Origin of the sequence: Heyndrickxia acidiproducens DSM 23148, assembly GCF_000374345.1 — a bacterium.
In the GTDB taxonomy this organism is placed as follows: domain Bacteria; phylum Bacillota; class Bacilli; order Bacillales; family Bacillaceae_C; genus Weizmannia; species Weizmannia acidiproducens.
In genome coordinates, this window is the sequence record NZ_KB893979.1 from 1 (window position 1) to 57,671 (window position 57,671).

The window sequence follows — 57,671 nt, forward strand, 5'->3', positions numbered from 1 at the left end:
GCACAAGATTTTATTGGCTCAAGAAATTAGGGATCAATAAAAGTAAAGCTTGGGAATGGGCAAACACAAGAAAAGGCTACTGGAGAATTGCCGGCAGCCATATCTTAACCAGAACCTTAACAAACGAACTCTTCCGAAGAGCAAGGTATATAAGTTTTCTGGATTATTATCTGTCTGTAAGGTCGTAAACTTTAGAACCGCCGTGTACGGAACCGTACGCACGGTGGTGTGAGAGGTCGGCTAATCAAATAATGATTAGCCTCCTACTCGATTAACATTTGCAACTTTTCAGGGACAGCCATGCAGTGCAGGTGGCATGGGCGGGAATCATCCCGGTTAAAGCCGGTACATATTGTAACATTTGCAACTTTTCAGGGACAGCCATGCAGTGCAGGTGGCATGGGCGGGAATCATCCCGGTTAAAGCCGGTACATATTGAAAGCGATTGTTTCATTCACGCGGAAGGATCTGTCCTGATTTTATGCCGGCAATACGCAGGTGATTTGCGCGGCAAGCAGTAGCAAACATACATAAAATAAATTATGAAAAATAGGGGGAACGAATGGTGCCGGTTGTTATCATTGCAACGAAAAATAAAGGGAAAGCGAAGGAATTTGAAGCGCTGTTTTCCCGGTACGGGTTAGAAGTAAAAACGCTGCTGGACTTTAAAGATGCGATGGATGTGGAGGAAACGGGGCGCACATTTGAAGAAAATGCCATTTTAAAAGCGGAGGCTGTTTCCAAAGCGTTCGGTATTACGGCGATCGCGGATGATTCAGGGCTGGTGATTGACGCGCTCGATGGCAGGCCAGGTGTATTTTCGGCCCGTTATGCCGGGGAAGATAAAAATGACGAAGCCAATATTGACAAGGTGCTTGCTGAAATGGAGAAAGTGCCGGATGATAAGCGTACAGCAGCATTTTACTGTACGCTGGCGGTGGCGCAGCCGGGCAAACAAACGTTTACCGTTTCAGGAAGTTTAAAGGGAATCATTACACGTGAACGGAGAGGCGGTAACGGCTTCGGCTACGATCCCATTTTCATGCTGCCGTCCGGAAAAACATTGGCCGAGCTCCCTCCGCACGAAAAAAACAAAATCAGCCACCGGGCGAACGCATTGACGAAATTAGCGGATTCCTTGCATCTTATTTTCGGGGAGGGAAAAAAATGAAATTGCTGATTGTTAGTGACAGCCATGGTTTGACAGATGAACTGTTTGAACTTGAAAACCGTTACCGCGATCAAGTGGATGCCATGATCCACTGCGGGGATTCTGAACTCAGGGCGGGGCAGAAAGAAATCAAGGATTTTCTCACGGTCCGCGGCAACTGTGATTACGAAAGAAAATTTCCGCTTGATATTACGGAAGAAATCGGCGGCAATACGATTTTTGTGACGCATGGCCATCATTATAATGTGAAAATGACCTTAATGAATTTGTCCTATAAAGCGAAAGAAGTCGGTGCTCATTTTGTATTTTTCGGTCATTCCCATATGCTCGGTGCTGAAATCATTGACAACCGCCTGTTTCTCAATCCGGGGAGCCTCTTGATGCCAAGGGGGAGGGTTGAAAAAACCTATGCGATCGTTGAGAAAGAAGGCAATGCCATCCGCGTCTCTTTTTACACGGACAAGCACCGCGAATTGCAGGACTTGCGCCAGGTCTTTACGATCTAATCTTATGTTTATTTCAGTCAAACATTCCGATTGCTGCTTATTTTTTAGGAGCGCAATCGGAGATATAGGGAAGGCAAAAAATTTTTATTGACAATACATTGTTTGCTCAGTATAATAATAGATGTTCCTGAGAAAAAATTTGAAAAATGTCCCAGTAGCTCAGCTGGATAGAGCAACGGCCTTCTAAGCCGTCGGTCGGGGGTTCGAATCCCTCCTGGGACGTATCCACGTCCAGTTAGGACAAATTGAGCATTTTTTATTTTTCTGGGAAGAGATTGAAAACATCACATACTGGCCAAATATAATGGTCGCTGCAAAAAAGAGAAAGAAATATTCTTACATCAGAAACAATCTTATTCACATGGAGCATGTTTATGACCTTGTTAGCACTAAAAAACTTTTTACAAAACCATTGGCAGCATGATTAAACACTGCAGGTATTCTAAATCAAACGACCATAAAGCAAACAGGGCTTTAATTAAAGCCCTGTTTGCTTAAGTATTGAATTTAGGTTATTGTCCTCATTCTTCACTTGCCACAAGATAAATTTTATTTTCATTCTTCTTTTTCCAGCTCTTTCATCTTTTGATGGGTTTGCGGAAAGCCGTTTGCGACCCATTCGGAGCGGTGGGTGGAATCAAGTTGTGTCAGCCCTTTTTCATCCGGATCTTTTCCGGCATCGACGCTTTCCATCCGGTCGATTTTTTGCTGTTTCTCATATCTGTATCCTCAAGTGTTTCGTATTGATCTTTCCGCAGTTTGCTGCAAGCGGCCATTGCCAGTACAGCCCCGCCTGCTGAAAGTAAAGCACCCGAAATGAGATTCGCCGTTGATTTTTTCATTGTATCCCTCCATTAAAAAAATATCTGCCGGTACTGCTTTACCCTTTTTTACAGCCGTTAAAAAGATAATCAGATGAAATTTCGTGTTTAATCACCGCCAAATTGGACAAACTAAAAGTAAAACTGTCCAGCAAAAACGAAAAAATTCCTGTTTTGGCTGTAAGTTTAAAAAGGGAGGACTTTATTTTGCGATATGCTACAGCGCTTATAATGAAATTAGTTGTTGCAATCATTGCCTTTGCGATTGCACTTGATTTATTTTTTGACGCAAACATTACGGATATTCTGTCATTCAGTCTGCTTGTTACCGTTGTTTCATTTATTATTGGTGATTTGCTGCTTTTGCCGCGGATTGGGAACTGGAAAGCAACAGTAGTGGATTTTCTGCTGGTCTATGCGGCCGTATGGATTTTCGGAAGCGTGGTACTGAATCATTATCTGCAGATTGCCTGGGGCAGCATCATTGCCGCCATCATCATTTCTGCTTCGGAAGTGTTTGTGCACCGGTATTTGCTGAAATCAGACACGGAAAAATCCGGACGCCCGGCACAATCGAAACGGCAGCAACTTGCTTACAGTACAGAATTTGCCAAAGATGAAGATGCGACCAACATAAAACCGAAAAAAGATGAAGAATAAGCCGGATCGTACAGGCCGAACACTTAAGGGAATGGTTACGGTGTTTGGCCTTTTTGTTTTGCCGGAAAGCCCGTTTTTTGTCAAATAGAGGCCGTCATGCTACACTAGTGACGGATGATGAAGAAGGCGGTCGAAAGATGAAAAATGAAGAAAAAGAACCGAAAAAAAGCAATGTAGTGCTGTTTCCGCAGTTGAAAGAACGATTGCTGAAGCGGGGGCTGGACTGCATTGAAGAAAAAGCGTATAAAGAAGCTGCCGATTTGCTGCGCCAGGCCCGCAGCCTGGACGCGGACGATGCGGAAGTCGGGAAGGCCTTGATGATTACACTATACCAAATCGGTGATTATCAAGAGGCGAAAGAACAAGGAAGGGACTTGCTGCACCGGGGCATTGGCGATTACTTCGAGATCATGGACTTATTTCTGATGATTCTTGTACAATTGGGTGAGCATGAAGAAATCGTAAGCATGATCAATGTGCTGCTGGAAGAAAAAGAATTGCCGCCTGAAAAAAAGGGGCATTATGAAAAGCTGCTGGTTTTCAGCGAAAAACGCCTCCCAGGCAAGGATGCGATGCCGGAATCCGGTTCACATGCAAAACTTTTTGATTCGGACGATTTGCAGGAACAGATATTCAGAATTTCAAAACTGGTTCATGAAAATATTCAGCCCTATCTGGATGAAATCAAGGCGTATATTCAGGACCCTAACCAGCATCCGTTTATTCAAACCCTGTTGATCAATGTATTAAAAGAACAGCAAAATACAGATGTATTTGAAATTCAGAAATTCGGCAGACGGGATACCATCAGCCCGGCTGAACTCATGCCGATTTTTGAAACGCCTTTGTACAATCTCCTGCTCCATCAACTGTCAAAAGACGTTGAACAAAAGAATCCCACGCTTTTCACCCACATTAAAACGATGATGGACCGGCATTTTTTCCTGTTGTACCCGTTTGAACCGGATCCTTTTGATGTCGAGCTTTGGGCGGCGGCTTACTACAGCCTGGGGCTCCGTTTATACGGCCAGGATGAGTATATGGAAAAAATTGCGATGTACTATTCCGTTAATTGGGAGGCACTCCAGGACGCGATTGCGTATCTTGATGAATTAGAACAAATTTCTTTGCCGAATCTGTAGCGGATTCTTGAAAGACAAAAAACCTATGTTATAATTAAATGGTTGCATACTGTCTTTTTTCAATTAAAATCATTTGGAAAAAGCCGATAGATAAGGAATATCGACAAAGAGCCTATCTATTTATTTTTGTGATTCCATTACTATTTATAGATTGTTGGAGGGAAATGTATGTCTGCAAAATGGGAAAAAACAGAAGGCAACCAAGGCGTTCTGACAGTTGAAGTAGATGCTGCAGCTGTTGATGAAAGCTTGGATAAGGCCTTTAAAAAAGTAGTTAAACAAATCAATGTGCCGGGTTTCCGAAAAGGAAAAATGCCGCGTGCACTTTTTGAAAAACGTTTCGGCGTAGAATCTCTGTACCAGGATGCACTTGATATGCTGGTTCCAAAAGAATATGCAAAAGCAATTGACGAAACCGGCATCGAACCAGTCGATACGCCAAATATTGATGTGGAACAAATCGAAAAAGGAAAAACTTTAATCTTCAAAGCGACTGTGACAGTTAAACCTGAAGTTAAATTAGGCGAATACAAAGGCTTGGAAGTTGAAGAGCCGGATACAGAAGTAACCGATGAAGATGTTGAAAAAGAATTAAAGAATATGCAGGAACGCCTTGCTGAGCTCGTTGTTAAAGAAGACGGGAAAGCTGAAATGGGTGACACGGTTGTGATCGATTTCGAAGGCTTTGTCGATGGCGAAGCATTCGATGGCGGCGCAGCTGAAAACTATTCCCTTGAATTGGGTTCAAACAGCTTCATCCCCGGCTTTGAAGAACAATTAGTGGGCGTTGCAACCGGCGATGAAAAAGAGGTTGAAGTGACATTTCCTGAAGAATACCATGCTGCCGATCTTGCCGGCAAACCTGCTGTATTCAAGGTGAAAGTCCATGAAATCAAGTCAAAACATCTGCCTGAACTTGATGATGAATTCGCACAGGATGCGGATGATGAAGTCGAAACTTTGGATGCCCTGAAAGAAAAAATCAAGCAAAACCTGAAACATTCCAAAGAACATGCCGCTAAACATGCCATTGAAGATGCAGTGGTCATGAAGGCAGCTGAAAATGCAGAAATTGATATTCCTGAAGCAATGGTAAACACAGAAGTAAACCGGATGATGCAGGAATTTGAACAAAACTTGTCTCAACAGGGTCTGAACCTGGATCTGTATTATCAATTCTCCGGCCAAAAAGAATCCGAACTCCGCGATCAAATGAAAGAAGATGCGGAAAAACGTGTCCGCTATAGTTTAACGCTTGAAGCGATTGCCGATGCGGAAAATCTGGAAGTATCGGACGAAGAAGTCGAAGCAGAACTCGCCAACATGTCTGAAATGTACAAGATGTCTGTAGAAGACATCAAACGTGCGCTGGGTTCTTTAGAAGGCATTCAATCCGATTTAAAAACGCGCAAGGCAATCGAATTCCTTGTGCAAAACAGCAAAACTATTGCATAATATAGATAGAGAAATCAAGGCACGGCAAAAGTTCGTGTCTTGTTTTCTAAAATGGTACAAACTGCCCGTTTAAAAGTATACATAGAGAAGAATATAAAGCCTGTTTTAGGGAAAATCTTGATTAAGTAGGATTTTTACATAAGCGTGTAGAATAGTATAGACAGCATTATATTACCTGTTCGTTGTTATTTTGTGTTACAATCCAAATACATATTGATGAATCCATGGCAAATCAGTTGTATGGTGAGTGGGGGGTATAAGAAATGGTGCCCGGATATTTGGCACACAGTGGCTGTCAATCCATTTTGAAGAAGTTAAAATTAAGGGGTGAATGGAATGTTTAAATTCAGCGATGAAAAACAACAGTTAAAATGTTCTTTCTGTGGTAAATCACAGGACCAAGTGCGTAAATTAGTCGCTGGTCCTGGCGTCTATATATGTGATGAGTGCATTGAACTTTGCACGGAAATTGTAGAAGAAGAATTTGGCACCGAAGAAGAAGTGGAATTCAAAGATATTCCGAAACCGCAGGAAATCCGCGAAATTCTGGCTGAATATGTAATCGGCCAGGAAGAGGCGAAAAAATCGCTTGCGGTAGCCGTGTATAACCACTATAAACGGATCAACTCCAACAGCAAAGTCGATGAAGTCGAACTTACAAAGAGCAACATCTGTCTAATCGGGCCGACCGGGAGCGGGAAAACCCTGCTTGCGCAAACACTGGCGCGTATTCTCAATGTGCCGTTTGCGATTGCCGATGCGACCTCGTTAACTGAAGCAGGTTATGTCGGGGAAGATGTGGAAAATATTTTGCTGAAGCTGATCCAGGCAGCGGATTACGATGTGGAAAGAGCCGAAAAAGGCATCATCTACATTGATGAAATCGATAAAATTGCCCGCAAATCGGAAAATCCGTCCATTACGCGTGATGTGTCCGGCGAAGGTGTACAACAGGCGCTGCTGAAGATCCTTGAAGGAACAGTTGCCAGCGTGCCGCCTCAAGGCGGACGCAAACACCCGCATCAGGAATTTATCCAAATTGATACCACGAATATTCTATTTATATGCGGCGGCGCATTTGACGGCATTGACCAAATTATCAAACGCCGCCTTGGCAAGAAAGTCATTGGTTTCGGCAGTGATTCGAAGCATGATGATCTGGACGAAAAAACGCTGCTGAAACATGTGCTGCCGGAAGACTTGCTCCAATTCGGGCTGATTCCGGAATTTATCGGCCGCCTGCCGGTCATTGCGACTTTGGAACAATTGGATGAACAGGCGCTGATTCAAATTTTGACGAAACCAAAAAATGCGCTCGTCAAGCAGTACAAAAAAATGCTTGAGCTGGATCATGTTGAACTGGAATTCGACGATGAAGCTTTAAAAGAAATCGCGAAAAAAGCAATTGAAAGAAAAACCGGCGCCCGCGGTTTACGGTCGATTATTGAAGGCATTATGCTGGATGTCATGTTTGATCTGCCATCCCGTGAAGACATTGAAAAATGTATCGTTACAAAAGAATCCGTGCTTACAAAAGAGTTTCCAAAACTCATTCTCAAAGACGGCACGATCATTGAAGGCAGCGACCAAACCAAAACAGCGTAACCCGAAAATGCTGCATCAGCCCCGGCAAGTGCATGTTCCCTGCCTCTATGTAAGCCGTTTTATGACGGGATGGGGATGATGGAATTCAGGGGTTTGGCACTGCAGCCGGGCGCTGTCTTATTAGAAAACAAGTATGATTTCAAGAAAAGGGGCAGCAATCTCGCTTGCCTCTTTTTTCTTCCCGCCAATCCGGCAGATCCTTAAAAACTGCGTTTATTCCTTTTTCCCTGCGGAGATACTACATGTATAAAAATAACGGCAGTACTTCAGCCAAAACCAAAACATGTCAGTATGAAAAAACGCTTGGAGGGAACTGGATGAGCTGGACTGGGATTGCTTTATTCATTCAATTATTTTTTGGTGTGATTATCGGGCTTTATTTTTGGAATCTGCTCAAAAACCAAAAAACGCAAAAAGTTACCATAGACCGTGAATCAAAGAAAGAAATGGAACAGCTTCGCAAAATGAGGGATATCTCATTATCGGCGCCTCTGGCTGAACGGGTGCGGCCTTCCTCATTCAATGATATCGTCGGGCAGGAAGACGGCATTAAAGCCCTGCAGGCAGCTTTATGCGGCCCCAATCCGCAGCATGTGATTATCTACGGACCTCCAGGGGTGGGGAAAACCGCTGCAGCCAGGCTGGTGTTGGAAGAGGCTAAAAAAAATCCAAAATCCCCGTTCAACAGCCAGTCCGTGTTTATTGAACTGGATGCAACCACGGCCCGCTTTGATGAAAGGGGCATTGCCGACCCGTTAATCGGTTCGGTCCACGATCCGATTTACCAGGGGGCGGGCGCCATGGGGCAGGCCGGCATTCCACAGCCGAAACAGGGAGCGGTAACCCATGCACATGGCGGCGTCTTATTTATCGATGAAATCGGGGAATTGCATCCGGTCCAAATGAATAAATTATTGAAAGTACTGGAAGACAGAAAAGTCTTTTTGGAAAGCGCCTATTACAGCCCCGAAAACCGGGATATCCCGAATCATATTCACGATATTTTCCAAAACGGGCTGCCGGCTGATTTCAGGCTGATCGGGGCAACAACACGGACACCCAATGAGATTCCGCCTGCCATCCGTTCCCGCTGTATGGAAGTCTTCTTCCGCGAATTGGACCGCCGCGAAATTGCTCAAGTTGCAAAAAAAGCAGCCGATAAAATACAGGTTGCGATCAATGAGCATGGGTTAAATATTTTAGCACAGTATACGAGAAACGGCAGGGAAGCTGTTAATATGGTGCAGATCGCAGCCGGGCTTGCTATCCAGGCGGAACGGGATCATATCCTCAATGAAGACCTTGAATGGGTTGTCCAATCCAGCCAGCTGTCCCCGCGCTACGATAAAAAGATTGCGGATCAGCCGAAAGTCGGGCTTGTCAATGGGTTGGCCGTAAGCGGACCAAACATGGGGATGCTTTTGGAAATCGAAGTTGCGGCGATCCCGGCAAAAGAAAAAGGCACGATTAATATTACCGGCATCGTCGAAGAAGAAAGCATCGGCGGGCAGGGCAAATCCGTCCGCAGAAAAAGCATGGCAAGAGGGTCCATTGAGAATGTCATCACAGTGCTGAGAACAATGGGGGTCCCTGCCGACCAATACGATATCCATGTTAATTTCCCGGGCGGCATTCCGATTGACGGTCCGTCAGCGGGGATTGCGATGGCAACAGGTATTTATTCGGCCATTTATAAAATTCCGGTTGACCATACGGTGGCCATGACAGGAGAAATCAGTATTCACGGAAATGTCAAACCGATCGGCGGCGTTTATGCGAAAGTTAAAGCAGCGGCACAGTCCGGGGCAAAAACGGTCATCATACCTGCCGAAAACATGCAGACGTCCTTAAAAGAAATAAAAGGAATTTCAATCCTGCCTGTATTCAAACTGGAAGAAGTGCTGGACATCGCTTTAAATAAACATTTTAATGACAATGCGTTATTAGGGGGTTAATCAGGCAGCCCCCTTTTAAACAGTGAAGAGATAGGGGTGCTTTTTATGAAAGTTCAAACCGGATATCATGTGCCTTTGCTTCCTTTAAGAGGAGTACTCGTGTTTCCCTCCATGGTTCTGCATCTGGATGTGGGAAGGGATTATTCTGTCCAGGCCCTTGAAAAAGCGATGATTAATGGCAATGAAATCTTTTTAACGGCACAGAAAGATGTGTCCATTGATGAACCGCAGCAGGAAGATCTGTATCAAATCGGCACGCTCACAAAAGTAAATCAAATGATGAAACTTCAAAACGGGACAATCCGTGTTCTGGTTGAAGGCGTGCAGCGTGCGAAAATTACCCGTTTCAAGGATTTAGGTACTTATTACTCCGTTCATGTCCAAACATTTGATGACCATTTCGTTTCGGAGCCGGAATCAGAAGCACTCATGCGGACGATGCTGGATTTTTTCAGCCAATATATCAGCCAGTCTAAAAAAATAACAAGTGAAACATTTGCATCCGTGTCAGATATGGAAGACGGCGGCAGGGCTGCGGATGTCATCGCCTCCCACCTGCCGCTCAAGCTGTCGCAAAAGCAGGAAATTCTTGAAACGATTGATGTCAAAGAACGCATGCAAAAATTGATCGATTTGATCAAAAATGAGCAGGAAATTTTAAATCTGGAAAAATCAATCAGCCAGCGCGTAAAAAAATCGATGGAGCGGACGCAAAAAGAATATTATTTGCGCGAGCAGATGAAAGCGATCCAGAAAGAGCTGGGGGATAAAGAAGGTAAAACGGCGGAAGTAAATGAATTGAAAGAAAAAATCCTGCAAGCGGGTATGCCCGAGCAGGTTGCCAATACCGCTTTCAAAGAATTAGACCGCTATGAAAAAATCCCGGCCACTTCCTCTGAAAGCTCGGTGATCCGCAATTATTTGGAATGGCTGATTTCATTGCCATGGTCACAGGCAACGACAGACGATTTAAATATTGCCAAAGCCGAAAGAATCCTTAATGAAGACCATTATGGTTTGGAAAAAGTAAAGGAGCGCGTGCTCGAATATTTGGCCGTCCAGCAGCTGACCCAATCGATCAAGGGGCCAATCCTCTGTCTGGTCGGACCGCCGGGAGTCGGGAAAACAAGCCTTGCCCGCTCAATTTCCAAATCACTCGGCCGGAAATTTGTCCGTGTATCGCTTGGCGGCGTCCGCGATGAATCGGAAATCCGCGGCCACCGGCGGACCTATGTCGGCGCGATGCCGGGCAGGATCATCCAGGGTATGAAAAAAGCCGGTACAATCAATCCGGTATTTTTGCTGGACGAAATCGATAAGATGTCCAATGTTTTTCGCGGCGACCCGTCCGCTGCTATGCTGGAAGTACTGGATCCGGAACAAAACCATACGTTCAGTGACCACTATATTGAAGAACCGTACAATTTATCAAAAGTGATGTTCATTGCAACCGCCAATGATTTAACCACCATTCCCGGCCCGTTGCGCGACCGTATGGAAATCATTTCAATTGCCGGCTATACAGAGCTGGAAAAAATTGAAATTGCGAAAACCCATCTGCTTGCGAAACAAATCAAAGAAAACGGTTTGAACCGCAACCAGCTGCGCGTGAATGTAGATGCGCTGCAATTGATTGTGCGCCGCTATACACGTGAGGCGGGTGTCCGCAGCCTTGAAAGGAAACTGGCAGAGATTTGCAGGAAAACGGCAAAAATTATCGTTTCCGGCAAAAGAAAACGTGTCACGGTGAATGCGAAAAATCTTGAAGAATTTCTTGGCAAGCCGGTCTTCCACTATGGCCAGGCCGAGATGGAAGACCAGGTCGGTGTCGCAACCGGCTTGGCCTATACGACAGTTGGCGGTGATACGCTGCAGATTGAAGTATCCCTGTCGCCAGGAAAAGGGAAGCTCGTTTTGACCGGGAAACTAGGGGATGTCATGAAAGAATCCGCGCAAACTGCTTTCAGCTTTGTCCGCTCAAAAGCGCAGGAGCTTGGCTTGCCGGAAGATTTCCATGAAACATACGATATTCACATCCATGTTCCGGAGGGCGCCGTGCCGAAAGACGGGCCGTCCGCGGGAATTACGATCGCAACTGCCCTGATTTCGGCACTGACAAAGCACGCCGTCCATAAAGAAGTCGGCATGACCGGTGAAATAACGTTGCGCGGCCGGGTACTGCCAATCGGCGGACTGAAAGAAAAATCGCTGGGCGCGCACCGGGCCGGTCTGAAAAAAATCGTGATCCCAAAAGAAAATGAAAAAGATTTAGATGACATTCCAGAAAGCGTGCGCGAGGATTTAACGTTTTATCCCGTTTCGCATATGGACGAAGTGATCGAAATCGCGATTGCAGGTGAAGAGAGATGAAAGTAAACGAGGCAGAACTGGTGATAAGTGCGGTGAAGAAAGAACAGTATCCGAATGACCGCCTGCCGGAATTCGCGCTTGCGGGCCGGTCAAATGTGGGGAAGTCTTCTTTTATCAATAAAATGATTAACCGGAAAGCGCTGGCCCGGACCTCATCAAAGCCTGGAAAAACGCAAACCTTGAATTTTTATAAAATCGAAAACAGCATGTATTTTGTCGATGTTCCAGGCTATGGTTTTGCGAAAGTATCAAAACTGGAGCGGGAAAAATGGGGAAAAATGATTGAAACCTATATCACCATAAGAGAACAGCTAAAAGCCGTTCTGTTAATTGTTGACCTCAGGCATCCGCCGACAAATGACGATTGCCTGATGTATGATTTTTTAAAACACCATCAGATCCCTTGCATCGTGGTGGCAACAAAAGCCGATAAAATCCCAAAAGGAAAGTGGGCAAGCCATCTGAAAACGGCAAGGGACACGCTGAAATTAAGAAGCGGAGACGAAATCATCCTGTTTTCATCCGAAACAGGGGAAGGCAAAGATAAAATCTGGGCCACCCTCAAAAAAAGACAAGCATAAAAAACCCGGGTTCCGGCATCTTGCCGCGGCCCGGGCTTTTTTGGATTTTAAAAATAGAAAAACATCCAAATGCATAAGCTTGTATTATACAGCAATGATCAGCTTTTTAGCGCCGCCCTTTCCGCTTAAAAAGCAGCAGATAAAGGCCGATCACAACAAGCACTGCCGGCCAGAAATTTACGAGGGATGTGACATGATTTTCAAACAGGCCGAACCAGGCTATCGCTTTATCTGAGAATAACAGTAAGACAGAAAGGGCCAAAAATAAAATCCCATAAAAAATGCCGTCACCGGTTTTTTGGTAGCGCAGCAAAAAGCCGAGGGCAATGATCAAAATGAAAATCCCGATATTGTCGGGCCAAATGGCAACTTTACCGGCAACGTGGAAATGGAGCCCGAACCCAACGAGAATCACGCCAGGCAAAATCGATTCGGATTCGCGCCCCCAGTAACCCTGCCCGAGAAAAGCCAGCCCGACAATGATAAGGAGTGTCGGCCAGGTAAAATATTCTTGAAAACCGCTTTGTTCATAGCGCTGCAGATAAAAATACAAGCCAAATCCAATTAAGATAATAGCGGGAAAAATCTTCCGGCTTTTCATCGAATCACTGCTTTCAACAATACGAGATACTTGAACATACCGCATATTTTTGTTATTTTACAGTAAGGGAAACATTTTTCCTGTACAAAAAGGGAAAATGATTGAAAGGGTTCTATATGTATGATGATAACATAAGTGATGATGAAATTTCATTGCAAATCATCTATTTTTTGGAGAATGATGTTTGGGGGTGCCTCTATAGATTATGAGGACAATGGTAGTCGGCTTAAATTATAAAACGGCTCCGGTTGAAATTCGCGAAAGGCTGTCTTTTGATGAGGCGGAACTTAAAGACGCCATGACGGCGCTGAAGCATAAAAAAAGCATTTTGGAAAATGTGATTGTCTCAACCTGCAACCGTACGGAAATTTATGCCGTTGTTGATCAGGCTCACACCGGACGCTATTATATTAAAGATTTTCTTTCTGAATGGTTCCATATTGATAAAGAAGAATTTACCCCGTACTTGTTTATTTATGAAGAGAATGAAGCGATTGAGCATTTATGCAGCGTTATTTGCGGGCTTGATTCGATGGTGCTCGGGGAAACACAGATACTCGGCCAGGTAAAGGACAGCTTTTTGGCGGCACAGCAATTGAAAACAACGGGAACAATCTTTAATCGTTTATTTAAAGATGCGGTGACTGTCGCGAAAAAAGCGCATACAGAAACAGAAATTGCTTCGAACGCGGTTTCTGTCAGCTATGCGGCAGTTGAGCTTGCCAAAAAAATCTTCGGTTCGCTGGAAAACAGGCAGGTGCTGATTGTTGGTGCCGGAAAGATGGGCGAGCTGGCGATTGAAAATATCTATGGCAGCGGCGCCCAACATATCAAGGTGATCAATCGCACCTATGAAAAAGCACAGAAACTTGCTGCCCGTTTTAATGGAAAGGCGGATACGGTCCAGCAGCTCAATCAGGCGCTTGCGGAAGCAGATATTGTGATTTCTTCCACATCGTCAAAAGATTATGTACTGACCAATGATCTGCTGGAGAAAGCGGTAAAGCAAAGGAGCAGCCGCCCGCTTCTTCTGGTGGATATCGCTGTACCGCGCGATATTGATCCATCAGCAGGCAAACTGGATTCGGTTTTCCTCTATGATATCGATGATTTGGAAGATGTCGTTGCATCCAATTTGCGGGAACGGGAAAAAGCCGCGCAAAAAATCAGGAGCATGATCCGGGAAACCGTTGAAAGCTTTAACGAATGGGTGAATATGCTTGGCGTTGTCCCGATCATAACTGCTTTGCGCGAACAGGCGCTATCGATCCAGGCGGAAACGATGAAAAGCATCGAACGCAAACTGCCCGATTTATCCGAACGTGAACGCAAAGTGATCAGCAAGCATACGAAAAGCATTATCAATCAGATGCTGAAAAGCCCGATCACGCAGGCGAAGGAGCTGGCAGGGGGGCCAAATGCGGCGCAAAACCTTGAACTGTTCCAACAAATTTTTAATCTGCAGGAAACAAAGGCGGAACGGTCCCCTGAAACCGCGGCGGAAAGCAGGCCAAATGATTTCAGGGCCCAACCTTCTTATTCTAATTAAACGGAGCCGGGCGCGATGTATTTACTTGAGTTGACAAGATTGCATGAGGTGATGATTGTCCTCTATGCAGCCAGTATCCTGCTGTACTTTCTGGACTTTCTGTACCAGAACCGGAAGGCAAATCAGATTGCCTTCCGCTGCCTTTTTATTGTGTGGGCGCTGCAAACCGTGTTTTTATGTTTATACATGTACAGCACCGGCCGCTTTCCGGTTTTGACCTTGTCGGAGGGGCTTTATTTTTATGCCTGGGTGCTTGTTTCTTTGTCACTTGTCATCAATCGCCTGCTGCGCAACGACTTTACCGTATTCTTTACGAATGTGATCGGGTTTTTCGTGATGACCATTCATACTTTTGCTCCCGAACGGATGGCTGAAAGTGCGATTGGCAATCAGATGGTTTCGGAACTTTTGCTGCTCCATATTACGATGGCTTTGCTGTCCTATGTTTTATTTTCTATATCCTTTGTTTTTTCACTGCTTTATTTATTACAATATAAGTGGCTAAAAGAAAAAAAGTGGAGCCACCGGTTATGGCGCCTCCAGGATCTTTCAAAGCTGGAAAAACTGGCAAAATCCCTGATCGCTATCGCGGTTCCGATACTGCTCCTTGGTTTAATCCTCGGGCTGCGGTGGGCATATTTAAAACTGCCGGGAATTCACTGGTTTGATCCGAAAATTATCGGCTCATTCATCGTGCTGTTTGTGTATGGCATGCTTTTATATGCTGCAGAGCGGCGCCTGGTTTATGGAAAAGGGCTGGCCTATTGGAATACGGCCGCTTTTTTGATTGTGTTTGTCAATTTCTTTTTCATCACGGGATTATCCGGTTTTCATTTGTATTTTTAAAAAGGGGGCTTCTAAAGTGAGAACAATTACTGTCGGCACGAGACGGAGCAAGCTCGCCATAACGCAGACAAAATGGGTCGTGGCGCAGCTTGAACAACTCGGGCTGCCGTTCCGCTTTGAAATCAAAGAAATCGTGACTAAAGGCGATAAAGTGCTGAATGTGACATTATCCAAAGTCGGCGGGAAAGGCTTGTTTGTCAAAGAAATTGAAGAAGCCATGCTGAACCATGAGATTGACATGGCTGTACATAGTATGAAAGATATGCCTGCAGTGCTGCCTGAAGGACTCGTTATCGGCTGCGTGCCTGAGCGGGAAGACTGCAGGGACGCGCTGATCTCAAAGAACCATGTCAAATTTGCTGACCTTCCAAAAGGGGCAAAAGTCGGGACAAGCAGTTTGCGGCGCGGTGCCCAGCTGCTTGCGGCGCGCGGGGATTTAGAGATGAAATGGATCCGCGGCAATATTGATACAAGGCTTGAAAAATTAAGAAACGGGGACTATGATGCGATTATCCTCGCAGCTGCAGGCTTGAAACGGATGGGGTGGAGCGCAGAAACAGTGACGGAATTCCTTGATCCTGCTGTGTGCCTGCCAGCCGTCGGGCAAGGCGCGCTCGCAGTCGAATGCCGGGCAGATGACGCAATACTTCTGGAAGGACTTGCAAAATTAAACCATGAAGAAACAGCTGTAACCGTCCGCGCCGAGCGGGTGTTCCTTGATAAAATGGAGGGCGGCTGCCAGGTTCCGATCGCGGGGCTTGCGAAGCTGACTGATGAAGGCGCCGTTTCGCTGGCCGCGCTTGTCGCCTCGCCGGATGGAAAAACCGTGTTGAAAGAAACCGTATCAGGCAGCGACCCGCAGGCTGCAGGTGAGCAAGCTGCCGGCATTCTGGGCAGGCGGGGTGCTAAAACATTAATTGAGCGCGTGAAAGCGGAGCTTGATCAATCATGACAGCTCCCGGCCCGTTAAGCGGAAAAAATATTCTTGTCACACGGGGCGGCAAAGGCGGGGAAGAACTGGCGGAACAAATCCGTGCACGCGGCGGCAAAGCTTTTCTCGTGCCGATGATTGAATTCAGGGCATATGAGGATCCGCACGCTGCCGAATATATACAAACGCTGCCGCAATATGACTGGATCATTTTTACGAGTAAAAACGGCGTCAAATTTTTTCTGCAGCAATGCCGGCAAAACGGAGTGGTATGTGAGAATTTGAACATAAACTGGGCGGCTGTCGGGAAAAAGACAGCTGTTTATATGGAAAATAACGGATTAAAAGTGGCATTTACACCAAGACATTTTACCGCAAAAGATTTTGCCGCCGAATTTTTAGCCGAAGTGCGGGGCGCCGGAGAGGTTTTGCTCCCAAAAGGAAATTTGGCGGGCACAATGATTGCAGATTCTTTGCGGAATAGCGGTATAATGGTAAAGGAATGGACTGTGTATGAAACGTATTTGCCCAAGGAAAATAAAGAAAAACTTGCGGAAGTTTTAAAAACGGTGAAGCTCGACTATGCGATGTTTGCAAGTCCATCGTCCTTTCGCCATTTTAAAGAAACAGCCGATGACAGCGGGATCGATCTGCACCGGTTAACAACCGGGATTGTCTGCATTGGCCCTGTGACAAGCCGGACCGTTGAAGCATATGGCTGCAAAGTTTCTGTGGCCCCGAAGGAATACACGATCCAGGCAATGCTTGAAGCATTATGCCAGTATATAAAGAGAAACTGAGTTTGGAGGAAACGAAAATGAAAGAATTGCAGTTTACACGCCACCGCAGGCTCCGCCAAAGTGCGAATATGCGGGCATTGGTACGCGAAACAAATGTTACGGTCAATGATTTGATTTACCCGCTCTTTGCCGTGGAAGGCGAAAATATCAAAACTGAAATTTCATCGATGCCAGGGGTATATCATTATTCGGTTGACCGCCTGCATGAAATCATGGATGAAGTGGCATCATCAGGCATAAAATCCGTGCTGCTGTTCGGTGTTCCGGCCCATAAAGATGCAACCGGCACAGAAGCCTACCATGACCATGGCATTGTCCAGGAAGCAACCCGCTTTATTAAGAAGAATTACCCGGAAATTCTTGTAATTGCCGATACCTGCCTGTGTGAATACACAGACCACGGCCATTGCGGCGTTGTAAAAGACGGAAAAATTTTAAATGATCCGAGCCTCGACCTGCTTGTAAAAACAGCCGTCAGCCAGGCGGAGGCCGGAGCCGACATTATTGCGCCTTCCAACATGATGGACGGCTTTGTCGCTGCCATTCGCCAGGGGCTTGATGAAGCAGGGTTTGAAGACGTGCCGGTCATGAGTTACGCAGTCAAATATGCATCTGCTTTTTACGGGCCGTTTCGTGAAGCTGCCGACAGTGCGCCGGCATTTGGCGACCGCAAAACATACCAGATGGATCCGGCCAACCGCCTCGAAGCTTTGCGTGAAGCGGAATCTGATGTCGAAGAAGGAGCCGACTTCCTGATTGTAAAACCAACGCTATCCTATCTTGATGTTGTGCGCGAAGTCCGTAATGAATGCCGTCTGCCTGTCGTTGGGTATAATGTGAGCGGGGAGTATGCTATGGTAAAAGCGGCTGCGCAAAACGGCTGGATTGATGAAAAGGCGATCGTGCAGGAAATGATCACCAGCATGAAGCGCGCCGGTTGTGATCTGATTATTACTTACTTTGCTCTCGATCTGGCAAGATGGCTCGCGGAATAAAATGAAACTTCCATCAGCGGGGGATTTTTTTCTCGTCCCGCTGATTGGAAGCTGTACGTGCGGAATAAAAAGATTTGGAAGATTTACGGGTAACAGATCATAAAGCAATATTATTGGAGGTTGAAGCATGCGCACATATGAAAAATCCATCGAAGCCTATAAGGAAGCCGTCACGCTGATGCCGGGCGGGGTCAACAGTCCGGTCCGCGCATTTAAAGCAGTGGGGATGAATCCGATATTTATGGACCACGGCAAAGGCTCTAAAATATATGATATTGATGGCAATGAATATATTGATTATGTTTTGTCCTGGGGGCCGCTGATTCTCGGCCACGCGAATGGGCAGGTCGTTGAAGCGATTAAAAGCGTGACCGAAAACGGCACCAGCTTCGGTACGCCGACCCTTATTGAAAATAAACTGGCAGCGCTCGTGAAAGAACGTGTCCCGTCGATTGAAATCATCCGCATGGTATCCTCGGGCACAGAGGCGACGATGAGTGCGCTGCGTCTGGCAAGGGGTTATACCGGCAGAAACAAAATACTAAAATTTGAAGGCAGCTACCACGGCCATGGGGATTCACTGCTGATCAAAGCCGGCTCGGGCGTGGCCACGCTCGGTCTTCCGGACAGTCCCGGCGTTCCGGCCGGCATTGCGCAAAATACAATTGCTGTTCCTTATAATGATCTGGAAGCGGTCCACACTGCATTCCAGGAGTTCGGCGAAGACATTGCCTGTATTATCGTTGAGCCGGTCGCCGGGAATATGGGGGTTGTGCCGCCAAAACCGGGATTTTTAAAAGGCCTGCGCGAAGTGACCAGGGAGTATGGGGCATTGTTAATTTTCGATGAAGTCATGACAGGATTCCGCGTTGACTATCATTGTGCGCAAGGGTTTTTTGATGTCACACCTGATTTAACCTGCTTAGGGAAAGTCATTGGCGGCGGCCTTCCGGTGGGCGCATTCGGCGGCAGGGCTGACATTATGGAAAAAATTGCCCCGACCGGTCCTGTGTACCAGGCGGGCACTTTGTCCGGCAATCCGCTCGCAATGACAGCCGGCTACGAAACACTGAAGCAGCTGACAACGGAAACGTACAAGGAATTTATCCGTAAAGCGGACCGGTTTGAATCCGGATTCCACGAAGCTGCCTTGAAATATGAAATTCCGCATACGTTTAACCGTGCAGGCTCGATGATTGGTGTCTTCTTCACGAATGAAGAGGTCTATAATTTTGCGACTGCGCAGACATCTGATCTTGATCTGTTTGCCCAGTACTACCGCGGCATGGCTGAAAATGGGGTTTTCCTGCCGCCATCCCAATTCGAAGGCATTTTCTTATCTGCTGCCCACACGGACGAAGACATTGACCGCACGATTGAAGTGGCAGAAAAAACGTTCCGTGCCATCCGTGGATAAAGTTGTTTTAAATGATGAAATTTATTAGCCTGCTCCCCGTTTCAGAATTTCTGGAACAGGGGGCAGGCATTTTTGTGTGGTTGTTTGTTCATCATGAGTGGACCATAAAGCAAGACTTTCTGTTTAATGAGAATCATATTTTCCCAATTTCCTTCATACAGTGTAAATGACATATTGAAAGATGGTTTTGGAGGAATTGAAGGGAGGAGCCAACTTGTCGCAAAGTCAATCGTCGATACGATTTTCATTAGAAGAATTGATTTGGTTTAAAAAAGGACAGGAAGTAGAAGAACTCTTATCCATCTCGCTGGATCCCCATATTACCATTCTGGAGCGCGACCAATTTGTTGTGATCAAAGGCAATCTTCATTTATCAGGTGAATACATTGGCTGTGGGGAAGAAGAAGGGGAAGAGGTTTTGTTCCGGAAATATGTGCAATCCGTACAGTACCGCCAGGAGGATGGCGTATTTGAATTTTACCAGTCGTTTCCGGTCGATGTAACGATTCCGATTGCAAGAATTACAAGTTTAGATGAGCTGGATGTCAATATCGAAGGATTTGATTACCAGTTTCACGGTACAGACTGCTTAAAATTGAACGCGGATTTGGCAATTGAAGGGATTGCCGACTCTGATATAGAGGAAGACGAGGAAGAAACGGCGTCCTTTCCGCTGCGGGATGATTCAGTGATCCATCCTGCACATATTGAGGATGGGAAAGAGTTTGCGATTGAATCCCCTGAAGAGCAGGTATACGGCATTCCAGATTGGCCGCAGCCTGAATTTGAAAACCAAACCTTTGCTGACGATTCACCCCGGGAGGAAAAGGAAGAGTCCTGGACAGCGATTCCGGAAATCGGGCAGCAGGCAACAGACGATGTTGCGGAAGAAAGCATCGAAAACTATGAAGAAGTCCGCGCCGGGCATGCGGAAGAATCGTCTGCAGAAAAAGATGAGGCGAAAGAGAGTGGCGATGATGGCCTTTATGAACCGTTTACCGTAGAGGCGCGGGCACAACCGCAGGCAGAACCGGAGCAAGCTTGGAAGCAGGAAACGCAGCAACAGGAACCAAATATTTTACAGCCCGTCAATTTGCTGGAGGATGAAGAAGAATCAGCAGAATCCGTGCTCCATCCGGTCCATAGGGAGCAGGAAACAAAGGAAGAATCAGAACCCTTTCCGATCCGCACGGAAGAGGAACCGGAGGAAGAGCCGGCACCCCCTGTGATCCAAGTGGCACAGGAAACGCAGGAACCGGAGGAAGAGCCGGCATCCCACCCCGTCCGAGTGGAGCAGGAATTGAAAGAAGCATCGAAACCCCATGCAGTCCACGTGGAAGAGGAACTGCAGGGAGAACCGGAATTGCATGCGGTCCACGCGGAGCAGGAACCGGAGGAAGAACCGGAATTATATGCGGTGCGAGCAGAAAAGGAATGGAAGGAAGAAACAGTCTCCCCTACGATTCGCGTGAAGCAGAATGAAGAGCCGGAAACTGAAGAATCGTCTTCGTCCTCGTCTGTTGAAAAGGCTGAAGCGGAAGAAGAATCATCGGAAAAAGAAGAGACTCCGAAGAAGAAAAAGAAATCAAAGTTCGAGTCGATTTCACTTACCGATTTCTTTGCCCGGAAAATTGAAGAAAAGCCTGCCAAACTCAAGATTTGTATCGTGCAGGAGGGGGAGACGCTGGACCTCCTGGCAGAGAAATACGACATCAATGTTCAGCAAATTTTGCGGATGAATCATTTGGAAGTCAACCAGGATGTGTATGCCGGCCAGGTTCTATACGTGCCGTCCTATGCCAGGGCAGAGAATCATAAATAGCAGATGCAGTCATTTATTAGATTAAGTGAGCCGGGTGATCATGTTGAATCATTTGTCGCAGCAGGATATGAAAGATTTACTGAAAGCGTACGGGTTGCAGGCAAATTACATGGAACGGTACGGGAAAGCCTATAAAATTTATGCGGATCAGGGGATGTTTGCATTAAAAAGAATCTCCCCGCAGGCCGGAATGGACTTTATCCGCCAGGTACAGTTTTTATACCAGCGGGGCTATAACCGGATCATCCCGGTTTACCCCGCTTTAGACGGCCGCTACGGCGTGCTGTACAACGGGGGATTGTATTACTTAATGCCATGGCTGCCCAATGAAGAGAAAGAGGACCGCGGCGAAAAGCACCAAAAGATGTTCCGTGAATTGGCACGCCTCCATGGCCTCTCAGCAAAAGAAGTTACAATTTCAAAAGAGAAACGCCAGGAACATTATGATGAAACGGCCGGAAGCTGGGACCGGCAGCAGGAATTTCTCGCAGAATTCCTTGAACGCTGTGAAAAACAGGTATATATGTCGCCGTTTGAACTGCTGTATTGCACCTTTTATAATGAAATCAGCCAGGCGCTTGGATTTGCAAAAAAACAACTGGAATCTTGGCTCGAACAATCGAAGGAGACGGAAAAAGCCCGCACCGTCATCGCCCACGGAAAAATTTCGACGGAGCATTTTCTGTATGACGAACGCGGGCTTGGCTATTTTGCTAATTTTGAACAGTCAAGAATTGCCGCGCCGTTTTACGATCTGCTGCCATTCTTGTCAAGAACGCTTCATACCTATCCAAAACGGTTTGACGAGTGCGTTGACTGGGTTCGCACATACTTCAGCTATTTTCCGCTTCATGAAGATGAGAAGCATTTATTTTTCAGCTATTTGTCCCACCCCGGCCCGATTATTCAGGTGGTTGAGGACTATTACACCGGCCAAAAGCGCCACGAGGTAAGATCCGTTGCAAAATTGCAGGAAAAATACTGGCTTTTGAAAAACACAGAATATGTTGTCATGCAATTGACAAAGGGGCCTGAGCCCGCTTCAAGCGATTAGATGGCTTAAAGCGGGGCCGGCCCCTAAAACCATTCATACTGAAAACCAAGATAAATGAAGATGAAAACCGCAAGCAGCAGGACATCAAATGTTGTCGGGAAAATGATGGTGCGAATGGCCTGGAAAATGGCAAAGGGAAGGATCAGCTGTTTGCATACGCTTTTTGCATTACGGCCCCAGTTGCGGATGGTGTATTTATTAAAGTTTTTTTTCAATCGTTTTCACCCCTTAAAAAACATCCATTATGAATAATGTATGATACGGTTATCCATTGGGTGAACCCATCATTTTTAAGGCAGGGATGAATATTTTCAGCAAAATCGGGCAATCATATTGACGTTTACTGAAAAAATCGATACGATAAACTATATTGAATTGAAAAAGCAATAAATACAAGGAATGGGAAGAGTATAATCGCGGTTCCGTTTAGAGAGGGAAATCAAATGCTGAAAGATTTCCTATGTGAATAACGATTAGAAGGTCGCCCAAGAGTAGCTTTTGTGAAACGTTGGAGTAGCAAAAGCCGGTGAAGTGCCGTTATCAACCCCAAAGTGCCGGGCATGATCGTTTTTAGCCCGTGAAAAAAGGTGGTACCGCGAATTTGGCTCCCTTCGTCCTTTTATGGCGAAGGGAGCTTTTGCTTTTTCGAGAATGTTTTTTGAAAGGAATGATTGAAGTGGAGCAGCAGGAAACGAGTATGCCAACGAAGTATGATCCCAAATCGATTGAAGAGGGGCGCTACGAATGGTGGGTGAAAGGCAAATTTTTTGAAGCTAAAGATGACCCGGCAAAACAGCCGTACACGATTGTCATCCCGCCGCCAAATGTAACCGGGAAACTGCATCTGGGACATGCCTGGGATACAACTTTGCAAGATATTTTAACACGGATGAAACGGATGCAGGGCAGAGACGTGCTGTGGCTGCCGGGCATGGACCACGCCGGCATTGCTACCCAGGCAAAAGTGGAAGCAAAACTCCGCAGCAAGGGCAAATCCCGTTATGACCTCGGCCGCGAAAAGTTTGTCGAAGAAACGTGGAAATGGAAAGAAGAATATGCCGGCTTTATCCGCAGGCAATGGGCGAAACTCGGCCTCGGACTCGACTACTCCCGCGAACGTTTTACGCTTGATGAAGGGTTGTCAAAAGCGGTGAAAGAAGTATTCGTTTCACTGTACAAAAAAGGGCTGATCTATCGCGGTGAATACATCATTAACTGGGATCCGGCGACAAAGACGGCATTATCCGATATTGAGGTCGTTTACAAAGAGGTGCAGGGTGCATTTTACCACCTCGCTTATCCTTTAAGCGACGGGTCAGGTACGATAGATATTGCGACAACACGGCCGGAAACAATGCTTGGTGATACGGCTGTCGCTGTCCATCCAAAAGATGAACGGTATCAGCATCTCATCGGCAAAATGATCATCCTGCCGATCGTCGGCCGTGAAATTCCGATCGTTGCCGATGAATATGTGGATATGGAGTTCGGCTCCGGCGCGGTAAAAATTACGCCTGCCCATGACCCGAATGACTTTGAAGTCGGCAACCGCCACAATCTTGAACGCATCCTCGTGATGAATGAAGATGGGACGATGAATGAGCGTGCCGGCAAATACGAAGGCATGGACCGTTTTGAATGCCGCAAGCAGATCGTAAAAGACTTAAAAGATTTAGGCGTTTTGATTAAAATCGAGGATCATATGCACTCGGTCGGCCATTCCGAACGCAGCGGCGCTGTTGTTGAACCATACCTTTCCACACAATGGTTTGTGAAAATGCAGCCGCTCGCAGATGCCTCAATAAAAATGCAGCAATCGGAAGGCAAAGTCCATTTCGTTCCGGACCGTTTTGAAAAGACGTACTTGCACTGGATGGAAAATATCCGCGACTGGTGTATTTCGCGCCAGCTCTGGTGGGGCCACAGAATTCCGGCCTGGTACCATAAAGAAACCGGCGAAATTTATGTGGATGTCAAGCCGCCGAAAGATCCTGAAAACTGGGAACAGGACCCGGACGTTTTAGATACATGGTTCAGCTCCGCACTCTGGCCATTTTCGACAATGGGCTGGCCGGACAAAGACGCGAAAGATTATGCGCGCTATTATCCGACCGATGCGCTTGTTACCGGCTACGACATTATTTTCTTCTGGGTATCACGGATGATCTTCCAAGGGCTTGAGTTTACCGGCAAACGCCCGTTCAAAGATGTACTCATCCACGGCTTGGTTCGTGATGAACAGGGCCGGAAAATGAGCAAGTCGCTCGGCAACGGGGTTGACCCGATGGATGTCATTGACAAGTATGGTGCTGATTCCTTGCGTTACTTCCTGGCAACCGGCAGCTCACCGGGGCAGGATTTGCGCTTCAGCTATGAAAAAGTCGAATCAATTTGGAATTTTGCCAATAAAATATGGAACGCGTCCCGCTTTGCATTGATGAACATGAATGGGCTCAAATACGAAGAAATTGATTTAAACGGTGAAAAATCGGTTGCGGACAAATGGATTTTAACCCGTTTGAATGAAACAATTGATACGGTCACAAAACTTGCAGATAAATATGAATTTGGCGAAGTGGGCCGTGCGTTATACAATTTCATTTGGGACGATTTCTGTGACTGGTACATTGAAATGGCGAAACTGCCGCTCTATGGCGACAACGAAGCCGCGAAGAAAACGACGCGCTCGATCCTTGCTTACGTGCTGGACCAGACAATGAGATTGCTGCATCCGTTCATGCCATTTATTACGGAGGAAATATGGCAGAATCTGCCGCACCAGGGGGAATCGATCACAACGGCTGCCTGGCCGCAAGTGGACGACAGCCTTTCCGATTTGGCTGCAAGTGAAGAAATGAAGCTTCTGGTCGAAATCATCCGTTCAGTGCGGAATATCCGAGCTGAAGTCAATACACCATTAAGCAAAAAGATCAAACTTCATTTAAAAGCGAAGAACGAACAAATTTTAGCAGTACTAAAACGCAACGAAGCATACATCACCCGTTTTTGCAACCCGGAAGAACTGAAAATGGGGCTTGACCTTGTTGCACCGGACAAAGCCATGACGGCGGTCGTTTCCGGCGTTGAATTGTTCCTGCCGCTCGAAGGCTTGATCAATTTTGAGGAAGAACTGGCCCGCCTCAAAAAAGAACTGGAAAAATGGAACAAAGAAGTTGAACGTGTCCAGAAGAAACTCGGCAATGAAGGCTTTATGAAAAAAGCGCCTGAAAAAGTCATTGCCGAAGAACGCGCAAAAGAAAAAGACTATCTTGAAAAATGCAGTATGGTTGAAGCACGCATCAAAGAACTGCAAAACCAGTAAAAGCCTGCATGCGCGGCATACGGGAAAGGGGACCTTTTCCGTTGCCGCCATTAATAACCAGGGCTGCCCCAAAAGCCGGCTCATTCTATTGATTCACTAAAACTTTTTTTATGACCAATAAGTACATTCCCCGAGCTTGGTTCACGGTGAACTGTCCTGCATAGGGCGTATGAAACTGATGAAGGCCATTGTGAAGAGTTAAAACAGGTGAGAAGGCGTTCATAAGGCGGATGAAAGCCATTGTAAAGAGAAAATATAGGTGAGAAGGCGTTCATAAGGGCAATGAAAGCTATCTTGAAGAGAAAAAACAGGCAAACTGTCGTTCATAAGGCGGATGAAAGCCATTGTAAAGAGAAAATATAGGTGAGAAGGCGTTCATAAGGGCAATGAACGCCATCTTGAAGAGAAAAGGCAAGGGGAACGGTGTTCAAATGTAAAATAAACCCAAATGAACGCCAATTTAACCAAAAATCCCGGGCCACTTGTTCTTCATCATCATGATGAACGCCATTTTCGAGAAAAAAAGGCGGCAAACTGTCGTTCATAAGGCGGATGAACGCCATTGTAAAGAGAAAAAACAGGTGAGAAGGCGTTCATAAGGGCAATGAACGCCATCTTGAAGAGAAAAAACAGGTGAGATGTCGTTCATAAGATAGATAAATTGCCAGACTGCCTGGCAGCGGGGATTCTTTGCCGGCTTTTGGCCCAGCTTTTACATATAAGGGGGATTGGACATCATGATACAAACATATGAAGCAGCCGTTGACTGGATTCAATCGCGACTGAAATTCGGGATCAAACCGGGGCTGGAAAGAATGCAGTGGCTGATGGCGAAATTAAACCATCCTGAGCGGAGAATGAAAACGATTCATGTTGCCGGTACAAACGGAAAAGGGTCAACGGTTTGCTATTTACGCAATATTTTGCAGCAGGCCGGGTTTACAGTTGGAACGTTTACTTCCCCGTATATTGAGCAGTTTAACGAAAGAATCAGCATCAATGGTATACCGGTTGGCGATACGGAACTTGTACTTCTGGTGAACCGTATTCGTCCATTAACAGAAGAACTGGAGCAAACGGAACTCGGGTCGCCGACAGAATTCGAAGTGATCACAGCGATGTCGCTTTATTATTTTGCCGATGTCCACCCGGTTGACTTTGTCATTTATGAAGTTGGTCTCGGCGGCAGGCTTGATTCAACAAACGTGATCACCCCGCTTATCAGCCTGATTACAAATATCGGGCATGACCATATGAAGATACTGGGGAACACAATTGCCGAGATTGCCTGCGAAAAAGCGGGCATTATCAAAGCGGGCATTCCCGTTATCACAACAGCCATGCAAAAAGAAGCGGTTGACGTCATAAAAAACAAAGCAACGGTAAAACAGGCACCCCTTTACCGGATTGGGGATGATTTTTCAGTGGCCAACCATCAGCCGCTTGCCAATGGCGAAATGTTCACCCTGATAAATCAACAGCAAAACATCGAAAACCTCTTGATTTCAATGAACGGACAGCACCAGGTCTATAATGCTGCTTTAGCTGTGATGGGCGCATTGCAGTTGGAAAGCCGTTATCAAATTCCTATCGGGCAGGAAGCAATCCGGGAAGGCTTGAAAAACAGTAAATGGATCGGACGCTTTGAACAGCTGATTGAAAAACCGCGCGTCATAATCGACGGCGCCCACAACCCGGAAGGCATCGACAGCCTGATTGAAACCATGAAAACCCATCTGCAAGGGAAAAAAATCCGCATGGTCTTCTCAGCCTTGGGTGATAAAGATTTGCAGCATATGATTCCAAAATTAGACCAAGTGGCGGACAGCATTGTATTTACAACTTTTGATTTTCCAAGAGCCATTCCGGCGAAAGCATTGTATAATAGGAGTGGACATCCTCATAAGAGTTTTAGCGAAAATTGGCAGGCCGTTTTGAAACAGACAATGGCTGATATCAATGAAGACGAGGTTTTAGTTATTACGGGTTCATTATACTTTATCTCGCAAGTCCGGAAATGGGTGTTTCATACTTACGCGTAAAATGATTTAATTACATAGGCAGAGGCTGTTCTGCTTTCTTATACGCAGAGTGTTCTGTATCATGAACAGCTCTCTTTTTTATCCACAAGATGGGCCTTTTGTCATGGGAAATACGGCCTTTTGGTGGATGATTCATGCAAATTTCACGATCAACTGTCTGCTTATTGGAGGTTTCCGATGAAACAACTTATCTTAAAAAGCCGTGGTTTTACGCTTGTTGAAGTTTTATTGTCGATTACGATCCTTGGAATGGTGATACTTGTTGCAGGCTCGGTTTTGGCCAATCATGCTGGCCATACGAGAATGGCGGAAGAAAAATTGTCAGGCATCCAACTGGCAAACAGCATTTTAAGAGCTTATCAGAAAAAGAGTTTCTCAGAAATTGAGGCAAAAGTGGGTACAACGGAAACCGTTGATATCAAAAGTCTGCTCGGAACGGATGCTGCAGAAGTGTCATATTTTACCGCGATGGCAACCATTTCTAAGCCGGCTGACAGCAGATTATCCAACCGCCTGCTGCTTGTCAAAATCACTGTGAAAAGCAGTAGAGACCAGCAAACGGATGAAGTGGAAGGATATGTCAAACAATGAGGGTACAGAATGAAAGAGGGGTAACTTTAGTTGAATTACTGGCAGCCATTTTCATTTCGTTCCTTATTATTGGCGGAATTTATGCCGTTTTTATAAACTTGGTGAAGCAATCTGAAGCAGATTTAAGCAAAAAAAATTTGGTAATCGAACAGACGGCGATTCTAAAAAATATGAACAGGGCGATGGAAAATGTTGACCAGGTGGAAGTTTCCGGTGATGAGGATGCTAATGGCACTTTTACAAGTTTCATAGCAATTGATCATAAAATGGTCGAACAAAATGGCGGCCGATCTTACACAACAAAAAAAACAAGTATCCCAATCACGACGACAAATGGCAACTTGAGCATTGATGGTATGATCATCAACAGCGATCATGTTTCATTGGACCATACGGCTTTTAAACTGGACAAAGACATTCTGCAATGCCATTTTGTCATAAAAGATAAAAAACACGATCAGATCAAAAAACTGTTTGTTTCTTACCAATTATCCGGCCGATCACCGGATGAGGGGGATTAGCTTATGAAATGGTTGAAGGATGAAAAAGGTTATACGCTTGTCACCGTACTATTGATCCTTGCTGTTGTTTCCGTTATTTCGGTCAGCCTGATGACGGCATCCTATTCCTCTTTTAAAGCCGCCAAATCAGCGGAAACCGATACGCAGGATAAATTGAAAGCGGAAAGAGTGGTAGATGAGGTAACGGCCATGATCGAAAATGATCTGGAAACGATTAACACCCGGATCAGCAGCAGTTCCATGACATCAAGCGAGCTGCTCACAAATCTTCATAATGACCTCAACAGCATTGCTTCAGAAAAACAATCGGATTGTACCCTTACTTATAAAACATTACAAGATGGTACAAATGCTGACGGGACCAATCCCAACGGTTCAATAACAGTGAAGGTTGTAATTGAAGTGCCTGTTGGAAACGCGCGGAAAACGCTGAAAAAAGTAATGACCTTGTCGACGATATCGGATGTATTTCAGTACACAGTTGTAACCCCGGGTAATCTTATTTTATACGGAGCGCCATACATAGAAGGGGATGTAAATGTTGGAGGAGATTTGTACTCCAGTAATTATGCAACATATGTGTTTGGTTTACCCGAGACAAAGAAAACTTCCTTTCCTGCGATTAACGGGAATTTGACGACAAGAGGAAAATATTACAGCTTTGATACTTCGCTATCAGAATGCAGGGCATTTACAGTTGGAGAAATAGCAAAACATTTCTCTGTTGTTCCGACTGTTAAAACCAGGCAATTGATCATTGATACAATTGATGTTGGCAAAACAATTGATGATCATACCCTGTCATGGCCAAGGGATCATTTTGTAAACCAAAAACAATCAATTTCGGGGACTTATACGTACCCGGGGAGTGTCTTCCTTGACTCATTAACCATAAAGCGCAATGCCAAGGTAACTGTTGAAGGAGACTTGTATATAAGCGGGAGTCTGAGCTGTTATGGCTCACTGACTGTTTCCGGAAACATTTACGTAGGTGGAGAAGCAACGTTAAGCGGAACCGTTACACTCTTAAATTCCAGTAAATATATTTATCTTGCTAACAATGCCGAATTAAGCGCGCTGAATTTAAATGGCGTCATGTATATTAACCATTCGGCAACATTAACCGATGATGTTAATACGAACGGCAGTATTTATGCACGCAGCAGCATTACGGCCCAAAACTTTTCCAATCATGATGGTACACTCATTTTACTCTGTGATGGAAATATAACAATCTCTAATAATAACGAATTTGAAGACGATCCTAAAGTTATGAACGCCTACTTTTATTCGAATAGCGAGCTATTTATTTACGGGGTTGGTTCAAATATCAGAATAAATGGCGGAATTTATGGAAATCCAATAAAATTAAGTGCTACGAAAGGGACAACTTACGAAAGATGGTGGCTGTTAATCCATTATTTGGATTTCCAGGATAATCAGGATTCTATTGATGCGAACAAATCCAGACTGTCTATTTATTTTAAAAAAAACCTTGTTCTAAACCCGCCAAAGGGCATCCCGACAGTCAACAAAGTGTCCTTAACGGAAATAGACACCTCTTATGTGGATAGCCACTGAAATTTCCAAAAACAAATGGAACAATCTTCCCAAGCAGGGAGATTTATACTACAATAGTCTTAGCCATATTTCGACGATTTTAGTGCTTTTTTACTAGAATACGTTCTGAAACAATAGAAAGAGTTGAGAAAATGGATCTGCTTACATTAGGTGTTTCCGTGATTGCTTTTTTAATTGTTTTGGTTATCCTGTTTGTTTTTCCTTTCTGCTTTACCAAAAAAGGGATTATTTTACTGGTTTCAACTTCTTTTTTGCTTGCGCTTTTCAGCTTGGTGGCGAACAGCGTGCTGCCTCTATGGGAAAGCAGCCTGATTACTTTTCTTTTGGTGCTTTGCTGCTCCTATCTGCTGGAGAAAAGAATCCCGTTTTTGTTTGCAGAGACAGATCATACCCCGAATGTATTGCCGGGTATGAACGGGCAGGAAACATTACTTGCGCAGCCTCCAGCGAAACCGGCTATGACAGAACCTGAAGTTTTTGAAAATTTGAATGCGGGCGCGGGGAAGACGGTCTCGCAAGCTGGCGGATCAGAAGGACAAACTCCAGTGGCGGCTTTTAAAGAAAAAGCCGAACCGGTGCCGGACTGGGAAGAAATTAAAGAACCTGCTTCTGCAGCCAATACGGAAAAAAGAAAAGCTGAAGGAAAGGAAACCGATTCGGACGATTTCTCATTTTCCCAGGCGGATAAAGACGAAATCAGCTTTCTGGAGGACCGGCTGTCATTCGTTGATGATGATATGCACGCCGGGCAGGCAGAAAAAGAAGCGGATCAGGAAACGATACCGATTGAAGACTGGATCATGGCATTGGAAAATCCGGATACATCTTTGCCGGACACCCATTCTGTAAAAGAACCCGCAGGAAAAAACTGTGCAAAAGATAAGGAAAGGCAGGGGTGAAGTGTGGGAAACAACCGCTTTGTAAAAGTGTTTATAGTCCTGTTTACGAGTACAGCTTTTATATTAGGTTTCTCACATTTCGGGGTTCTTGCATTGGAAAAAGGTTTCGGGCATGCGGCCCAACTTTCTAATGGCACATCTGCCGGAGGAGTCAGCCTGTCCGGAATGGAAAAAGACAAGGCCGGGCAAAAACTGGAAAATGCTGTGCAAAACTGGAAATCGTCCCATCCCATTATGATTACCTATTTGAACCATTCTGCAAAGCTTCCGGCCGATCGCTTACAGTTTGATATAAAGGAAACCCTGAAACACATACGGGATGGCGGTTCAACACCGCTTTTTGTAACATTGAACAACCGCGTGCTAATGAATGTGCTTTCGAAAGCTTTCCCGGCAATCAGCCTTGAAGACTGGAATATTGATCGTTTAAATGCGGATATCTGCAAAGCGGCTGCCCGCCTGGAAACTGGAAAAACCAGTTTTGATCTGTCAGCTTACACGCTGTCGGACCAAACGGAAAAAGTTGTCTCCAAAGCAACGTTAACTAGTATTCCTGCAGCAGACCGGTATGAATTGGAAACCTGGGTGAAAGAATTTCCAAAACTGAATATCCCTGCAGCGTCTTCGTTTTCTTTATTAAAAACTGCAGGGGAAACCGGCTCCTATTTTTCCAATACAGCGCTTAGTATCGTTGCCAGCGCCATTTACGAAGCGGTGCTGCCGACAAACTTTGAATGCATTGAAAGGTATACAAGTAGCGAACTGCCAGGCTATGCCACACCTGGAAAGGAAGCACGGGTTGTGCAGGATAAACTGGATTTTGCTTTTATCAACCCGAACCACTCGGCCTATACCTTGCAGTTTGCCTATAAAAACGGAGCATTAACTGTTTCTGTAACCGGCCGGCCTTTTGCGGAAAAATATAAAATCATCTCTAAAAATGCCCAGACCATTGAACCGAAAACAGCTGTCCACTACACCAGCACATTAACGGCAAAACAGTCCGTTGTGCTGCAGTACGGAAAAACCGGGCACTATGTGAAAATCTACCGGAATGTATACAGCCGGCACAACAGCCTGCTGAAATCCGTTCCTGTATCAGAAGATTTTTATCCGGCTGTATCTGAAATTATTGCAAAAGGTTACCCGGAAGAGGACAATTCGGGTGCGGAGGATGAAACAGATGCAAACGCGTCCGGTGATTCAAAAACTTCCGGAAACGCATCATCAACAGATCAAAACCGTTCAACAGAATCGAACGAATCTACAGCTGATGGGCAAACCGGTGCTGCACAGCCCGGCAGTTCAGCCGGCAAAAATGCGCCTTCAAACAGCAAGGATTCAAATGATAACAGCAGGACGGCAAATTCAGGCAGCACTAACAACGAGAGCTGATCTGCAGTGGCGGGCTACGGGAATGAAAGTGATTGAAACTGGCACATCTAACATGAAGCAAAAAGCGGGGAATCAAAATGAAACAAGTACGGAAACGGCTCGGGGATCTATTGATTGAGTCAGGCTTGATTACAGAAGAACAATTACAGCAGGCCCTGAAGGAAAAAGAGGCAGGCCAGAAGCTGGGTGATGTACTTCTAAAGCACGGTTACATCACCGAGCAGCAGCTGATCGAAGCGCTTGAATTCCAGTTGGGCATTCCGCATATCAGTCTGTATCGCTATCCTTTTGACCAGAACATCATGAACCTTGTACCGAAAGAAATGGCAAAAAGAAACCTGCTGATTCCGCTGAAAAAAGACGGAGACCAATTATTTGTTGCAATGGCGGACCCGATGGATTTTAATGCAATTGATGATCTGAGGCTGTCGACCGGCTTCCGGATTGAACCGGCCATTGCGTCAAAAGATGATATTTTGCGCGCAATCAGTAAGTACTACGACCTGAATGACGGTGTTAAAGACATTTTAAATGACATTGTTGAAAACGAAGAAACGGCAGCTGTTCCGGCAGGCGATGATGATTCCCCGGTCGTGCAGCTTGTGAACCAGATCCTGCAAACTGCTGTCCAACAACGGGCGAGCGATATCCATCTCGACCCGCAGGAAACAAGTTTTATTGTCCGCTACCGCGTTGATGGGATTTTGCGGACAGAACGGGTGCTGCCCAAGCATATGCAAAATGTACTGACGGCACGCATCAAAATCATGGCGAATCTCGATATAACAGAGCACCGCATACCGCTTGACGGGCGGATCAAGATTGACCTGGATTTTCATCCGGTCGATATCAGGGTTTCCACGCTGCCAACGATTTACGGGGAAAAAATCGTGTTGCGGATTCTTGATCTGACAAGTGCAATCAACGATATCCGCCAGCTTGATTTTAACAAATTGAATTTACAGCGTTTTTCACAGTTGATCCAGCGTCCGAACGGGATTGTCCTGATTACAGGGCCGACCGGTTCAGGGAAATCATCCACATTATATGCGGCTTTGAACCATCTGAACAGCGAACAAGTGAACATCATTACCATTGAAGATCCGGTTGAATACCAGCTTGAAGGCATCAACCAGATCCAGGTTAATAATTCAGTCGGGATGACATTTGGCAAGGGGTTGCGGGCAATATTGCGGCAGGATCCGAATATTATTATGGTCGGGGAAATCCGCGACAAAGAGACTGCTGAAATTGCCGTCCGCGCCTCGCTGACCGGCCATCTTGTCTTGAGCACGCTGCACACGAATGATGCACTCGGCACCATTACGAGATTAATAGATATGGGGGTCGAGCCCTTCCTTGTTGCAGCATCATTAAGCGGGGTCGTTTCCCAGCGGCTCGTGCGCAAGGTGTGCCGCGACTGCGCAGAAGAACAGGAACCGACCAAACGGGAGGCCGAAATTTTTGCAAGGCGCGGCATGAAAGTTGAAAAAATTATGCGCGGGCGCGGCTGCGGCAACTGCAATATGACCGGTTATAAAGGCAGAATGGCGATCCAGGAACTGCTGGTGATTAATGATCATATCCGGCGCGGTATTATGAATGGGGAGCCGCTTTCGAAACTCAGGGAGTATGCCGTCCATCATAAAACGATTTTCCTGCTGGATGACGGATTATTAAAAGTGAAACAGGGCTTTACGACGACAGAAGAAATTTTGCGCGTGGCCCTGGCGGAGTAGGTGAATAGAATGAAAGAAAAAATCGAATATCTGCTGCGCGCGGCTTTTGAACTAAAAGCCTCGGATCTTCATTTGACCGTCGGTGTGCCGCCGATTATGCGCTTGAACGGGCAATTGAAGCGATATGGAAAAGAGCCGATGACACCGCAATTGACAGCAGGCATGGCAAAAGCGATCATTTCGGAAACGATGTGGCCTGCATTTTTGGAACGGGGGGAGATTGATTTTTCATACGGCATTCCGGGCGTGTCACGTTTCCGGATTAATGCCTACCGCCAGCGCAATTGTATTTCACTGGCGATCCGCGTCGTGCCAACAAGAATTCCCACGGTTGAGGAACTGCATCTGCCGCCGGTTTTGTACACTTTTACGGAAAAACCGCAGGGCCTCATTCTTGTAACTGGCCCGACCGGCAGCGGCAAGTCTACCACACTCGCTGCCATGATCGACCATATGAACAAAACAATGCATAAGCATATCATTACACTCGAAGACCCGATTGAATATTTACATAAACACCAAAATTGTATCATTGACCAGCGTGAAGTGGGGTTTGACACGCAGAATTTTGCAAACGGGCTGCGTGCGGCGCTGCGCCAGGATCCGGATGTGATTTTAGTCGGTGAGATGCGTGATTTGGAAACGATTCACACGGCAATTACAGCCGCGGAAACCGGCCATCTCGTGCTCGGGACGCTGCATACGTCAAGCGCGCCGTCCACCATCGACCGGATCATTGATGTATTTCCGCCGTCCCAGCAGCCGCAAATCCGTATTCAGCTGGCATCTGTTTTGGTCAGTATCATTTCGCAGCGGCTTTTCCCGACACCAGATCAAAAGGGGCGCCGGGCCGCAACAGAAATTTTGGTGAATAATCCGGCGGTTGCAAATCTGATCCGCAATGAAAAAATCCATCAGATTGTGAACGTTTTGCAGACAAGCCGCGCCCTCGGCATGCATACGCTGGAAACCGATGTGAAGGATTTGCTGCACAGCGGTGCGATTTCAAAAGAAGCGGCAGAACCTTATTTACTGGAGATTGTTCAAAATGCCACGATTTAAATACCAGGGAAGAAATAAAACCGGCAGAAAAAACGGCACCATCACCGCAGACTCCAAACGGGATGCAATTTTAAAATTGCACGAACAGGGCATCCGCGTTTTGCAGGCGGATGAGCTCCCCGAAACGCTGATGACGATGGAAATCAGCCTTGGCAATCATGTCAAGCTCCAGGATTTTGTGATTTTTCTGCGCCAGTTCTCGACGCTCCTGAAAGCCGGTGTCACGGTTGTCGATTCGACAAGCATTCTGGCCAGCCAAACGAGCAGCAAAACACTCAGAAAAACGCTTTTGGAAGTCGAAGAGGACCTGCGCGGCGGAATCGCGTTGTCGCAGGCGGCCGCGAAGCATAAAAAAGTGTTTACAACGATGTTTATCAATATGGTCTATGCCGGTGAAGCAAGCGGCAGTCTGGATGACACATTGGAACGCCTTGCCACTTATTACGAGAAGCAGCACCGCACCCGGCAGAAAGTTAAATCAGCGCTGACATATCCCGCGTTTGTCGGAGTGATGTCGATTGCGGTTGTGATTTTTATGCTGATTAAAGTAGTGCCCACTTTTGTTTCCATGTTAAAAGATTATAATGCACAGCTTCCTGCAGTCACGCGTTTTGTGCTGGCGGCGAGCGGCTTTATGCAGCAGTACTGGTGGCTGATCCTTTTGCTGGCCACCGGTCTGTATCTGCTGCTCGTGATCATGCGGAAAAATCAGGCGGCCAAGTATTATTTGGATTATGCGCTATTAAAAATTCCCGTATTCGGCAAGCTCGTTCAAAAATCGTTAATCGCCCGCATGACGCGGACGTTAAGTTCCCTTTTTTCCAGTTCAGTGCCGATTTTGCAGGCATTATCGATCGTCGCGAAGATTGTTGAAAACGAAGTCATTTCAAAAGTGATCCGTGAATCAAGAGATGCGTTAGAAAAAGGGCAGTCAATGACTGATCCGATGCGGCGCCACTGGGTATTTCCGCCGCTTGTGACACAGATGATTGCGATCGGTGAAGAAACCGGCGCGCTTGACGGGATGCTTTCAAAAGTCGCAGATTTTTACGAAGCCGAGGTGGAAGCGGCAACCGACCAGTTAAAAGCACTGGTTGAGCCGTTTATGATCATCATCCTCGCGGGGCTGGTCGGAACCATCATCGCGTCGATCATGATCCCCATGTTTGAAATTTATAATAATGTTCAATAAAGTGAACAAAAAAATGGAAAAATCATGTATAATAATATAGGTAAAATGATCTAGGACAAATGGAGGGGAACATGTTGGAAAAGAAACACAAGTTATTAAAAAGTCAAAAAGGTTTTACATTAATTGAATTGCTGGCAGTGATTGTCATTTTGGCGATTATTGCAGCAATTGCGGTTCCGGCAATTGGGAATGTCATTAAACATTCGCGTATTGATGCTGTTAAAGCGGATGCTATACAAGTACTGAATGGGGCAAAATTGTATGTTGCTGGTAGTTCCCTTGAATTTGGTGAAAGTAACACAATTACTTTGAAAAAAGCTCAATTGGAACCTTATCTAGATGATGAAGCCGGTAAGTTAACTTCTTATTCTGTAACTGTAACGAACAACAATAATAAATATACTTATACAATTACTGGAAAAGGTAAATATGGGTCTAAAGGTGACGAAACAGTTACATTTAAAAATGCTAGTTTGAAAGCAATTAGTAATGCCGGTAAAGGAGATACAAGAATTACGCCAGCCGATGCCGGAAAGTAAAAATTACTACGCTTTTATCATTTTATCGGTATCCATATTCTTATGAGCAGATGTAAGTTTATTGAATTAACGTTTGTTCTCCGAATGTAAGGTCTGCCCCCAACTGGGCCAGGCCTTACATACTAATTTGCTAGATTTCAGTTAAGGAGCATTCCCAATGGCATTCTCATTTCTACCATCTACCAAAAAAATCGGTAATATCATCATCAAAGATCATGTCGTCCGCTATCTTGAACTGAGACAGGCCAATCCGCCTGTAATCCAGAAGTTTGGGGAACATGATCTTCCGGAAGGGCTTATCCGTGACGGAAAGATTGCCGATGCAGAGACACTTGCGATGATTATGGAAGAATGCCTCGATGATTGGGGGGTGAAACGGGGAAAGCACCCGATCCGTTTCACCATCCCTGATCATTATGTGATTGTGCGCAAGGTGGCGATTCCTAAAGAAGTCGCTGTTGATGAAATCGAAGGATATATTTACATCGAACTTGGCTCCACGATCCATCTGCCATTTGAAGATCCGGTATTTGACTACACATTCCTGTCCCAAACCGGTAATGAAAAGCAAATTCTCTTATTTGCTGCGCCCGAAGTGATCGTCCGCGAGTATGTGGATTTTTTTAACGGGTTCCATCTCAATCCGGTTGCTGCCGATCTCTCCCCTTTATGTGTTTACCGCGCTTTTTATCATTTGAATGCTATTAACCCGGCGGACCATATCCTGCTGCTGCAGTTTGATTTAACGGCGGTGAATGCTGCGGTTTTTCATCAGCACTACCCGTTTCTTACGAGAGAGATAGAGATTGATTTGCCGGTTTCTAAATGGGAATCCAGTACCGATGCTTTCGGGGAGAAAAAGTACCGCTGGCCGGAAAAAGATCCAACCCTGCGGTACGAAATCGTGAATCTCATGAAAGAACTGGACAGGATCGTCAATTATTACCAGTTTTCGATACGGCAGGGCAAGGCCAAAATCACTAAAATTTTACTGAATGGCGATTATCCGTATTTGTCTAAAATGGAACACGATTTAACGGAACAAATCGGCCTGCCGGTTGAAACGCTCCGGACGGAAATGGTTTCAACGTCTGCAGGCGCAGGATTTTCCGCACGCTATGCACCTGTTTTGGGGCTGGCGCTGAAAGAGGTGAACTAGATGCTGGTTGACATTAATCTGCTGCCGAAAAAAGAGCTGAAAAATATTGCGCTTCTCTTTTGGGGAGGTATTTTAATCGTTGCTGTCATTATTTTTCTGATTGTCTTCTATTTCGCGCTCCATGCCGCAAAGCAGGAACTGGACAGCACCAGCCAAAAGATCAGGCAGGTTGAATCCGCGCAGGCAATAGAACAGGCAAAACAAAAGAGCAATACGAACGCGCAGGATTTGCAAAAACTCGAGGCAGCCGTGAACTGGGCAAACGACTATCCGGTAAAAGCGGTGCCAATTCTGGAACAGCTCACAACATTACTTCCCAAATACGGCTACATCCGGCAATTTTCCTGCTCGGAAACCAGCGCAGAAGCCACCATCCAATTCGATTCAAATGATGAGGCTGCATATTATCTGAAACGTTTAAATGACAGCAAATACTTCAGCGATGCTGTCCTCACCAGCATCCAAACGGAAGAAATGCAAAGCGGAGCGGCTTCAAATTCCGGGACGCCAGCTGCAAATACAAAAGCAGCTTCGGAAACGAAAACGGCTGCACAATCCGCTTCAAATACCAGAGCAAACCCGGATGGCCCGAAAAATTCAGAAACCTCATCCGGCATCAGCTCCGATGCAAACGCAAGTACAGCTTCGTCATCAAATACAGATGCCGCCGTTTCTGCAGGCTCAAGCCATATACTGCCGGTTTATTTAGCCAGCTATACGATGCAGCTGAATAAAGATGCGCTCAACGCGGCGGAAAAGGAGGAGAAAAATAATTGAACCTCCGATTGAATCAAAAACAGATGATCCTTATGATTTCCCTGCTGCTCGTCTGCATTGCCGGTGCGGCTGCCCTGTACTGGTATGTGCTGGCGCCGGTAAAAACCGAAACGGCAACGAAAAAGTCTACTTTAAAGTCGGAACAGCAGGTGCTCTCGTCTTTGCAGTCCCGTGAGCAGGAGAATCCGGATATGCAGTTGGCCACGATTGTAAACCTGTTGAAAAAAGTGCCGGCAGAACCGCTGACAGAACAATTTCTGCTTGACTTTCAAATGGCAGAGTCTCTTTCAGACAGTTTAATAACCGAAACGGAATACAATCAGGAGGCAGATTCGGATAGCGGTTCATCGTCTGCCGGCCAATCTCAAGGCACGCAAAATAAGCAGCCCGCATCATCAGAAACAGCAGCTGCCGCGTTGCCGTCCGGCATAAAAAAACTGACCTACACGTTAACAGTAGCGTCACCGGACTATAAAAGCATGACCACTTTTTTAAAAACGATTGAAAACCTTTCACGGATTACGGCGATTGAGTCGATTGATTTTAATCAGTCTGAAGATACAGGCGCCGCTTCAAGCAGCAGCACGGCGTCTGATGCAAGTTTGAAATATACTGTGACGGTTTCCACCTTTTATGATCCGCAATTAAGCCATTATGCCGATTATTTGCCGGAGATTATGGTGCCGTCGCCAAGCCATAAGCGTGATCCGGTTTCCGGCCAACACACCCGAGCGGCTGATGCCTTGCAATAAGTGAATGGAATCGACGGGAAAACCGGTCATATAGTATAAACAAGCTGATGAATGGGAGGGATGCGTATGAGTACGGTATGGATCATTTATTTTGCAGCGATGGGCCTTGTGTTCGGTTCGTTTTACAATGTGGTCGGCCTGCGTGTGCCCAAGCACGAATCAATTGCTTATCCCGGTTCGCACTGCCCGAAATGCGGCCATCCATTAAGCTGGTATGAAAATATTCCGGTGTTTTCTTTTCTGTTTTTAAAAGGAAGATGCCGCGGCTGCAAGGCCCCGATTTCTGTAATTTATCCGGTTTTTGAGGCGATTACAGGCCTCCTGTTTGCTTATGCGTTTTACCGGTTCGGCTGGAGCATGGAGCTTTTGCTTGCCTGCTTATTCATTTCATTGCTCGTGATTATTACCATATCCGATTTGGCGTATATGCTGATTCCTGATAGAGTGCTGCTTCCTTTTGCAATTGCCATCGCAGCGGTCCGGCTGTTTTACCCGGCAATGCCATGGTGGTCGGCCTGGGCCGGAGCCATACTTGGATTCGGCCTGCTTTATTTGATTGCGGCCGTAACAAAAGGCGGGATGGGTGGCGGCGATATTAAACTGTACTTTGTGATCGGTTTGGCCTTAGGGGTGGAACGGACTTTTTTGTCTTTTTTCCTGGCGTGCCTGTTCGGTGCGCTCTACGGGATTGGCGTGCTGGCTGCCGGCAGGTTTAAAAAGCGCAGCCCGATTCCTTTTGGGCCTTTTATTGCAGCAGGTTCCTTGATTGCCTATTTTTTCGGGCATACCCTGATTGGCATTTATATGCAGTTTTCCGGGCTGCGCTGATAGAAAAACAGACTCTTTCTGCGGCTGCAAAAAAGCCTCCGCTTATTGGCGGAAAATGCCGGAAAACAGCGAATTCCTTTTCCAACAAGGCGACAAAAGTCTTGTTCTTTTTTTTGCAAATTATGTTAGCATAAAGCAAATCGGGGGCGAGAGGTGAAAAAATTGGACAAAGCGAACAAACCTGCAAAAGTGATCGTGAAAATTAATGGTAAAGCTGGCGGCGGAAACCGAGAAGTAGAAGTCTGCGATTGGAAAAATGCCGAGCATGAAGCTGCGGCTGCAGCTGATGGAAAAAAGGAAGATGAATCTTTTGACTGGGTGCTGCCGGAGCTCGATGCGGAAGAGGTAAAGGAATTCCAAATCATCAACTACACACCCGAGCCCAAGAAGAAAAAAGTGTTAAAAAAACTGAAATCTTCCAAATCGGTGCCGGCCATCTTTTTTTCTGTGGCTGCTGCGGTTGTGGTCGGGGCTGTATTGGGGTTGATTATTTTGAAAATCACGCAATACCAGGAAGGACAAACCGCAAAATCCGCTTCACCGGCTGCCGGCATCTCCCTGCAAAGCGGGGCAGGAAAGGCAGCCCAGGCACAGCTGCCAAAGCTGAGTGTCGGCATTATCCAGGCGGGCGTCTTCAGCAGCAAGGAGGCAGCTGATGCGGCACAGAAAGACCTGGCAGCCAAAGATCTTCCCGCCATGCAGCTTTCCATGAATGGCAGCCGGTTTATTTTTATGGGGACTGCCGGAAGTATCGAGTTGGCAAAAAAAATGGAAAATTATTTTTCCGCTGAAAATGTCGAGGCCTATGCAAAAGAAATCAGCTTTGCCAGCAAAAAAATTCAAACTGTGACAAGTCATGACCAAAACTTTGTGAAACAAACGGAACCGTTTTTTCAAAAGCTTTTACATGCTGCAGCAGGCGCCATGCAAAACGGCGAGCTGCCTTCCAAAGATCTGGAAGGCATGAAGCCCCTCTTTCAAAAAATCAGCGCGCTGGATAACGTAAAACAGCCAACATTGCAAAAGCTGAAAAAATATGAAACAGCCGGTTATGAATCTCTTCTGTCATACCAAAAAAACGGCAATAAACAGGATTTAATGGAAGCACAGCAAAACTTGCTTGACTATATTAAAGTATACAGCGGGCAATAATATTCTTTCTATCTTTCTTTAACTGCAGAGCGGATATTGGAATTTTAATTGAAAAAGCGGTGTGCATCTGAAAAGTCCATGCCCGCCGCTTTTTTCGCGCTGTAAAAAAATTTTGGCAAAAGGTTTTCAAATGTGATTGTCTGATTGTTCTATTTTTGGTATCATGCACTTGTATCTCCCTATTTTATCGTAAAGGACTTGTGAAGATGATGGACCTCATTTTGGCTTCCGGATCTCCCCGCAGAAAAGAACTTCTTGAAAAATTACAGCTTCCATTTGTAACCGTTCCAAGTGATGAAGATGAACAAATTGATCTAAACCGGCCGTCCGATGCAGTAGTGATCGAGCTTGCACGCAGAAAGGCAGAAAGTGTCGCCGCGCGTTTCCCGGCAGGCATCGTAATCGGCGCGGATACGATCGTAGTCTTTGACGGGCAGATCCTTGGCAAACCGAAAGACCGCGGACATGCCCGCACCATGCTGCGAAGCTTATCCGGGCGCACGCATTCTGTTTATACGGGCGTTGCCATTTGCAGCTGGGGCGGAACCGAAACCTTTTTTGAAAAAACGGATGTCACTTTTTGGGCGTTGTCCCAAGCAGAAATTGAACGTTATCTGGACAGCGGTGAACCGTTTGATAAGGCCGGCGCTTACGGCATTCAAGGTTTGGGCGCGTTATTGGTTGAAAAAATCCGCGGTGATTTCTATACCGTTATGGGGCTTCCGATTGCCCGCCTGCACCGGGTACTGTCAACAAACCCGAAATATGCTGCACTTTACGGCCCCTCCACCTCCTGACCGCAAAAAAGGAGGAAACCCATTTGCAAAAATTATTGATCAAAGATTTTCCCGCTGATGAACGCCCGCGTGAAAGATTGATTCAAAACGGCGCGGGCAGCCTCTCTAACCAGGAACTGCTTGCCATCCTGCTCAGAACCGGAACAAAAGAAGATTCGGTCCTCCAGCTCGCCAATCAGCTGCTGCACAATTTTGATGGCCTGCGCCTTTTAAAGGATGCCTCACTGGAAGAAATGACAGCAATGAAGGGCATCGGGACGGCTAAAGCAGTGCAGATTCTGGCTGCGATCGAGCTGGGCAGAAGAATCAGCAATTTAAAGCATAATGACCGTTATGTGATCCGGACCCCGCAGGATGGGGCAAACTATGTGATGGACGATATGCGTTTTCTTGCCCAGGAACATTTTGTCTGTCTGTATTTAAATGTCAAAAACCAGGTCATCCACCGCCAAACCCTCTTTATCGGCAGCTTGAATGCATCGATCGTACACCCGCGCGAAGTATTTAAAGAAGCACTCCGGCGCTCTGCCGCTTCTATCATCTGCTTCCATAATCATCCATCCGGAGATCCTTCACCGTCAAAAGAAGACATTGAAGTTACCAAACGCCTCGCCGAGTGTGGTAAAATAATGGGGGTTGAAATACTTGACCATTTGATCATCGGCGAGAAAAAATTTGTAAGTCTTAAAGAAAAAGGGTATTTGTAAGGCTTTGATTTTCGATTTGGTTAAGATATAATAAAACGTATGATTTTTACTGCTTGTTTTGCTGCCGAAACATTCAAAATGGATGCGGAAAGTTGCAATTGCTTCCAATTGATATAGGTTCTTGATTTGACACAAATAATGGTTATTGTAAATTTATGAATAAGAAAGGGAGATACATACATGTTCGGAAGCAGGGATTTAGGGATTGACCTTGGAACGGCCAATACATTAGTGTTTATAAAAGGAAAAGGGATTGTTGTACGGGAGCCTTCCGTTGTTGCCATTCAAACAGATACGAAACAGATTGTTGCAGTCGGAAATGATGCGAAGAAAATGATCGGAAGAACGCCGGGGAACATTGTCGCAACACGGCCGATGAAAGACGGTGTGATTGCCGACTATGAAACGACTGCAGCGATGATGAAATATTATATTCAACAGGCAACAAATAAAAAAGGCGTTTTTACAAGAAACCCGTATGTGATGGTTTGTGTCCCGTCCGGCATTACAGCAGTAGAGGAAAGAGCGGTGATTGATGCAACACGCCAGGCCGGCGCCCGGGATGCATTCACGATTGAAGAGCCATTTGCGGCTGCAATTGGCGCAGGCCTTCCTGTATGGGAACCAACCGGAAGCATGGTTGTGGATATCGGCGGCGGCACGACAGAGGTAGCTATCATTTCCCTCGGTGGTATTGTCACAAGCCAGTCGATCCGTGTCGCGGGGGATGAAATGGACGAAGCGATAATCAGCTATATCCGCAAGAATTACAATCTTTTAATTGGCGACCGGACCGCAGAATTAATTAAGATGGAAATCGGATCAGCAGGTGAGCCTGAGGGCATAGAACCGATGGATATCAGGGGCCGGGATTTGTTGACAGGTTTGCCGAAAACGATCACGATTACAGCGGAAGAAGTTGCAAAAGCATTGCGCGATACCGTCTATGCGATTGTAGATGCAGTGAAATACACGCTTGAACAAACTCCGCCTGAACTTGCGGCTGATATTATGGACCGCGGAATTGTACTGACAGGCGGAGGTGCTTTGCTGCGGAATCTTGACCACATCATCAGTAAAGAAACCGAAATGCCGGTCCTCATTGCCGAAAATCCGCTCGACTGTGTCGCAATCGGTACCGGCAGTGCATTGGAACATATCGAGTTATTTAAAAATAAGGCCAAAGACTCCCGGTGATTGGAAAGCGGAGAATGTATCGTAAAATCCAATTCTCCTGCCGTCATAAGTCTTGTACCGGCAGGGGAACTCTTTTGGGATTTGGCACTTATTTAAGAGGTGAACAGAGTTTTATATAGGAGTGGGTTCCATGCCACAATTTTTTCTCAATAAGCGATTGATTGTACTATTAATTAGTGTTATTTTGCTGGTTGCGATGATTGGATTTTCGTTAAGGGAGCGCGAACATATTTCAAAACCCGAGCAATTTGTGCGCGATATCGTTGGGCTCGGCCAATCCGTCATTGCCAAACCTGCCAACGGGCTTGCCGGATTTTTTGAAAATGTGCAGGACCTGAAAAATACATATACCGAAAATAAAAAACTGAAATCCCATTTGGACCAACTGACAAGCCTGGAAGCAGAGAACCGTGAACTTAAAAATGAGAACGAAAATTTAAAAGCGGCCATTAAGGAAAAAAATAGTCTCAGAGATTCTGAATCGATTCATGCCCAGGTCATTGCCCGCAATCCTGATAGCTGGTATGAGCAAGTTGTTATCGATAAAGGCGAAGTGAACGGCGTTTCAAAAAACATGGCGGTTATCACGGCCAGTGGTTTTATTGGAAAAGTGACCCAGGTTGATAAGTTTTATTCGACGGTCGAACTGCTAAGCTCTCCGGACAAAACCAACCGCGTTTCCGCCAAGGTGCAAGGTACAAAAGATGTCTTCGGGTTAATTGAAGGGTATGATAAGAAGTCAAAATTGCTTCTTTTAAAACAGCTGGATTTCGACATCAAAATTAAAAAGGGCCAGCATGTTGTGACATCCGGACTGAGCGGAATGTTCCCGAGCGGGCTTTTAATCGGCGATGTACAAAAGGTTGTGCCGGATGAAAACGGGCTGACACAAACGGCATATGTAAAACCGGCTGCTGATTTTTATGATGTGGCGAATGTTTTAATCATTAACCGGAAAGCGGAAAAATTAAGTTCCATCACAGGGGGAAGAGAATAATGAAACGTATCATTCTCCCTCTGATCCTAAGTTTATGCTATATTGCGGAAAGTTTATTCGTACAATTTATTTCGCCCCAATCCTTTGGCGCCAACTATATCATGGTTCCCCATTTCCTTCTGGCCGCACTGATTTTAATGGGGATGTACTACCGGCATAGAAGCACAGTGATTTATGCTTTTGTTTTCGGAATGTTATTTGATGCGTTTTACACAGGCGTTTTGGGCATTTACTTGTTCTTCTTCCCGCTTGCAGTTTATCTCACAACACGGCTGATGAAGATTCTCCAATCGAATCTGTTGATTGATACAGGGGTTGCTTTGCTCGGCATTGTGGTTGTTGAATTTCTTGTTTATGGCGTGAATGCATTGATTAATCCCCGAATTATGGGATTTAATGAGTTTCTCAATTGGAGGCTGTGGCCGACACTGATTTTAAATGCGGCTTTTTTTATATTGGCCTGGTATCCGTTGCGGAATTTTCTAATGCGCAGAATGAGAGAAGAACAGCAGGAATAAGCGCGATGTCCGGAATCGTGATAAAATGAAAAAAGAGGAATTTCAGATACATTTGTCGAATAGTAGATTACCTGTATGTCTGTAAGAGGGATTCGGGCACAGTACAGTTATCAGCCACTGAGGTGAGCAGTTTGAAATGAAGAAAACGCAAAATGTAACCATAAAGGGAACAAAAGACGGGTTAACCCTGCACTTAAACGATCTTTGCTCGTATGAAGATTTAAAATCAGAGCTGAAACATAAATTATTGGCGCATTCATCTGTTAAAGATGTGGAAAGCCCGATCATTACGGTTAAAATCCAGCTTGGAAACCGGTATTTGACTGCTGAACAGGAAGAAGAGATCAAAGACCTGGTGCGTGCCCAGCGCAACCTGGTTGTTGATGAGATCATTAGCAATGTCGTGACAAAAGAAGCCGCAGCCAAAGCCAAACTGGAAAATGAAATTGTCCCGGTTTCGGCCATCGTCCGCTCCGGCCAGGTTCTGAAAGTGGAAGGCGATATGCTGCTTGTCGGGGATGTCAATCCTGGCGGTACGGTCATTGCAAATGGCAATATTTTTGTCATGGGGAACCTGCGGGGAATTGCCCATGCCGGACACAGCGGCAGGAGGGACGCAGTGATTGTGGCTTCGAATATGGTTCCTTCCCAGCTGCGGATTGCGGATTGTTTAAATCGTGCGCCTGACCATTATGCGAAAGAAGAGCGCCACGAAATGGAATGTGCTTACATAGATTCTTCCGATCAAATCATCATTGACAGATTGCAAGTTTTAAAACATCTGCGGCCGAATATAACGAGATTACAAGGAGGGTTCTAATATGGGTGAAGCGATTGTCATTACTTCCGGAAAAGGCGGCGTCGGAAAAACGACCACATCAGCAAATCTCGGCACTGCGCTGGCGCTTTTGGATAAAAAAGTCTGCCTCGTTGACACAGATATCGGGCTTCGGAATCTGGATGTGGCGCTGGGGCTTGAAAACCGGATCATTTATGATTTAGTCGATGTCGTGCAAGGCAGGTGTAAAATTCATCAGGCAATTGTGAAAGATAAACGCTTCGATGATAAACTCTTTTTGCTGCCGGCTGCGCAAACAAGCGACAAATCAGCTGTGATGCCGGAGCAGATGAAACAGCTGATTCATGAATTAAAACAGGAATATGATTATATTTTGATCGATTGCCCGGCAGGCATTGAGCAGGGTTATAAAAATGCAGTTGCAGGAGCGGATCAGGCAATCGTCGTGGCGACCCCTGAAACCTCCGCCGTTCGGGATGCAGACAGAATTATCGGGCTGCTTGAAAAAGAAGAGCATATTGAGCCCCCAAAACTGATCATTAACCGCATACGCAACCATATGATGAAAAGCGGGGACATGCTGGATATTGACGAGGTGACCAGCCATTTATCGATCGACCTGATCGGCGTGGTGGAAGATGATGAAGAAGTGATCCGCGCCTCCAATCAGGGCGAGCCGATTGCGCTCAATCCGAATAACCGCGCCTCGATCGCATACCGGAACATTGCACGCAGGATTTTGGGCGAAACCATCCCGCTGCAGCCGCTCGAAAACCCAAAAACCGGCATGTTTGCCAAATTTAAAAAATTATTCAGTTCAAAAACCTCCTAACTTGAGATAGCTGCAAGGCATCCCGTTTCGAATCACGGGAATTGCGCAATTGAAATAGATAAGTAACTGATGTAAAACGTCCTTTATCAAAATGGTAAAGGACATTTTTGATTCGTGGGGAGGAAACGCCGGGTTTTCAAACCCGTGATAAATTCCCACATCGCCTTCATCTTTGGAGGATTGTGTACGCCACGCGGTTGAAGTCCTGCCGCCAACGAACAGCCGCCTCGCTTTTTACAGGCATATCCCGCCCGGACAGGTCATACATTAGTACAAACCATATGCCTGGACAAAAAGGGGGGAGTTGTTTGGCAAACCGTGCAGACCAAATCAGAAAAGAGATGGCAAAACGCAGAAAGACAAGGAAAGCGCCGGCAAAGCCGGGAAAAGAAGCGATTTATTCCAGTTTAATACAAGATGAAGACCCGTTGATTTATGAGCCGCCCGGTCCAAAGTCAGCCCACCCGCTGTTTTCAAAAGAAGCCGTATTGTTTAAAATTCTGGCTTCAGCCTGCCTCGTGCTTTTGATTGCGATCATGTATAAATCGTCCAACCCGGCTTTTGACAAAGCAAAAATGGTTGTGCAGCAATCTATGGCCACCGAATTCCAATTTGCAAAAGCGGCAAGCTGGTATGAAGAGAAATTCGGCAAGCCAGCTGCCCTGCTTCCGCAGAAAGAATCCAAAACAGAAACGGCTGCTGCCGGCGATAAGCAGGCATATGCCATGCCGGTATCAGGAAAAATTCTTACCAGTTTCTCGGCAGACGGAAGAGGCGTGATGATCGAAACAAAATCGGGCGCGAGCGTAAAAGCCATGAACGGGGGGACCGTCATTTTTGCCGGAAAGAAGAAAAATATCGGCAACACGGTCATTATCCAGCATGCGGATTCGACTGAATCATGGTATGGGGACCTGGACAAAGTGGAAGTCAAACAATATGATCAAATCAAATCAGGGGAGCAGGTTGGTACGGCGCAGAGGGAGAAAAACAACGGAAAAGGGGAATTTTACTTTGCCATTAAAAAAGGCAAGGATTTCATTGATCCGATTCAGGTGATCAAGTTTGAATGACTGGGTTGCGTTAGGCAGGAAAATCAGAATCCACCCCCTGTTTTGGCTTGTAGCTGCCGCTTCAATTGCGATTGCCCAATTTCAGGAACTGTTGATTTTGTTTGCCATCGTCATGGTTCATGAAATGGGGCATGCCACAGCGGCGCATTTTTTTTCCTGGAGGATCAGAAAAATCGTCATTTTGCCGTTTGGCGGTGTGGCGGAAACAGACGAGCATGGCAACCGGCCGTTAAAAGAAGAATTGATTGTCACGATTGCCGGCCCTTTTCAGCATGTATGGATCGGCCTCTGCGCCTATTTGCTGCATCAAGCTCAGGTTTTACCCCCCGGACTTTACGGGCAGATCATGGAAGCAAACCTGACCGTTCTGTTGTTTAACCTGATTCCGGTATGGCCGCTTGATGGCGGAAAAATCATGAATCTCGCCTTCTCGATGTATTTGCCGTTTTTAAAGGCTTTCCGGCTGACTGTATACAGTTCACTTGCAGCCCTTTTGGTATTCCATTGTACGGCACTTTGGCTCACGCCTGCAAATCTCAGTATCTGGGCCGTTGTTCTTTATTTGTATGTGTCCTTATGGAAAGAATGGAAACAGCTTTATTTCGTGTTTATGCGGTTTTTGCTGGAACGGTATTACGGAAAAGGCGACCCGCTCCGGTATTTAAAAACCCTCCAGGTAGAGGGAAATGCGTACTTATATGAAGTGCTGGAAAATTTCAAACGCGGCTGCAAACATCCGCTGATTGTGTTGCAAAATGGTATAGAGATCGGGCAACTTGACGAAAATGAATTGCTGCATGCCTATTTTTCCGAAAAGCAAACACATGCGAAAGTAAAAGATATCATGTATAGTTATTAAGGAAAGCCAATACCCCGGCAGGATGAAAAATGCTCCGGAATTTTTGGCAATAGAGATACGTTGTGTGGTGGTAAACAGTTGTCCCAGTCTTTAATTATCAATTTTAAGTCAAGAGAAAAACGCTATGCGATTGTGGAAAACGGCGAAGTCAGCATGATTAAAATCCAGCAGCCGGCCGGCACCAGCAAAGTCGGCAATATTTATTTAGGAAAAGTTGCCGCCATTAAACCCGGAATCAATGCCGCGTTTATTGATATCGGGGAAGGCCGGCACGGGTATTTGCACCGCGACCAGCTGCCTGCCTTTTTGCAGCAGGACGGCCCGGAAAAAGAACATGTGTTGATTTCAAACTATTTAACGGTTGGGCAAAAGATAATGGTTCAGGTGAAAAAAGATGAAACGGCATTAAAAGGCCCGTTATTAACGGGCATTATTGAACTGCCGGGCGAGCGCATCATCTATCTCCCGGAAGGACGATATGCCGCCGTTTCCAAAAAAGCAGACGAAAACAAAAGAAGAGCATGGCGCAATCTGGCCCGCGGGCAGCTTCACCCTCCGGAAGGCATCATTATCCGGACCGCTGCTTTTCAAACACATGGCAGCGAATGGCTCCAGGAATTGGACAGGCTGAGAAAGAGGTACCATGTTTTAGCAAGCCAGGCACGCGCAAAAAAAGCGCCGGCAGTTTTATATGAAAAAAGCATCGTTGAGACTGAAATTTACCGGGAACTTGTGCGCCTGAAAAGCGGGACCGTGGTGTCGGATGATTCAGAAACACTCCGGCAGCTGAAGTCAATGGCACAGACGGACCCGGAGCTGGACTGGTCGTTTCAATATTATAATCAGCGTACTGCTATTTTTACTTATTACCATGTCGAAAATGCCCTCGAAAATGCGCTTAAACGGGTGGTCTGGCTGGAAAATGGATCCTACCTCGTTATTGACGAGACCGAAGCTTTGATCAGTATTGATGTCAATACCGGAAAATTCACAGGTCAGCTCAATCAGCATGACACTGTATTAAAAACCAATTTGCTGGCTGCAAAAGAAATCGGGCGGCAGATCATGCTTCGTGATTATGGCGGGATCATCCTTGTCGATTTCATTGATATGCAGAATGAGCAGGAACGCGGGCGGGTGAAGCACACCTTGCAGGAAGCATTGGAACATGACCCGAAGCAAACCCGCATCGTCGGCTTTACGGCGCTCGGGATCCTGCAGATTACGCGGAAAAAAACGCGTAAAACTTTATCTGAGACATTGCTTTCCCCATGCCCGGTATGCAATGGGACCGGCAGAATCGAAAGCCCGGAAACACTGGCATTCAGACTGGAACGGGAATTATGGGAAGCCCCGTTTGGAGAGCATGAAGCTGTTATGATTGCATGCTCGGAAAATGTAAGGGACTGTTTCTGCGGGGAAAATGACCGCCATTTAAAACGGCTGGAAAGCATGCTCCATGTCAAATTGTTTTTTCAAACAGGGCACAATCCGCACCCGTATTATTCGATCCGCCAGTTTGGGACGGTTGAAGAACTGGCAGCTAAAGAGAACAATTTTCATTGACAATGGCGGATTCTTATGGTAAGATTTTAATGTTATGTTTGTGGCCTCGTGCTGCAACCGCACAGGAACAGGCTTGAAAAGTTTTTGCTTCCGGGCAGAACGCCTGTCTTTGGCGAGTCTGAGTCTTAAGGAGGTGCAGTGATGTACGCAATTATTGAAACAGGTGGAAAACAAATCAAAGTTGAAGAAGGCCAAGCCATTTACGTTGAAAAACTGAATGCTGCTGAAGGCGATGCTGTTACATTTGATCGTGTTCTTTTCGTCGGCGGGGATGCAGTGAAAGTGGGCAGCCCGGTTGTTGAAGGCGCAACCGTTACAGGTAAAGTCGAAAAACAAGGCCGTGCGAAAAAAATCGTCGTATTCAAATATAAAGCAAAGAAAAACTATCATAAAAAGCAAGGTCACCGTCAGCCATACTCTAAAGTTGTCATTGAAAAAATCAATGCGTAAGGCGTTATCCATATGATTCAGGTTCATATTGAAAAGCGTGCAGCAGACGGAAAAATACTGGCTTTTAAAATGAAAGGCCACGCCGATTTTGCTGAGTATGGGGAAGACATTGTCTGTGCGGGCGCATCTGCTGTTTCCTTTGGGACAGTGAATGCAATTATGGCACTGGCAAATGTGGAGCCTGTTATCAAGCAATCGGAAAGCGGCCTGCTTGAATGCAGAATTCCGGAGGGGATTTCGAAAGAAGCAGACGAAAAGGTCCAGACCTTATTGGAAGGGATGGTCGTATCACTGCAGACGATCGAAAGGGACTACGGAAAGCATATTAAAATCAACTTCCAATAGGAGGTGAATCAAATGCTAAGATTAGATCTTCAATTTTTCTCATCTAAAAAAGGTGTAGGTTCTTCGAAAAACGGCCGTGACTCTGTCGCAAAACGCCTTGGCGCAAAACGCGCGGATGGCCAATTGGTTTCCGGCGGGGCGATTCTTTTCCGCCAGCGCGGAACAAAAATCTATCCGGGTGAAAACGTAGGCCGCGGCGGTGATGACACTTTATTCGCAAAAGTTGACGGCGTTGTTCGTTTCGAACGTTTCGGCCGCGACAAGAAAAAAGTGAGCGTATATCCGGCAGCTCAAGAAGCATAAGCAGCCTTGGCTTTGCGAAAAAGCTCTAATCGCATTTTATGCGGTTAGGGCTTTTTTCTTACTTTCCCTTCTCGAAAGCGGGTACGGCCTGAAACCGCAGCCGGATGTACTGCTTTAGGTGCAAACGGCTGTGCATCATGGAAAAATATTTGTTATACTTTAAAATAACATATTCTGTGCAAATGGGAGCAATAGATGATGGAAAACTGGACGACGGTGGAAGTGCTCCGGCATGCGCGCCATGATTGGCTGAACAAACTTCAGCTCATTAAAGGGTATGCCAGCTTAAATAAAATGGAAAATATCAAAGGCATTGTGGAAGAAATCATCCAGGAAGCACAGCAGGAGTCAAAGTTATCTAATTTGCATTTGCCCGGATTTGCAGAGCTCTTGCTTACATATAATTGGGAACCGCATACTTTTCAGATTGAATTTGAAATTTTGGACGTTGATACATCCCTTCTGCCGGATGACGGGCGGCTGGCTGCATGGACGAAAGAATTTTTCTCCTGTGTTGACCGTTTGGCGGCGCCTTATGATGATAACCGCCTGTATGTCTCAATTGAAACTTTTCAATCGTTTGTTCGTTTTATATTTGAATTTAGCGGTACAATAAAAACAGCCGGGGTCCTGGAAGATTGGCTGAAACAGCAGGAACAGAGCCGTGTTTTCTTACACGGACTTTCACCATCTTCATTTCGGATAGAAGCGATGTTTTCATGAGTTCAGAATTCATTTCCAATTAAACCAAATGCCCGCTTGAAAGGGCGTTTTTCTTAAAAAACACAGCGTTGCATGCTGTAAAGGTGGTTCTTTTTATGTTTGTCGATCAGGTTAAAGTTTATGTGAAGGGCGGGGACGGCGGCAACGGAATGGTCGCGTTCCGCCGCGAAAAATATGTGCCGAACGGCGGCCCGGCCGGCGGGGATGGCGGCCGCGGCGGTAATGTTATTTTTGAAGTGGATGAAGGCTTGCGGACACTGATGGATTTCCGTTACAAACGCCATTTTAAAGCAGACCGCGGTGAACACGGCATGAGCAAAGGCATGCACGGCCGCGGCGCAGCGGACATGATTGTCAAAGTTCCGCCTGGTACGGTTGTGATTGATGACGATACGAAACAAGTGATTGCTGATTTAACGAGGCACGGGGAACGGGCGGTGATCGCAAAAGGCGGGCGCGGCGGAAGAGGAAACAGCCGTTTTGCGACGCCTGCCAATCCCGCCCCCGAAATCGCCGAGAACGGGGAACCGGGGCAGGAACGTTATATTGTGCTGGAACTAAAAGTGCTCGCGGATGTCGGGCTTGTCGGTTTTCCAAGTGTCGGAAAATCGACGCTGCTTTCCGTTGTGTCTTCCGCAAGGCCAAAAATCGCGGAATACCATTTTACAACGATTGTCCCGAATTTAGGCGTTGTCGAAACGGATGACGGCAGAAGTTTTGTCATGGCCGATCTCCCCGGCCTGATTGAAGGCGCGCATGAAGGAGCCGGGCTTGGCCACCAGTTTCTGCGCCATATTGAGCGGACAAGGGTGATTGTCCATGTGCTGGACATGGCGGCTACAGAAGGCCGCGATCCGTACCAGGATTACGTAACGATTAATGAGGAATTGAAAGCATACAATCTCCGGTTAACCGAACGCCCGCAGATCATTGTTGCCAATAAAATGGACATGCCGGGGGCGGAGGAAAACCTTGCGCATTTTAAGGAGCAGCTTAAGGAAGACTACCCGGTCTTTCCGATTTCCGCTGTAACCAGAAAAGGGCTGAAAGATTTACTTTACGCCATCAGCGATCAATTGGAGCAAACACCTGCCTTCCCGCTTTTCGAAGAAGAAAAAGAAGAAGCCGGCGTCCATCGTGTGATTTATAAGCATGAGCAGAAAAAAGCTGATTTTGCGATTACAAGGGATCCGGATGGCAGCTTTGTCGTGAGCGGCGAGAAAGTCGAGAAGCTGTTTAAAATGACGAATTTTGACCACGATGAGTCCGTGCGCCGATTTTCCCGCCAGCTCCGCGGAATGGGCATTGATGAAGCGCTGCGCAAACGCGGGGCAAAAAATGGCGATACCGTCCGCCTGATGGACTACGAATTTGAATTTGTAGACTAATCGGACATGCACAGCCGTCAGGTAAAGGGGCTTTTTCGGACAAGCTGTTCTTCCCGCGGTCCGCTGCTCTTTTATCCCAACATAACGGGCAGTAAGACTCCCACCTCAAGATTCAAGGTACGAAGAAGGATAGGTGGGAGATCAAACTGCCCGTAAAGTTCCGATTGGTTAGGCCTGCAGGAAGCAGGTCACAAAGGCGTTGCAACAAGACGTTGCGATTTTAGCCTTTGTTCAGATTTTTGTCAGTGGGGGATGAAGGAAAACCCCCGCTGATGGAAGTTTCACTTTATAAAGGATGCTGGTTGCTGTATGGAGGCAAGTCTATTGGAGGAAGGGCAATTTGGAAAAGAAAGCAGACTATAAATTTATACTCGTTCGTGAAGATGTGCTGCCGGAAGCCATGAAGAAAACATTGCAGGCGAAAGACCTGCTGGAAAGGGGCGCTGCGGTTTCTGTCGGCGATGCCGCGCAAAAAGTCGATTTAAGCCGCAGCGCATTTTATAAATACCGGGATACTGTTTTCCCTTTCCACTCTGTTGTAAAAGAAAAAATTGTCACGCTGTTTTTTTACCTGGAGGACCGTTCGGGGACTTTGTCTGAAATCTTAAGGATTATCGCATCTTATTCCTGCAATGTGCTGACGATCCACCAGACGATCCCGATCCAGGGAAGGGCAAATGTAACCATTTCATTGAATGTATCAGATATTCATACGAGTTTAAATGATTTATTGGATGAGCTCAGCGAGTTTGAGTTTGTAAATAAAGTAGAAATTTTAGGATCCGGAGCATAAGTTCTTCGGCCTGCGGGGGAGAAAACAGATGAAAGCAGCTTTCTTTGGACCGGAAGCAACATTCACCGATATCGCGGTGCGGTCGATTTTTCCGGAGGTGGACCGGGTTGCATACCGGACGATCCCGGACTGTTTGGAAGCAGTTAAAGAAAAATGTGTAAATATGGCGGTCGTCCCTTTGGAAAATGCCCTTGAGGGATCTGTCAACTTAACGGTGGATTATTTGTATCATGAGGCACATCCTCCGATCCGGGCAGAAATCATTGTGCCGATTGAGCAGCATTTTATGGTGCACCCGGATCATGCGGAGTCGTGGCAGCAGGTTGAAAAAATCGTCTCCCATCCGCATGCTTTGGCACAATGCCACAAATTCTTATACCGCAAAATGAAAACAGCGGCAGTTGAACAAATGGGCTCGACTGCTGCTGCGGCCAAATATGTCAGCGAACATCCCGAACTAAAATGGGGGGCCATTGCCAACGAGATGGCGGCACAACTGTACGGACTGGAGATCGTCCAGCCTTGTGTCCATGATTATCCATTTAACCATACGCGCTTCATTGCCCTTTCGGATGAAGTGCTCGAGATCAAGGCAGCCCCGTCTTTATTAAAGTCAACCATCATGGTAACGCTGCCGTCAGACCGGGCAGGCGCCCTGCATCAAGTGCTGTCCGCGTTTGCGTGGCGGAAAATCAACTTGAGTAAATTGGAATCACGGCCTTTGAAAACGGGGCTTGGAAACTACTTTTTTATGATCGATTTAAACCATTCTCTTGAGGAAAAGCTTGTCCAGTATGCATTGGAGGAGATCCGCGCGCTCGGCTGCTCGGTGAAAGAGCTCGGGAGTTATTCCCGTTATCTGGTTGAGTAAACAATGGCCCGGCATGATGCCGGGCTTTTAATTTTCCATAAACAGAATCCCTTTTTCTTTCAGCGCCTGTTCGGCAGATTCAATCTGCTGATGGCTGGGCGCTTCAACGGTATGGAGATGGATGCCGCCAGTCAGTTCGGATAAATAGCTTGCCTTTGTTTTTTTTATATGCCGGATAAACTGTGCAACTTCCGCGCGGTTTGAAACCATGATGGATGCGGTCAGGTCCCCGTAGACCGGGTGTTCGATTTTTACATCTTTTACAGTGACGCCGTGTTCGACCAAAAGATTTAATTCTTCTTCAACGCGTTCCGGCGGATGATTACAAACAATTGTTTTTTCAATCGCTGTTTTCGGCTGTGAAGGCTGTATGTACAGGTATCCCTGGCTGGTCGCGAGAATCGGTTCACTTTTCGCCTTTAATAAGGTAATGTCATTTACAATAATCTGGCGGCTGACATTGGTTTCTTTGGCCAGTTCGCCGCCTGTAATCGGGGCATTGCTTTTTTGCAGCAGCTGCAGGATAAAATTTCGCCTTTCTTCCCCGAGCATTTTTTTCTTTTCAGCCAATTTTTTCTTACCTCCCAAACAAGTACACTTTACCTCGGATTTTACCATAGGAGCGCGCGGGATGAAAAGGAAAGCCCTTTTCGGATTTTAAAAACGGCCAATCAGCTGAGGCGACATAGCCGTCCCGTGCCGGCGCTTCTCCCCTTACGGCAAAGTCATATTTGTACCTTAGCCATCATAAATTATTATGTAAATCAATAGCACTTTACCCGGATCAACATAGAATGTATGGACTTATGCCTTGAGGAGGGGAAATGTGTGAAAATCCATATTGTTCAAAAAGGCGACACGCTATGGAAAATTGCCAAAAAATATGACGTTGATTTTGACGAACTGAAAAAAATGAATGCGCAATTATCCAATCCGGAAATGATCATGCCAGGGATGAAAATAAAAGTTCCAACAACAGGCGGCACGGTAAAAAAAGAACTGAACATAGGAAAAAAAGAGGTGCCGCATGCAGTCAATCCATACCAGCAATTGCCAACAGCGCCCATGCCTGCCCAAAAAGAAAAACCCGTGAAAAAAGAAGTCCCGAAAGAAACGCCTGTAAAAGAAAAGGTCATTGAAAAAAAAGAAACGATTTACAAGCCGGTGATGCCGCAGCCCCTTGTGCCTGAAATTGATATCAACAATTATTATCTGACCAATATGACGGAGATTGAAACGCACACCCATACGCCGCCCCCGCCGCAGCCGGTACACTATAACAAGGAAAGTGAGTCTTCATCATCCAGTGAATCCTATAAAATGCCTGTCCAGGAGGAGTGTTATGAAGCGATGTACCCACCTTTTGATCCCTGCCCGCCGGTGATGCCAATTCCGGATTGCGGATGCGGCGGCCCCGTGATGCACCAGCATGGTTTTGAGCCCTATCCATATGGCATGGCAGCACCGCATCCCAATGTACCGTATCCGATGCCGTACCAGCAGGCGCCAATGATGATGCCTGCGCAGGGCTTTGTTCCGCCGCAGCCAGTGTGGCAGGGCCAGTCTCCGCAAATGGGCCCGGCACAGGATTGGGAGGATGAATCCTCTTCATCGTTCCCAT

Annotated in this window: 54 protein-coding genes, 1 tRNA gene, 3 pseudogenes and 2 other annotated features; of the genes and pseudogenes, 53 read left to right on the forward strand and 5 right to left on the reverse strand. The window is 46.2% G+C overall.

The window, feature by feature from the left end:
* From C232_RS0102435 to C232_RS0102455, 4 genes and pseudogenes are all read left to right on the forward strand, one after another.
* Nucleotides 1-188, forward strand: a pseudogene (locus C232_RS0102435) (group II intron reverse transcriptase/maturase); the annotation flags it as partial.
* 377 nt (nucleotides 189-565) lie between these two features.
* A complete protein-coding gene (locus C232_RS0102445) occupies nucleotides 566-1,171 on the forward strand; it encodes an XTP/dITP diphosphatase (RefSeq protein WP_155891534.1) in 606 nt (201 codons plus the stop codon).
* Nucleotides 1,168-1,677 carry a metallophosphoesterase family protein gene (locus C232_RS0102450; protein WP_018660910.1) on the forward strand — a complete coding sequence of 170 codons (510 nt, stop codon included), beginning with the start codon at nucleotides 1,168-1,170 and terminating at the stop codon, nucleotides 1,675-1,677. The genes C232_RS0102445 and C232_RS0102450 overlap by 4 nt, the downstream gene beginning before the upstream one ends.
* Nucleotides 1,678-1,825: 148 nt before the next feature.
* Nucleotides 1,826-1,899 (forward strand) — tRNA-Arg (locus C232_RS0102455).
* Nucleotides 1,900-2,232: 333 nt separating this feature from the next.
* On the opposite strand, the pseudogene C232_RS18340 reads toward C232_RS0102455, so the two are convergent.
* A pseudogene (locus C232_RS18340) lies at nucleotides 2,233-2,519 on the reverse strand (hypothetical protein).
* 186 nt (nucleotides 2,520-2,705) lie between these two features.
* Between C232_RS18340 and C232_RS0102465 the strand changes: the two are divergent.
* The 7 genes from C232_RS0102465 to yihA all read left to right on the forward strand — a co-directional run bounded on the left by C232_RS0102465 (nucleotide 2,706) and on the right by yihA (nucleotide 12,266).
* Nucleotides 2,706-3,158, forward strand: a complete 453-nt coding sequence (locus C232_RS0102465) for a YndM family protein (protein ID WP_018660912.1) — start codon at nucleotides 2,706-2,708, stop codon at nucleotides 3,156-3,158.
* Between the two features lie 137 nt (nucleotides 3,159-3,295).
* On the forward strand, nucleotides 3,296-4,300 hold the full coding sequence (locus C232_RS0102470; protein ID WP_018660914.1) for a tetratricopeptide repeat protein: 1,005 nt from the start codon (nucleotides 3,296-3,298) through the stop codon (nucleotides 4,298-4,300).
* A 168-nt stretch (nucleotides 4,301-4,468) separates the two neighbouring features.
* Nucleotides 4,469-5,755 carry a trigger factor gene (tig, locus tag C232_RS0102475; protein ID WP_018660916.1) on the forward strand — a complete coding sequence of 429 codons (1,287 nt, stop codon included), beginning with the start codon at nucleotides 4,469-4,471 and terminating at the stop codon, nucleotides 5,753-5,755.
* Nucleotides 5,756-6,091: 336 nt separating this feature from the next.
* Complete coding sequence (gene clpX / locus C232_RS0102480) at nucleotides 6,092-7,360, forward strand: ATP-dependent protease ATP-binding subunit ClpX (RefSeq protein ID WP_018660917.1); 1,269 nt, start codon at nucleotides 6,092-6,094, stop codon at nucleotides 7,358-7,360.
* A gap of 317 nt (nucleotides 7,361-7,677) precedes the next feature.
* On the forward strand, nucleotides 7,678-9,315 hold the full coding sequence (gene lonB, locus C232_RS0102490; protein ID WP_026314446.1) for an ATP-dependent protease LonB: 1,638 nt from the start codon (nucleotides 7,678-7,680) through the stop codon (nucleotides 9,313-9,315).
* A gap of 45 nt (nucleotides 9,316-9,360) precedes the next feature.
* Complete coding sequence (lon, locus tag C232_RS0102495) at nucleotides 9,361-11,685, forward strand: endopeptidase La (protein ID WP_018660923.1); 2,325 nt, start codon at nucleotides 9,361-9,363, stop codon at nucleotides 11,683-11,685.
* Nucleotides 11,682-12,266, forward strand: a complete 585-nt coding sequence (gene yihA / locus C232_RS0102500) for a ribosome biogenesis GTP-binding protein YihA/YsxC (RefSeq protein ID WP_018660926.1) — start codon at nucleotides 11,682-11,684, stop codon at nucleotides 12,264-12,266. Before lon ends, yihA begins: the two co-directional genes overlap by 4 nt.
* A gap of 106 nt (nucleotides 12,267-12,372) precedes the next feature.
* On the opposite strand, the gene C232_RS0102505 is transcribed toward yihA, so the two are convergent.
* Nucleotides 12,373-12,867 (reverse strand): LiaI-LiaF-like domain-containing protein, encoded by a 495-nt coding sequence (locus C232_RS0102505; protein ID WP_018660928.1) that lies wholly within the window; start codon nucleotides 12,865-12,867, stop codon nucleotides 12,373-12,375.
* A 205-nt stretch (nucleotides 12,868-13,072) separates the two neighbouring features.
* On the opposite strand from C232_RS0102505, the gene hemA reads away from it, so the two are divergent.
* The 8 genes from hemA to ysxE all read left to right on the forward strand — a co-directional run bounded on the left by hemA (nucleotide 13,073) and on the right by ysxE (nucleotide 22,281).
* On the forward strand, nucleotides 13,073-14,416 hold the full coding sequence (gene hemA, locus C232_RS0102510) for a glutamyl-tRNA reductase (RefSeq protein ID WP_026314447.1): 1,344 nt from the start codon (nucleotides 13,073-13,075) through the stop codon (nucleotides 14,414-14,416).
* Between the two features lie 15 nt (nucleotides 14,417-14,431).
* Nucleotides 14,432-15,262: a cytochrome c biogenesis protein CcsA gene (gene ccsA / locus C232_RS0102515; protein WP_018660932.1), complete on the forward strand. Its 831-nt coding sequence runs from the start codon at nucleotides 14,432-14,434 to the stop codon at nucleotides 15,260-15,262.
* 16 nt (nucleotides 15,263-15,278) lie between these two features.
* On the forward strand, nucleotides 15,279-16,214 hold the full coding sequence (gene hemC / locus C232_RS0102520; RefSeq protein WP_018660934.1) for a hydroxymethylbilane synthase: 936 nt from the start codon (nucleotides 15,279-15,281) through the stop codon (nucleotides 16,212-16,214).
* On the forward strand, nucleotides 16,211-16,993 hold the full coding sequence (locus tag C232_RS0102525; protein WP_018660936.1) for a uroporphyrinogen-III synthase: 783 nt from the start codon (nucleotides 16,211-16,213) through the stop codon (nucleotides 16,991-16,993). The genes hemC and C232_RS0102525 overlap by 4 nt, the downstream gene beginning before the upstream one ends.
* Nucleotides 16,994-17,010: 17 nt before the next feature.
* On the forward strand, nucleotides 17,011-17,988 hold the full coding sequence (gene hemB, locus C232_RS0102530) for a porphobilinogen synthase (protein ID WP_018660939.1): 978 nt from the start codon (nucleotides 17,011-17,013) through the stop codon (nucleotides 17,986-17,988).
* A 127-nt stretch (nucleotides 17,989-18,115) separates the two neighbouring features.
* The gene (gene hemL, locus C232_RS0102535; RefSeq protein WP_018660940.1) at nucleotides 18,116-19,405 is read left to right on the forward strand and encodes a glutamate-1-semialdehyde 2,1-aminomutase; all 1,290 of its coding nucleotides are present in this window, start codon (nucleotides 18,116-18,118) and stop codon (nucleotides 19,403-19,405) included.
* Between the two features lie 214 nt (nucleotides 19,406-19,619).
* Nucleotides 19,620-21,227, forward strand: a complete 1,608-nt coding sequence (locus tag C232_RS0102540) for a LysM peptidoglycan-binding domain-containing protein (RefSeq protein WP_018660942.1) — start codon at nucleotides 19,620-19,622, stop codon at nucleotides 21,225-21,227.
* 40 nt (nucleotides 21,228-21,267) lie between these two features.
* Nucleotides 21,268-22,281, forward strand: a complete 1,014-nt coding sequence (gene ysxE, locus C232_RS0102545) for a spore coat protein YsxE (protein ID WP_018660944.1) — start codon at nucleotides 21,268-21,270, stop codon at nucleotides 22,279-22,281.
* A 23-nt stretch (nucleotides 22,282-22,304) separates the two neighbouring features.
* On the opposite strand, the gene C232_RS0102550 is transcribed toward ysxE, so the two are convergent.
* Complete coding sequence (locus C232_RS0102550; RefSeq protein WP_018660946.1) at nucleotides 22,305-22,496, reverse strand: hypothetical protein; 192 nt, start codon at nucleotides 22,494-22,496, stop codon at nucleotides 22,305-22,307.
* Nucleotides 22,497-22,667: 171 nt separating this feature from the next.
* Nucleotides 22,668-22,903: a binding site (T-box leader), on the forward strand.
* Nucleotides 22,904-22,948: 45 nt separating this feature from the next.
* On the opposite strand from C232_RS0102550, the gene C232_RS0102555 reads away from it, so the two are divergent.
* A complete protein-coding gene (locus tag C232_RS0102555; protein WP_018660949.1) occupies nucleotides 22,949-25,603 on the forward strand; it encodes a valine--tRNA ligase in 2,655 nt (884 codons plus the stop codon).
* A 323-nt stretch (nucleotides 25,604-25,926) separates the two neighbouring features.
* On the opposite strand, the gene C232_RS19720 is transcribed toward C232_RS0102555, so the two are convergent.
* The gene (locus C232_RS19720) at nucleotides 25,927-26,148 is read right to left on the reverse strand and encodes a hypothetical protein (protein WP_155891532.1); all 222 of its coding nucleotides are present in this window, start codon (nucleotides 26,146-26,148) and stop codon (nucleotides 25,927-25,929) included.
* 192 nt (nucleotides 26,149-26,340) lie between these two features.
* Here C232_RS19720 and C232_RS0102560 point away from each other — a divergent pair, with 192 nt between their 5' ends.
* The 32 genes from C232_RS0102560 (at nucleotide 26,341) to pheA (ending at nucleotide 56,050) form a co-directional block, all read left to right on the forward strand.
* Complete coding sequence (locus C232_RS0102560; RefSeq protein WP_018660950.1) at nucleotides 26,341-27,645, forward strand: bifunctional folylpolyglutamate synthase/dihydrofolate synthase; 1,305 nt, start codon at nucleotides 26,341-26,343, stop codon at nucleotides 27,643-27,645.
* A 177-nt stretch (nucleotides 27,646-27,822) separates the two neighbouring features.
* On the forward strand, nucleotides 27,823-28,236 hold the full coding sequence (locus C232_RS0102565) for a PulJ/GspJ family protein (RefSeq protein WP_018660951.1): 414 nt from the start codon (nucleotides 27,823-27,825) through the stop codon (nucleotides 28,234-28,236).
* Complete coding sequence (locus C232_RS0102570) at nucleotides 28,233-28,757, forward strand: PulJ/GspJ family protein (RefSeq protein ID WP_018660953.1); 525 nt, start codon at nucleotides 28,233-28,235, stop codon at nucleotides 28,755-28,757. Before C232_RS0102565 ends, C232_RS0102570 begins: the two co-directional genes overlap by 4 nt.
* A 3-nt stretch (nucleotides 28,758-28,760) precedes the next feature.
* Nucleotides 28,761-30,338, forward strand: a complete 1,578-nt coding sequence (locus C232_RS0102575; protein ID WP_018660955.1) for a type II secretion system protein — start codon at nucleotides 28,761-28,763, stop codon at nucleotides 30,336-30,338.
* A 131-nt stretch (nucleotides 30,339-30,469) separates the two neighbouring features.
* Nucleotides 30,470-31,237 carry a DUF2721 domain-containing protein gene (locus C232_RS0102580; RefSeq protein ID WP_018660958.1) on the forward strand — a complete coding sequence of 256 codons (768 nt, stop codon included), beginning with the start codon at nucleotides 30,470-30,472 and terminating at the stop codon, nucleotides 31,235-31,237.
* Nucleotides 31,238-31,240: 3 nt separating this feature from the next.
* Complete coding sequence (locus C232_RS18345) at nucleotides 31,241-32,632, forward strand: VanW family protein (protein WP_018660960.1); 1,392 nt, start codon at nucleotides 31,241-31,243, stop codon at nucleotides 32,630-32,632.
* 77 nt (nucleotides 32,633-32,709) lie between these two features.
* The gene (locus tag C232_RS0102590; RefSeq protein WP_018660962.1) at nucleotides 32,710-34,371 is read left to right on the forward strand and encodes a GspE/PulE family protein; all 1,662 of its coding nucleotides are present in this window, start codon (nucleotides 32,710-32,712) and stop codon (nucleotides 34,369-34,371) included.
* Between the two features lie 9 nt (nucleotides 34,372-34,380).
* The gene (locus C232_RS0102595; RefSeq protein WP_018660964.1) at nucleotides 34,381-35,433 is read left to right on the forward strand and encodes a type IV pilus twitching motility protein PilT; all 1,053 of its coding nucleotides are present in this window, start codon (nucleotides 34,381-34,383) and stop codon (nucleotides 35,431-35,433) included.
* A complete protein-coding gene (locus C232_RS0102600; protein ID WP_018660965.1) occupies nucleotides 35,420-36,625 on the forward strand; it encodes a type II secretion system F family protein in 1,206 nt (401 codons plus the stop codon). The genes C232_RS0102595 and C232_RS0102600 overlap by 14 nt, the downstream gene beginning before the upstream one ends.
* A 71-nt stretch (nucleotides 36,626-36,696) precedes the next feature.
* On the forward strand, nucleotides 36,697-37,164 hold the full coding sequence (locus C232_RS0102605; protein ID WP_018660967.1) for a prepilin-type N-terminal cleavage/methylation domain-containing protein: 468 nt from the start codon (nucleotides 36,697-36,699) through the stop codon (nucleotides 37,162-37,164).
* Nucleotides 37,165-37,321: 157 nt separating this feature from the next.
* Entirely contained in the window at nucleotides 37,322-38,323 is a 1,002-nt protein-coding gene (pilM, locus tag C232_RS0102610; protein WP_018660969.1) for a type IV pilus biogenesis protein PilM, read from the forward strand.
* The gene (locus C232_RS0102615; RefSeq protein WP_018660971.1) at nucleotides 38,324-39,100 is read left to right on the forward strand and encodes a PilN domain-containing protein; all 777 of its coding nucleotides are present in this window, start codon (nucleotides 38,324-38,326) and stop codon (nucleotides 39,098-39,100) included.
* Entirely contained in the window at nucleotides 39,097-39,852 is a 756-nt protein-coding gene (locus tag C232_RS0102620; RefSeq protein WP_018660973.1) for a hypothetical protein, read from the forward strand. Before C232_RS0102615 ends, C232_RS0102620 begins: the two co-directional genes overlap by 4 nt.
* Before the next feature lie 66 nt (nucleotides 39,853-39,918).
* Nucleotides 39,919-40,680, forward strand: coding sequence for a prepilin peptidase (locus C232_RS0102625; protein ID WP_018660976.1), 762 nt, complete (start codon nucleotides 39,919-39,921; stop codon nucleotides 40,678-40,680).
* 153 nt (nucleotides 40,681-40,833) lie between these two features.
* On the forward strand, nucleotides 40,834-41,832 hold the full coding sequence (locus C232_RS0102630; protein ID WP_018660978.1) for a hypothetical protein: 999 nt from the start codon (nucleotides 40,834-40,836) through the stop codon (nucleotides 41,830-41,832).
* Nucleotides 41,833-42,038: 206 nt separating this feature from the next.
* Nucleotides 42,039-42,629, forward strand: coding sequence for a Maf family protein (locus C232_RS0102635; RefSeq protein WP_018660981.1), 591 nt, complete (start codon nucleotides 42,039-42,041; stop codon nucleotides 42,627-42,629).
* Between the two features lie 23 nt (nucleotides 42,630-42,652).
* Nucleotides 42,653-43,336, forward strand: coding sequence for a RadC family protein (gene radC, locus C232_RS0102640; RefSeq protein WP_018660982.1), 684 nt, complete (start codon nucleotides 42,653-42,655; stop codon nucleotides 43,334-43,336).
* Between the two features lie 180 nt (nucleotides 43,337-43,516).
* Nucleotides 43,517-44,533, forward strand: a complete 1,017-nt coding sequence (locus C232_RS0102645) for a rod shape-determining protein (RefSeq protein WP_018660984.1) — start codon at nucleotides 43,517-43,519, stop codon at nucleotides 44,531-44,533.
* A 130-nt stretch (nucleotides 44,534-44,663) separates the two neighbouring features.
* Complete coding sequence (mreC, locus tag C232_RS0102650) at nucleotides 44,664-45,530, forward strand: rod shape-determining protein MreC (protein ID WP_018660988.1); 867 nt, start codon at nucleotides 44,664-44,666, stop codon at nucleotides 45,528-45,530.
* Complete coding sequence (gene mreD / locus C232_RS0102655) at nucleotides 45,530-46,048, forward strand: rod shape-determining protein MreD (protein ID WP_018660990.1); 519 nt, start codon at nucleotides 45,530-45,532, stop codon at nucleotides 46,046-46,048. The genes mreC and mreD overlap by 1 nt, the downstream gene beginning before the upstream one ends.
* 136 nt (nucleotides 46,049-46,184) lie before the next feature.
* Complete coding sequence (gene minC, locus C232_RS0102660) at nucleotides 46,185-46,868, forward strand: septum site-determining protein MinC (RefSeq protein WP_018660991.1); 684 nt, start codon at nucleotides 46,185-46,187, stop codon at nucleotides 46,866-46,868.
* A gap of 1 nt (nucleotide 46,869) precedes the next feature.
* A complete protein-coding gene (minD, locus tag C232_RS0102665; protein WP_018660993.1) occupies nucleotides 46,870-47,679 on the forward strand; it encodes a septum site-determining protein MinD in 810 nt (269 codons plus the stop codon).
* Between the two features lie 308 nt (nucleotides 47,680-47,987).
* Nucleotides 47,988-48,752: a M23 family metallopeptidase gene (locus C232_RS0102670; RefSeq protein WP_018660994.1), complete on the forward strand. Its 765-nt coding sequence runs from the start codon at nucleotides 47,988-47,990 to the stop codon at nucleotides 48,750-48,752.
* Complete coding sequence (locus C232_RS0102675) at nucleotides 48,745-49,611, forward strand: M50 family metallopeptidase (protein WP_018660996.1); 867 nt, start codon at nucleotides 48,745-48,747, stop codon at nucleotides 49,609-49,611. Before C232_RS0102670 ends, C232_RS0102675 begins: the two co-directional genes overlap by 8 nt.
* Nucleotides 49,612-49,689: 78 nt before the next feature.
* Nucleotides 49,690-51,177: an Rne/Rng family ribonuclease gene (locus C232_RS0102680; RefSeq protein WP_018660998.1), complete on the forward strand. Its 1,488-nt coding sequence runs from the start codon at nucleotides 49,690-49,692 to the stop codon at nucleotides 51,175-51,177.
* 45 nt (nucleotides 51,178-51,222) lie between these two features.
* Nucleotides 51,223-51,307 (forward strand) — a sequence feature (ribosomal protein L21 leader region).
* Between the two features lie 11 nt (nucleotides 51,308-51,318).
* Nucleotides 51,319-51,627, forward strand: a complete 309-nt coding sequence (gene rplU, locus C232_RS0102685; protein WP_018661000.1) for a 50S ribosomal protein L21 — start codon at nucleotides 51,319-51,321, stop codon at nucleotides 51,625-51,627.
* 12 nt (nucleotides 51,628-51,639) lie between these two features.
* Nucleotides 51,640-51,972: a ribosomal-processing cysteine protease Prp gene (locus C232_RS0102690; RefSeq protein WP_018661003.1), complete on the forward strand. Its 333-nt coding sequence runs from the start codon at nucleotides 51,640-51,642 to the stop codon at nucleotides 51,970-51,972.
* Between the two features lie 12 nt (nucleotides 51,973-51,984).
* Complete coding sequence (gene rpmA / locus C232_RS0102695) at nucleotides 51,985-52,275, forward strand: 50S ribosomal protein L27 (protein ID WP_018661006.1); 291 nt, start codon at nucleotides 51,985-51,987, stop codon at nucleotides 52,273-52,275.
* A 198-nt stretch (nucleotides 52,276-52,473) separates the two neighbouring features.
* The gene (locus C232_RS0102700; RefSeq protein WP_018661008.1) at nucleotides 52,474-52,998 is read left to right on the forward strand and encodes a Spo0B C-terminal domain-containing protein; all 525 of its coding nucleotides are present in this window, start codon (nucleotides 52,474-52,476) and stop codon (nucleotides 52,996-52,998) included.
* A gap of 95 nt (nucleotides 52,999-53,093) precedes the next feature.
* Entirely contained in the window at nucleotides 53,094-54,386 is a 1,293-nt protein-coding gene (gene obgE / locus C232_RS0102705) for a GTPase ObgE (RefSeq protein WP_018661010.1), read from the forward strand.
* 340 nt (nucleotides 54,387-54,726) lie between these two features.
* Nucleotides 54,727-55,179 (forward strand): ACT domain-containing protein, encoded by a 453-nt coding sequence (locus tag C232_RS0102710; protein ID WP_018661012.1) that lies wholly within the window; start codon nucleotides 54,727-54,729, stop codon nucleotides 55,177-55,179.
* Between the two features lie 28 nt (nucleotides 55,180-55,207).
* Complete coding sequence (gene pheA / locus C232_RS0102715; RefSeq protein ID WP_018661014.1) at nucleotides 55,208-56,050, forward strand: prephenate dehydratase; 843 nt, start codon at nucleotides 55,208-55,210, stop codon at nucleotides 56,048-56,050.
* 27 nt (nucleotides 56,051-56,077) lie between these two features.
* Here pheA and C232_RS0102720 read toward each other — a convergent pair whose 3' ends face one another.
* Nucleotides 56,078-56,620: a transcription repressor NadR gene (locus C232_RS0102720; RefSeq protein WP_018661016.1), complete on the reverse strand. Its 543-nt coding sequence runs from the start codon at nucleotides 56,618-56,620 to the stop codon at nucleotides 56,078-56,080.
* Nucleotides 56,621-56,878: 258 nt separating this feature from the next.
* On the opposite strand from C232_RS0102720, the pseudogene safA reads away from it, so the two are divergent.
* Nucleotides 56,879-57,026: pseudogene (gene safA, locus C232_RS20505) on the forward strand (SafA/ExsA family spore coat assembly protein); the annotation flags it as partial.
* Between the last annotated feature and the right edge of the window lie 645 nt (nucleotides 57,027-57,671).

Bases quoted from the DNA above. Each gene is read 5' to 3' on its own strand.
- C232_RS0102625 (WP_018660976.1), top strand. From the start codon at position 39,919: ATGAGTACGGTATGGATCATTTATTTTGCAGCGATGGGCCTTGTGTTC.
- C232_RS0102645 (WP_018660984.1), top strand. From the start codon at position 43,517: ATGTTCGGAAGCAGGGATTTAGGGATTGACCTTGGAACGGCCAATACA.
- clpX (WP_018660917.1), top strand. From the start codon at position 6,092: ATGTTTAAATTCAGCGATGAAAAACAACAGTTAAAATGTTCTTTCTGT.
- C232_RS0102605 (WP_018660967.1), top strand. From the start codon at position 36,697: ATGTTGGAAAAGAAACACAAGTTATTAAAAAGTCAAAAAGGTTTTACA.
- hemL (WP_018660940.1), top strand. From the start codon at position 18,116: ATGCGCACATATGAAAAATCCATCGAAGCCTATAAGGAAGCCGTCACG.
- C232_RS0102570 (WP_018660953.1), top strand. From the start codon at position 28,233: ATGAGGGTACAGAATGAAAGAGGGGTAACTTTAGTTGAATTACTGGCA.
- C232_RS0102700 (WP_018661008.1), top strand. From the start codon at position 52,474: ATGGAAAACTGGACGACGGTGGAAGTGCTCCGGCATGCGCGCCATGAT.
- C232_RS0102600 (WP_018660965.1), top strand. From the start codon at position 35,420: ATGCCACGATTTAAATACCAGGGAAGAAATAAAACCGGCAGAAAAAAC.
- rpmA (WP_018661006.1), top strand. From the start codon at position 51,985: ATGCTAAGATTAGATCTTCAATTTTTCTCATCTAAAAAAGGTGTAGGT.
- C232_RS0102635 (WP_018660981.1), top strand. From the start codon at position 42,039: ATGATGGACCTCATTTTGGCTTCCGGATCTCCCCGCAGAAAAGAACTT.
- C232_RS0102555 (WP_018660949.1), top strand. From the start codon at position 22,949: ATGATTGAAGTGGAGCAGCAGGAAACGAGTATGCCAACGAAGTATGAT.
- pheA (WP_018661014.1), top strand. From the start codon at position 55,208: ATGAAAGCAGCTTTCTTTGGACCGGAAGCAACATTCACCGATATCGCG.
- ysxE (WP_018660944.1), top strand. From the start codon at position 21,268: ATGTTGAATCATTTGTCGCAGCAGGATATGAAAGATTTACTGAAAGCG.
- C232_RS0102595 (WP_018660964.1), top strand. From the start codon at position 34,381: ATGAAAGAAAAAATCGAATATCTGCTGCGCGCGGCTTTTGAACTAAAA.
- C232_RS0102615 (WP_018660971.1), top strand. From the start codon at position 38,324: ATGCTGGTTGACATTAATCTGCTGCCGAAAAAAGAGCTGAAAAATATT.
- C232_RS0102450 (WP_018660910.1), top strand. From the start codon at position 1,168: ATGAAATTGCTGATTGTTAGTGACAGCCATGGTTTGACAGATGAACTG.
- pilM (WP_018660969.1), top strand. From the start codon at position 37,322: ATGGCATTCTCATTTCTACCATCTACCAAAAAAATCGGTAATATCATC.
- C232_RS0102590 (WP_018660962.1), top strand. From the start codon at position 32,710: ATGAAACAAGTACGGAAACGGCTCGGGGATCTATTGATTGAGTCAGGC.
- yihA (WP_018660926.1), top strand. From the start codon at position 11,682: ATGAAAGTAAACGAGGCAGAACTGGTGATAAGTGCGGTGAAGAAAGAA.
- C232_RS0102575 (WP_018660955.1), top strand. From the start codon at position 28,761: ATGAAATGGTTGAAGGATGAAAAAGGTTATACGCTTGTCACCGTACTA.
- C232_RS0102525 (WP_018660936.1), top strand. From the start codon at position 16,211: ATGACAGCTCCCGGCCCGTTAAGCGGAAAAAATATTCTTGTCACACGG.
- hemA (WP_026314447.1), top strand. From the start codon at position 13,073: ATGAGGACAATGGTAGTCGGCTTAAATTATAAAACGGCTCCGGTTGAA.
- lon (WP_018660923.1), top strand. From the start codon at position 9,361: ATGAAAGTTCAAACCGGATATCATGTGCCTTTGCTTCCTTTAAGAGGA.
- mreD (WP_018660990.1), top strand. From the start codon at position 45,530: ATGAAACGTATCATTCTCCCTCTGATCCTAAGTTTATGCTATATTGCG.
- C232_RS0102505 (WP_018660928.1), bottom strand. From the start codon at position 12,867: ATGAAAAGCCGGAAGATTTTTCCCGCTATTATCTTAATTGGATTTGGC.
- C232_RS19720 (WP_155891532.1), bottom strand. From the start codon at position 26,148: ATGAACGACAGTTTGCCGCCTTTTTTTCTCGAAAATGGCGTTCATCAT.
- hemB (WP_018660939.1), top strand. From the start codon at position 17,011: ATGAAAGAATTGCAGTTTACACGCCACCGCAGGCTCCGCCAAAGTGCG.
- C232_RS0102470 (WP_018660914.1), top strand. From the start codon at position 3,296: ATGAAAAATGAAGAAAAAGAACCGAAAAAAAGCAATGTAGTGCTGTTT.
- C232_RS0102580 (WP_018660958.1), top strand. From the start codon at position 30,470: ATGGATCTGCTTACATTAGGTGTTTCCGTGATTGCTTTTTTAATTGTT.
- minD (WP_018660993.1), top strand. From the start codon at position 46,870: ATGGGTGAAGCGATTGTCATTACTTCCGGAAAAGGCGGCGTCGGAAAA.
- obgE (WP_018661010.1), top strand. From the start codon at position 53,094: ATGTTTGTCGATCAGGTTAAAGTTTATGTGAAGGGCGGGGACGGCGGC.
- ccsA (WP_018660932.1), top strand. From the start codon at position 14,432: ATGTATTTACTTGAGTTGACAAGATTGCATGAGGTGATGATTGTCCTC.
- mreC (WP_018660988.1), top strand. From the start codon at position 44,664: ATGCCACAATTTTTTCTCAATAAGCGATTGATTGTACTATTAATTAGT.
- C232_RS0102560 (WP_018660950.1), top strand. From the start codon at position 26,341: ATGATACAAACATATGAAGCAGCCGTTGACTGGATTCAATCGCGACTG.
- lonB (WP_026314446.1), top strand. From the start codon at position 7,678: ATGAGCTGGACTGGGATTGCTTTATTCATTCAATTATTTTTTGGTGTG.
- rplU (WP_018661000.1), top strand. From the start codon at position 51,319: ATGTACGCAATTATTGAAACAGGTGGAAAACAAATCAAAGTTGAAGAA.
- C232_RS0102565 (WP_018660951.1), top strand. From the start codon at position 27,823: ATGAAACAACTTATCTTAAAAAGCCGTGGTTTTACGCTTGTTGAAGTT.
- tig (WP_018660916.1), top strand. From the start codon at position 4,469: ATGTCTGCAAAATGGGAAAAAACAGAAGGCAACCAAGGCGTTCTGACA.
- C232_RS0102690 (WP_018661003.1), top strand. From the start codon at position 51,640: ATGATTCAGGTTCATATTGAAAAGCGTGCAGCAGACGGAAAAATACTG.
- minC (WP_018660991.1), top strand. From the start codon at position 46,185: ATGAAGAAAACGCAAAATGTAACCATAAAGGGAACAAAAGACGGGTTA.